Origin of the sequence: Streptomyces sp. NPDC088810 (assembly GCF_044750305.1) — a bacterium.
Lineage (GTDB): Bacteria > Actinomycetota > Actinomycetes > Streptomycetales > Streptomycetaceae > Streptomyces.
This window is the reverse complement of the sequence record NZ_JBIVJQ010000014.1, coordinates 168,995-225,339: the sequence shown is the minus strand read 5'-3', so window position 1 is coordinate 225,339 and position 56,345 is coordinate 168,995. Positions and strand designations below refer to the sequence as shown.

Annotated in this window: 38 protein-coding genes and 1 pseudogene (1 of these 39 cut by a window edge); 31 read left to right on the top strand and 8 right to left on the bottom strand. The window is 73.1% G+C overall.

Going from position 1 to position 56,345, the window contains the following annotated elements:
* The 11 genes and pseudogenes from ACIP4Y_RS34305 to ACIP4Y_RS34255 all read left to right on the top strand — a co-directional run.
* Nucleotides 1-4,448, top strand: a 4,448-nt coding sequence (locus ACIP4Y_RS34305; protein WP_401399874.1) for a type I polyketide synthase, incomplete at its 5' end; no start/stop codon positions are given.
* A gap of 30 nt (nt 4,449-4,478) precedes the next feature.
* Nucleotides 4,479-14,930, top strand: a pseudogene (locus ACIP4Y_RS34300) (SDR family NAD(P)-dependent oxidoreductase); the annotation flags it as partial.
* 44 nt (nt 14,931-14,974) lie between these two features.
* A complete protein-coding gene (locus ACIP4Y_RS34295; protein ID WP_358647979.1) occupies nt 14,975-15,772 on the top strand; it encodes an arylamine N-acetyltransferase in 798 nt (265 codons plus the stop codon).
* Between the two features lie 56 nt (nt 15,773-15,828).
* Nucleotides 15,829-17,172 carry an NAD(P)/FAD-dependent oxidoreductase gene (locus ACIP4Y_RS34290; RefSeq protein ID WP_401399872.1) on the top strand — a complete coding sequence of 448 codons (1,344 nt, stop codon included), beginning with the start codon at nt 15,829-15,831 and terminating at the stop codon, nt 17,170-17,172.
* Nucleotides 17,173-17,290: 118 nt separating this feature from the next.
* The gene (locus tag ACIP4Y_RS34285) at nt 17,291-18,367 is read left to right on the top strand and encodes a 3-dehydroquinate synthase family protein (RefSeq protein ID WP_401399870.1); all 1,077 of its coding nucleotides are present in this window, start codon (nt 17,291-17,293) and stop codon (nt 18,365-18,367) included.
* Entirely contained in the window at nt 18,364-19,782 is a 1,419-nt protein-coding gene (locus ACIP4Y_RS34280) for a 3-deoxy-7-phosphoheptulonate synthase (RefSeq protein WP_401399868.1), read from the top strand. Before ACIP4Y_RS34285 ends, ACIP4Y_RS34280 begins: the two co-directional genes overlap by 4 nt.
* Complete coding sequence (locus ACIP4Y_RS34275) at nt 19,779-20,597, top strand: shikimate dehydrogenase family protein (protein WP_401399866.1); 819 nt, start codon at nt 19,779-19,781, stop codon at nt 20,595-20,597. Before ACIP4Y_RS34280 ends, ACIP4Y_RS34275 begins: the two co-directional genes overlap by 4 nt.
* Nucleotides 20,598-20,768: 171 nt before the next feature.
* Complete coding sequence (gene rifK / locus ACIP4Y_RS34270; RefSeq protein WP_401399865.1) at nt 20,769-21,929, top strand: 3-amino-5-hydroxybenzoate synthase; 1,161 nt, start codon at nt 20,769-20,771, stop codon at nt 21,927-21,929.
* Nucleotides 21,926-23,020 (top strand): Gfo/Idh/MocA family protein, encoded by a 1,095-nt coding sequence (locus ACIP4Y_RS34265; RefSeq protein ID WP_401399863.1) that lies wholly within the window; start codon nt 21,926-21,928, stop codon nt 23,018-23,020. The genes rifK and ACIP4Y_RS34265 overlap by 4 nt, the downstream gene beginning before the upstream one ends.
* 7 nt (nt 23,021-23,027) lie before the next feature.
* The gene (locus tag ACIP4Y_RS34260) at nt 23,028-23,723 is read left to right on the top strand and encodes an HAD-IA family hydrolase (RefSeq protein ID WP_401399861.1); all 696 of its coding nucleotides are present in this window, start codon (nt 23,028-23,030) and stop codon (nt 23,721-23,723) included.
* 2 nt (nt 23,724-23,725) lie between these two features.
* Nucleotides 23,726-24,646 carry an ROK family protein gene (locus ACIP4Y_RS34255; protein ID WP_401399860.1) on the top strand — a complete coding sequence of 307 codons (921 nt, stop codon included), beginning with the start codon at nt 23,726-23,728 and terminating at the stop codon, nt 24,644-24,646.
* 388 nt (nt 24,647-25,034) lie between these two features.
* Here ACIP4Y_RS34255 and ACIP4Y_RS34250 read toward each other — a convergent pair whose 3' ends face one another.
* Nucleotides 25,035-26,696: a bifunctional 3-(3-hydroxy-phenyl)propionate/3-hydroxycinnamic acid hydroxylase gene (locus ACIP4Y_RS34250; RefSeq protein ID WP_401399858.1), complete on the bottom strand. Its 1,662-nt coding sequence runs from the start codon at nt 26,694-26,696 to the stop codon at nt 25,035-25,037.
* A gap of 208 nt (nt 26,697-26,904) precedes the next feature.
* On the opposite strand from ACIP4Y_RS34250, the gene ACIP4Y_RS34245 reads away from it, so the two are divergent.
* The 6 genes from ACIP4Y_RS34245 to ACIP4Y_RS34220 all read left to right on the top strand — a co-directional run bounded on the left by ACIP4Y_RS34245 (nt 26,905) and on the right by ACIP4Y_RS34220 (nt 31,362).
* On the top strand, nt 26,905-27,678 hold the full coding sequence (locus tag ACIP4Y_RS34245; protein ID WP_401399856.1) for a thioesterase II family protein: 774 nt from the start codon (nt 26,905-26,907) through the stop codon (nt 27,676-27,678).
* Nucleotides 27,679-27,711: 33 nt separating this feature from the next.
* A complete protein-coding gene (locus tag ACIP4Y_RS34240; protein ID WP_401399854.1) occupies nt 27,712-29,070 on the top strand; it encodes a cation:proton antiporter in 1,359 nt (452 codons plus the stop codon).
* On the top strand, nt 29,067-29,510 hold the full coding sequence (locus ACIP4Y_RS34235) for a type II 3-dehydroquinate dehydratase (protein ID WP_401399852.1): 444 nt from the start codon (nt 29,067-29,069) through the stop codon (nt 29,508-29,510). The genes ACIP4Y_RS34240 and ACIP4Y_RS34235 overlap by 4 nt, the downstream gene beginning before the upstream one ends.
* 69 nt (nt 29,511-29,579) lie before the next feature.
* Nucleotides 29,580-30,272 (top strand): alpha/beta fold hydrolase, encoded by a 693-nt coding sequence (locus ACIP4Y_RS34230; protein ID WP_401399850.1) that lies wholly within the window; start codon nt 29,580-29,582, stop codon nt 30,270-30,272.
* Between the two features lie 52 nt (nt 30,273-30,324).
* Nucleotides 30,325-30,903 carry an SRPBCC domain-containing protein gene (locus tag ACIP4Y_RS34225; protein WP_401399848.1) on the top strand — a complete coding sequence of 193 codons (579 nt, stop codon included), beginning with the start codon at nt 30,325-30,327 and terminating at the stop codon, nt 30,901-30,903.
* A 111-nt stretch (nt 30,904-31,014) separates the two neighbouring features.
* Nucleotides 31,015-31,362, top strand: coding sequence for a DUF1330 domain-containing protein (locus tag ACIP4Y_RS34220; RefSeq protein WP_401399846.1), 348 nt, complete (start codon nt 31,015-31,017; stop codon nt 31,360-31,362).
* Between the two features lie 21 nt (nt 31,363-31,383).
* On the opposite strand, the gene ACIP4Y_RS34215 is transcribed toward ACIP4Y_RS34220, so the two are convergent.
* Complete coding sequence (locus ACIP4Y_RS34215; RefSeq protein ID WP_401399844.1) at nt 31,384-31,665, bottom strand: hypothetical protein; 282 nt, start codon at nt 31,663-31,665, stop codon at nt 31,384-31,386.
* Nucleotides 31,666-31,675: 10 nt separating this feature from the next.
* Here ACIP4Y_RS34215 and ACIP4Y_RS34210 point away from each other — a divergent pair, with 10 nt between their 5' ends.
* The 3 genes from ACIP4Y_RS34210 to ACIP4Y_RS34200 all read left to right on the top strand — a co-directional run bounded on the left by ACIP4Y_RS34210 (nt 31,676) and on the right by ACIP4Y_RS34200 (nt 33,891).
* The gene (locus tag ACIP4Y_RS34210) at nt 31,676-31,942 is read left to right on the top strand and encodes a hypothetical protein (protein WP_401399842.1); all 267 of its coding nucleotides are present in this window, start codon (nt 31,676-31,678) and stop codon (nt 31,940-31,942) included.
* Between the two features lie 206 nt (nt 31,943-32,148).
* Nucleotides 32,149-33,381, top strand: coding sequence for a hypothetical protein (locus ACIP4Y_RS34205; RefSeq protein ID WP_401399840.1), 1,233 nt, complete (start codon nt 32,149-32,151; stop codon nt 33,379-33,381).
* Between the two features lie 9 nt (nt 33,382-33,390).
* Nucleotides 33,391-33,891, top strand: a complete 501-nt coding sequence (locus ACIP4Y_RS34200) for a GNAT family N-acetyltransferase (protein ID WP_401399838.1) — start codon at nt 33,391-33,393, stop codon at nt 33,889-33,891.
* Between the two features lie 269 nt (nt 33,892-34,160).
* On the opposite strand, the gene ACIP4Y_RS34195 is transcribed toward ACIP4Y_RS34200, so the two are convergent.
* On the bottom strand, nt 34,161-34,655 hold the full coding sequence (locus tag ACIP4Y_RS34195; protein WP_401399837.1) for a hypothetical protein: 495 nt from the start codon (nt 34,653-34,655) through the stop codon (nt 34,161-34,163).
* Between the two features lie 79 nt (nt 34,656-34,734).
* Here ACIP4Y_RS34195 and ACIP4Y_RS34190 point away from each other — a divergent pair, with 79 nt between their 5' ends.
* Nucleotides 34,735-35,247, top strand: coding sequence for a DUF6083 domain-containing protein (locus tag ACIP4Y_RS34190; RefSeq protein WP_401399836.1), 513 nt, complete (start codon nt 34,735-34,737; stop codon nt 35,245-35,247).
* 295 nt (nt 35,248-35,542) lie between these two features.
* Here the strand turns inward: ACIP4Y_RS34190 and ACIP4Y_RS34185 are convergent, their stop codons facing one another.
* A complete protein-coding gene (locus tag ACIP4Y_RS34185) occupies nt 35,543-36,118 on the bottom strand; it encodes a PadR family transcriptional regulator (protein ID WP_358646160.1) in 576 nt (191 codons plus the stop codon).
* A gap of 58 nt (nt 36,119-36,176) precedes the next feature.
* Between ACIP4Y_RS34185 and ACIP4Y_RS34180 the strand changes: the two genes are divergently transcribed.
* On the top strand, nt 36,177-36,569 hold the full coding sequence (locus ACIP4Y_RS34180; protein ID WP_401399834.1) for a nuclear transport factor 2 family protein: 393 nt from the start codon (nt 36,177-36,179) through the stop codon (nt 36,567-36,569).
* Between the two features lie 41 nt (nt 36,570-36,610).
* On the opposite strand, the gene ACIP4Y_RS34175 is transcribed toward ACIP4Y_RS34180, so the two are convergent.
* Complete coding sequence (locus ACIP4Y_RS34175) at nt 36,611-40,783, bottom strand: beta-galactosidase (protein WP_401399832.1); 4,173 nt, start codon at nt 40,781-40,783, stop codon at nt 36,611-36,613.
* Between the two features lie 192 nt (nt 40,784-40,975).
* Here ACIP4Y_RS34175 and ACIP4Y_RS34170 point away from each other — a divergent pair, with 192 nt between their 5' ends.
* Nucleotides 40,976-43,135 (top strand): SpoIIE family protein phosphatase, encoded by a 2,160-nt coding sequence (locus ACIP4Y_RS34170; protein ID WP_401399830.1) that lies wholly within the window; start codon nt 40,976-40,978, stop codon nt 43,133-43,135.
* An 87-nt stretch (nt 43,136-43,222) separates the two neighbouring features.
* Nucleotides 43,223-43,960, top strand: a complete 738-nt coding sequence (locus ACIP4Y_RS34165) for a flavodoxin family protein (RefSeq protein WP_401399828.1) — start codon at nt 43,223-43,225, stop codon at nt 43,958-43,960.
* A 44-nt stretch (nt 43,961-44,004) separates the two neighbouring features.
* On the opposite strand, the gene katG is transcribed toward ACIP4Y_RS34165, so the two are convergent.
* Entirely contained in the window at nt 44,005-46,197 is a 2,193-nt protein-coding gene (katG, locus tag ACIP4Y_RS34160; protein WP_401399826.1) for a catalase/peroxidase HPI, read from the bottom strand.
* A gap of 324 nt (nt 46,198-46,521) precedes the next feature.
* On the opposite strand from katG, the gene ACIP4Y_RS34155 reads away from it, so the two are divergent.
* Genes ACIP4Y_RS34155 through ACIP4Y_RS34140 form a run of 4 tightly spaced genes read left to right on the top strand, consistent with a single transcriptional unit; the run spans nt 46,522 to nt 49,400 of the window.
* Nucleotides 46,522-46,893: a hypothetical protein gene (locus ACIP4Y_RS34155; RefSeq protein ID WP_358646149.1), complete on the top strand. Its 372-nt coding sequence runs from the start codon at nt 46,522-46,524 to the stop codon at nt 46,891-46,893.
* 11 nt (nt 46,894-46,904) lie between these two features.
* Nucleotides 46,905-48,488, top strand: a complete 1,584-nt coding sequence (locus ACIP4Y_RS34150; RefSeq protein WP_401399824.1) for a peptidoglycan-binding protein — start codon at nt 46,905-46,907, stop codon at nt 48,486-48,488.
* Nucleotides 48,469-48,957, top strand: a complete 489-nt coding sequence (locus ACIP4Y_RS34145; protein ID WP_401399822.1) for a protease inhibitor I42 family protein — start codon at nt 48,469-48,471, stop codon at nt 48,955-48,957. Before ACIP4Y_RS34150 ends, ACIP4Y_RS34145 begins: the two co-directional genes overlap by 20 nt.
* A 29-nt stretch (nt 48,958-48,986) precedes the next feature.
* Nucleotides 48,987-49,400 carry a hypothetical protein gene (locus ACIP4Y_RS34140; RefSeq protein ID WP_401399820.1) on the top strand — a complete coding sequence of 138 codons (414 nt, stop codon included), beginning with the start codon at nt 48,987-48,989 and terminating at the stop codon, nt 49,398-49,400.
* 57 nt (nt 49,401-49,457) lie between these two features.
* On the opposite strand, the gene ACIP4Y_RS34135 is transcribed toward ACIP4Y_RS34140, so the two are convergent.
* Together ACIP4Y_RS34135 and ACIP4Y_RS34130 are read right to left on the bottom strand one after the other, a co-directional pair.
* A complete protein-coding gene (locus ACIP4Y_RS34135; RefSeq protein ID WP_401399818.1) occupies nt 49,458-50,699 on the bottom strand; it encodes an McrC family protein in 1,242 nt (413 codons plus the stop codon).
* Nucleotides 50,696-52,504 (bottom strand): DUF4357 domain-containing protein, encoded by a 1,809-nt coding sequence (locus ACIP4Y_RS34130; RefSeq protein WP_401399816.1) that lies wholly within the window; start codon nt 52,502-52,504, stop codon nt 50,696-50,698. Before ACIP4Y_RS34130 ends, ACIP4Y_RS34135 begins: the two co-directional genes overlap by 4 nt.
* A gap of 127 nt (nt 52,505-52,631) precedes the next feature.
* On the opposite strand from ACIP4Y_RS34130, the gene ACIP4Y_RS34125 reads away from it, so the two are divergent.
* From ACIP4Y_RS34125 to ACIP4Y_RS34115, 3 genes are all read left to right on the top strand, one after another.
* Entirely contained in the window at nt 52,632-54,938 is a 2,307-nt protein-coding gene (locus tag ACIP4Y_RS34125) for a DUF2786 domain-containing protein (protein WP_401399814.1), read from the top strand.
* A 589-nt stretch (nt 54,939-55,527) separates the two neighbouring features.
* Nucleotides 55,528-55,932: a nuclear transport factor 2 family protein gene (locus ACIP4Y_RS34120; RefSeq protein WP_401399813.1), complete on the top strand. Its 405-nt coding sequence runs from the start codon at nt 55,528-55,530 to the stop codon at nt 55,930-55,932.
* Nucleotides 55,933-56,055: 123 nt separating this feature from the next.
* On the top strand, nt 56,056-56,345 hold the beginning of the coding sequence (locus tag ACIP4Y_RS34115; protein ID WP_401399811.1) for an alpha/beta hydrolase. It continues 607 nt past the right edge of the window; only the first 290 of its 897 coding nucleotides appear in the window; its start codon is at nt 56,056-56,058; the stop codon falls past the right edge of the window.

Sequence of the window (56,345 nt, the reverse complement as noted above, 5' to 3'; positions counted from 1 at the left end):
CGATCGAGGCGCAGGCCCTCCTCGCGACCTACGGCCAGGACCGCGAACAGCCGCTGTGGCTCGGCTCGTTGAAGTCCAACATCGGGCACACCCAGATGGCCGCGGGCGTCGCCGGCGTGATCAAGATGGTCCAGGCCATGCGGCACGGCGTCCTCCCGGCCACCCTGCACGTCGACTCCCCGACATCCCAGGTCGACTGGTCGGACGGCGCGGTCGAACTGCTGACGGAGGCCCGCGAGTGGCCGGATGTGAACCGCCCGCGCCGGGTGGGCGTCTCCGGGTTCGGCGTCAGCGGCACCAACGCCCACGTGATTCTGGAGCAGGCACCGGAGGAGCCCGCTGCCGAGCCCGTGGCTCCGGCCGACGGTGTGGTGCCGGTCGTGGTGTCGGCGCGGAGCACGGGTGCGCTGGCCGGACAGGCAGGGCGGCTGGCGGAGTTCCTCACCGACACCGGTGCCCCGCTGGGGGCCGTTGCGGGGGCGCTCGTGTCCCGGCGGGCGGTGCTGTACGAGCGGGCCGTGGTCGTCGCCGAGAGCCGCGAGGAAGTGCTCTCCGGGCTGCGGGCACTGGCCTCCGGAGTAACGGCTCCATCCGTGGTCACGGGGTCGGCTGCCGACGGGAAGACCGTGTTCGTGTTCCCGGGGCAGGGTTCGCAACGGGTCGGTATGGGCCGTGAGTTGTATGAGCGGTATCCGGTGTTCGCGCGGGCGCTGGATGACGCGTGTGCTGCCTTGGACGGGCAGCTCGGTGCGGAACTCCCCGTCAAGGATGTGATCTTCGGCAACGCGGTTCTCCTGGACCAGACGGTGTTCACGCAGGCCGGGTTGTTCGCGGTGGAGTCGGCGCTGTTCCGGCTGGTGGAGTCCTGGGGCGTACGGCCGGACGTGGTGGCCGGGCACTCCATCGGTGAGATTGTCGCGGCCCATGTGGCCGGGGTGCTGTCGTTGGAGGATGCGGCGGCGCTGGTGGCTGCACGCGGCCGGTTGATGCAGGCACTCCCGGCGGGCGGTGCGATGGTCGCCGTAGCCGCTTCGGAGGCGGAGGTCGCCGAACACCTTGGCGAAGGCGTGGACTTGGCGGCCGTGAACGCGCCCGGTTCGGTCGTCCTCTCCGGCGATGAAACGGCGGTTCTCGCCGCTGCCGAGAAGCTGCGCGAGCAGGGCCGCCGGGTCAAGCGGCTCACCGTCTCCCACGCTTTCCACTCGGCGCTGATGGAGCCGATGCTGGCGGAGTTCGCGGAGGCGTTGGACGGGCTGACCTGGAACCAGCCGTCGATCCCGGTGGTGTCGAACGTGACCGGCCGGCTCGCGGAGCCGGGCCGGTTGACGGACCCGGCGTACTGGGTCGACCACGTCCGCCGTCCGGTCCGGTTCGCCGAGGGGATCGCCGCTTCCGGCGGCTCGGTGTTCCTGGAACTCGGTCCCGGTGGCGCGCTGAGCGGTGCGATCACGGAATCGGCGGGCGCGGACGCGATGAGCGTGCCCGCGCTGCGTGACGAGCGCGGCGAGGCCCAGACCCTGCTGTCGGCCGTGGCCCACCTCTTCGTCCGCGGCACCAAGGTCAACTGGACGGCGATCCTCCCCGACGGCGCCACCGAAGCCCACGTGGACCTGCCGACGTACGCCTTCGACCACCGCCACTACTGGCTGCAAACGGCCCCCGCCACCGACGCCGTCGCCCTCGGGCAGAGTACGGCGGATCACCCGCTGCTGGGTGCGGTGGTGGAGGTGCCGGAGACCGGCGGTGTGCTGTGCACGTCCCGGCTGTCGCTGCGGACGCATCCCTGGCTGGCGGACCACGCGGTCGGCGGAGTGGTCCTCGTGCCCGGTACCGGGCTCGTCGAACTGGCCGTCCGCGCCGGTGACGAGGTCGGCTGCGGGACCGTGGACGAACTCGTCATCGAGGCGCCGCTGGTCGTGCCCGAGCAGGGCGGCGTACGCGTCCAGGTCGCCGTCGGCGGGCCGGACGACGAGGGGCTGCGGACGGTGGCGGTGTACTCCGCCCGGGAGGACGCGGCCGGTGAGATCGGCAGCGCGGCCTGGACCCGGCACGCCACCGGCACCCTCGCCCCCACGGTCCCCGCGGCCGGCGGCACCTTCGACTTCACCGCGTGGCCGCCGCCCGGCGCCGAGCGGGTCGAGGTGGACGTCGACGCCTTCTACTCCGGGCTCATCGAGAAGGGGTACACCTACGGCCCGGTCTTCCAGGGGCTGCGGGCGGTGTGGCGGCGCGGCGACGAGGTGTACGCCGAGGTCGCCCTGCCGGACGGGCAGCGGGAGGAGGCGGCCCGGTTCGGTATCCACCCGGCCCTGCTCGACGCGGCCCTGCACGCCAACGGATTCGTCACCCCGGCCGACGCGACCGCTCCCGGCGGCGCGCCGCGCACGGTCCTGCCGTTCGCCTGGAACCGGCTGTCGCTGCACGCGGCGGGCGCCGCGGCGCTGCGGGTGCGGGTGGCGCCGTCCGGGCCCGACGCGGTGGCGGTGCAGGCCGCCGACGAGACCGGGGAGCCGGTGCTGACGACCGAGTCCCTGGTGTTCCGCGCGGTCAGCGCCGAGCAGTTGGAGGCCGCGGCCGGCGCGCCCCGCGCGGACGCGCTGTTCCGCGTGGAGTGGACCGACCTCACCGTGCCGACCCGCTCGGGCATCCCGGCGCCGGCCTGGGCGCGGGTCGCCACCGCCGCCGACCTCGCCGGTGACAGCGTGCCGGAGCTGCTGGTCGTACCGGCCGACGGTGCCGACGACGCACTGGAGCGCACCGCCCGGGTCCTGGACGTCCTGCAGGCCTGGCTGGCCGACGAGGCGCTCGCGGACTCCCGGCTCGTGGTCGTGACCCGGGGCGCGGTGCCCGCCGCCGGCGAGGACACCGTGACCGACCCGGCGGGGGCGGCCGTCTGGGGGCTCGTCCGGGCCGCCCAGGCGGAGAACCCCGACCGGATCACGCTGCTCGACACCGACGCGCCGTCGGAGGACGACGACTCCCTCGCCGCCGCCCTCAGCACCGCGGTGGCCGCCGGCGAACCGCAGCTCGCGCTGCACGGTACGACCGTCCGCGCCCCGCGCCTGGTCCGGGCCGGCACCACCGTCAAGGACCCCGGCTGGGACCCGGACGGCACCGTCCTCGTCACCGGCGGCACCGGCTCGCTGGGCGCCCTGCTGGCCCGGCACCTGGTCGAGCGGCGCGGTGTCCGGCATCTGCTGCTGGCGAGCCGGCGCGGCCCGGACGCCGGGGGTGCGCGGGACCTCGTCGCCGAGCTGACCGCGCTCGGCGCGACGACGGTACGGGTGGCCGCCTGCGACATCGCCGACCGGGAGGCGCTCGCCGCCCTGCTGGACTCCGTACCCGACGAGCACCCGCTGACCGCCGTCCTGCACACCGCGGGCGTCCTGGACGACGGTGTGATCGGTACCCTCGACCGGGAGCGGCTGGCCCACGTCTTCGCGCCGAAGGTGGCGGCCGTGCGGCACCTGGACGAGCTGACCCGCACGCGGAACCTGACGACGTTCGCGGTGTTCTCCTCCGCCTCCGGGCTGTTCGGCTCGGCCGGGCAGGGCAACTACGCCGCCGCGAACGCCTGGCTGGACGCCGCGATGGCCCGGCGCCGGGCGGCCGGCCTGCCCGCGCTGTCCCTGGCCTGGGGGCCCTGGGAGCAGGCCACCGGGATGACCGCCGGCGCGGAGGCGGCGGCCCGCACCCGCGGCAACCGGCGCGGTGGCATCCTGCCGCTCACCCCGCACGAGGGCCTGGCCCTCTTCGACGCGGCCCTGGCCGGCGACGACCCGCTGCTCGTCCCGGTCAAGCTGGACCTCAGGGCCGTACGCGCCGAAGCGGCCACGGGCCCCGGAGTGCCGCCGCTGCTCCGCCGACTCGTCCGGGCCGGGCGGCAGTCGGCACGGGCCGCCGCCGGTGACGGCGGGGAGGGCCTGCTGCGCCGGCTGGCCGGCCTGGACCGCGACCGGCAGGAGGCGCTGCTGCTGGACGTCGTCCGCGGCCATGTGGCCGGCGTGCTCGGCCACAGCGGAGCGGACGGCGTCGGTGCCGAAACGGCGTTCAAGGACGCCGGGTTCGACTCCCTCACCTCCGTGGAGCTGCGCAACCGGCTGCGCGCGGCGACCGGCGTCAACCTCTCCGCCACCGTGGTCTTCGACTACCCCACACCGCTCGCCCTGGCCCGCCACCTGCACGGCGAGCTCGTCCCGGAGGGCGCAACCGGGCAGCGGCCGGCGGCGGAGGCCGACGAGGAACGGCTGCGGCACGCGCTGATCAGCCTCCCGCTGGAGCGGTTCCGGGAGGCCGGCCTGCTGGACGCGCTGGTCGAACTGGCCGCCCTGGAACCCGGCGCACCCGCGCCCGGCGAACCGGACACCACCCAGGGGGCACTGGCCGACCTGGACGTCGACGACCTCGTACACCTCGCGCTCGGCGACAGCGAATCCCTCGAAGGCTGACGCGGCACACGACAGATTGGGGCAGGGACAGTGAGTGCTTCCTACGAGAAGCTTGTCGAGGCGCTGCGGAAGTCGCTGGAAGAGGTCGGCACGCTGAAGAAGCGGAACCAGCAGCTGCTGGCCGCCTCGCGCGAGCCGATCGCGATCGTCGGCATGGCCTGCCGGCTCCCCGGCGGTGTCGACACGCCGGAAGACCTCTGGGAGTTGGTCGCCGAGGGCCGGGACGGAGTGTCCGGCTTCCCGGACGACCGCGGCTGGGACCTCGACACCCTGCTGGACGCCGACCCCGAGAAGACGGGCACCTCCTACGTCGACCAGGGCGGGTTCCTGCACGGCGCCGGCCGGTTCGACGCGGAGTTCTTCGGCATCTCCCCGCGCGAGGCGCTGGCGATGGACCCGCAGCAGCGGCTGCTGCTGGAAACCTCCTGGGAGGCGCTGGAGCGGGCCGGCATCGACCCGCTCTCCCTGAAGGGCACCGACGTCGGCGTCTTCAACGGCATCATGGGCGTCGACTACTTCGCCGGCGGCAGCGTCCCGCCCGAACTGGAGGGCTTCACCGGCACCGGCGCCGCGTCCAGCGTCGCCTCAGGCCGCATCTCCTACGTCTTCGGCTTCGAGGGCCCCGCCGTCACCCTCGACACCGCCTGCTCATCCTCCCTGGTCGCCATCCACCTCGCCGCCCAGGCCCTGCGGCGCGGCGAGTGCTCGATGGCCCTGGCCGGCGGCGCCACCGTCATGGCCACACCCGGCCTGTTCATCGACTTCTCCCGGCAGCGGGGCCTGGCCGCCGACGGCCGCTGCAAGGCCTACTCGTCGGCCGCCGACGGCACGGGCTGGGCCGAGGGCGCGGGAGTCGTCGTCCTGGAACGGCTGTCGGAGGCGCGGCGCAAGGGTCACCGGGTGCTGGCCGTCGTGCGCGGCACAGCGGTCAACCAGGACGGCGCCTCCAACGGCCTGACGGCCCCCAACGGTCCTTCGCAGCAGCGGGTGATCCGCAAGGCCCTGGCCGCGGCCGGCCTGACCCCGGCGGACGTGGACGCGGTGGAGGGTCATGGCACGGGTACGGTCCTCGGTGACCCGATCGAGGCGCAGGCCCTCCTCGCGGCCTACGGCCAGGACCGCGAACACCCCCTGTGGCTTGGCTCGTTGAAGTCGAACATCGGACACACCCAGGCCGCCGCGGGCGTCGCCGGTGTCATCAAGATGATCCAGGCCATGCGGCACGGCGTCCTCCCGGCCACCCTGCACGTCGACGAGCCGTCTCCCCGCGTCGACTGGGACGCGGGCGCCGTACGGCTGCTCACCGAGGCCCGCGACTGGCCGCCACTGGACCGACCGCGTCGCGCCGGCGTCTCCGGCTTCGGCGTCAGCGGCACCAACGCGCACGTCATCCTGGAACAGGCACCGGAGGAGCCCGGCACCGAGCCGGTGGCCCCCGCTGAGGGCCCGATACCGGTGGTGGTGTCGGCACGGAACGAGGCTGCCCTTGCCGGACAGGCGGAGCGGCTGGCGGAGTTCCTCACCGACACCGATGCCCCGCTGGGGGCCGTAGCGGGGGCGCTCGTGTCCCGGCGGGCGGTGCTGTCCGAGCGGGCCGTGGTCGTCGCCGAGAGCCGCGAGGACGTGGTCTCCGGGCTGCGGGCACTGGCCGACGGGGAGCCGGCTCCGCTGGTGGTGACGGGGTCGGCTGCCGACGGGAAGACCGTGTTCGTGTTCCCGGGGCAGGGCTCGCAACGGGTCGGTATGGGCCGTGAGTTGTATGAGCGGTATCCGGTGTTCGCGCGGGCGCTGGACGATGCGTGTGCTGCTTTGGACGGGCAGCTCGGTGCGGAACTCCCCGTCAAGGATGTGATTTTCGGCAACGCGGACCTGCTGGGCCAGACGGTGTTCACGCAGGCCGGGTTGTTCGCGGTGGAGTCGGCGCTGTTCCGGCTGGTGGAGTCCTGGGGCGTACGGCCGGACGTGGTGGCCGGGCACTCCATCGGCGAGGTCGTCGCCGCGCACGTGGCCGGGGTGCTGTCGCTGGAGGATGCGGCGGCGCTGGTGGCTGCACGCGGCCGGTTGATGCAGGCACTCCCGGCGGGCGGTGCGATGGTCGCCGTAGCCGCTTCGGAGGCGGAGGTCGCCGAACACCTTGGCGAAGGCGTGGACTTGGCGGCCGTGAATGCGCCCGGTTCGATCGTCCTCTCCGGCGATGAAACGGCGGTTCTCGCCGCTGCCGAGAAGCTGCGCGAGCAGGGCCGCCGGGTCAAGCGGCTCACCGTCTCCCACGCTTTCCACTCGGCGCTGATGGAGCCGATGCTGGCGGAGTTCGCGGAGGCGTTGGATGGGCTGACGTGGAACGAGCCGTCGATCCCGGTGGTGTCGAACGTGACTGGCCGGCTCGCGGAGCCGGGCCGGTTGACGGACCCGGCGTACTGGGTCGACCACGTCCGCCGTCCGGTCCGGTTCGCCGAGGGGATCGCCGCTTCCGGCGGCTCGGTGTTCCTGGAGCTGGGCCCCGGTGGCGCGCTGAGCGGCGCGATCACGGAATCGGCGGGCGAGGACGCGGTGAGCGTGCCCGCGCTGCGCGACGAGCGCGGCGAGGCCCAGACCCTGCTGTCGGCCGTGGCCCACCTCTTCGTCCGCGGCACCAAGGTGAACTGGGCGGCGATCCTCCCCGACGGCGCCACCGAAGCCCACGTGGACCTGCCGACGTACGCCTTCGACCACCAGCACTACTGGCTCCCGGCCCCCCGCCCCCTCCTGGACGCCACCGCCCTCGGTCAGGGCGCGGCGGATCACCCGCTGCTCGGCGCGGTGGTGCCGTTGCCGCAGTCGGACGGGCTGGTGTTCACCTCCCGGCTGTCCCTGCGCACGCATCCCTGGCTGGCGGACCACGCCATCGGGGGAGTGGTGCTGGTGCCCGGCACCGGGCTGGTCGAACTCGCCGTACGGGCCGGTGACGAGGTCGGCTGCGGGGTGCTGGACGAACTCGTCATCGAGGCGCCCCTGGTGGTCCCGGAGCAGGGTGCCGTACGGGTCCAGGTCGCCGTCGGCGGGCCGGACGAGACCGGCGCCCGCAGTGTGGAGGTGTACTCCACGCGCCAGGACGTCGGCACGGAGAGCGGTTCGGACGCCTGGACCCGGCACGCCAGCGGCACGCTGAGCAGCGACATCGCCCCCACCGACACCTTCGACTTCACCGCCTGGCCCCCGCCCGGGGCCCGGCAGGTCGACATCTCCGGCGGCTACGAGAAGCTGACGCACGCGGGATACGGGTACGGCCCGGCGTTCCAGTGCGTGCGGAAGGTCTGGCGGCGCGACGGCGAGCTGTTCGCCGAGGTCGGCGTGGAGCAGGAGCAGCGGGAGAACGCCGCCGGGTTCGGCATCCACCCGGCGCTGCTCGACGCCGCGCTGCACGCGAGCATCTTGGACGCGGCCGCCGAGGTGAGCGACGGTGCCGTGGCGGAGGAGGAGGCGGTCGTACGGCTGCCGTTCGCCTGGAACGGGCTCACGCTGCACGCCTCCGGGGCCACGTCGATCCGGGTCCGGCTGCTGAGGCCCGACCCGGACACGCTGTCGCTCGAGGCCGTGGACGACGCCGGTGGCCTGGTGCTGACGCTGGACTCGCTGGTCTCGCGGGCCGTCTCGGGCGAGCAGCTCGAAGCGGCGGCCGGTGCGCCCGGCTCCGATGCGCTGTTCCAGGTGGAGTGGAGCGAGCTGCCGTCCGCGGCCGGTGCCGGTGAGGTGCCGGAGGCGACCGTGGTCGAGGCCCGCACCGGCCCCGGTGACACGCCCGTGGCGTTGGTGGGGCGGGTGCTGGCGGCCGTGCAGGCCTGGCCGGCGGACGAGTCCGCGGGGGACGGGCGGCTGGTCGTGGTGACCCGGGGCGCGGTGCCGGCCGGTGGTGACCAGGCGGTCACCGACCCCGGTGGGGCGGCCGTCTGGGGTCTCGTCCGTGCCGCGCAGGCGGAGAACCCCGGACGGATCACCCTCATCGACACCGATGCCGACGACACGGACCTCGGTCCCGCGCTCGCGACCGGCGAGCCGCAGGTGGCCGTCCGGGGTGCGGCGCTGTACGTGCCGCGCCTGGCCCGTGCGGCCGGCTCGGCGGAGCCGGTGCTGGACCCGGACGGCACGGTGCTGATCACCGGCGGTACCGGGTCGCTGGCCGGTCTGCTGGCCCGGCACCTGGTGACCCGGCACGGTGTCCGGCACCTCGTCCTGGTCAGCCGCAGCGGTCTGGAGGCCGACGGGGCACCGGAGCTGGTGGCGGAGCTGGAGGCGCTGGGCGCCGAGTCGGTCGCGGTGCCCGCCTGTGACGTGACCGACCGGGACGCGGTGGCCGCGCTGCTCACCGCGCTGGCCGAGAGCGGGCCCCGGCTGACCGCCGTCGTCCACGCGGCCGGTGTCTTCGACGCCGGTGTGGTCGGCGAGATCGAACCCGAACGGCTGGAGCGGGTGTTCGCGCCCAAGGTCACCGCGGTCGAGCACCTGGACGAGCTGACCCGCGAACTCGCCCCCGGCCTGGACGCGTTCGTCACCTACTCGTCGGTGTCCGGTGTGTTCCTCGGTGCGGGAACCGGGAGTTACGGCGCCGCGAACGCCTGCATGGACGGGTTGATGGCGCGCCGCCGGGCGGCCGGGTTCCCGGCGCAGTCGCTCGCCTGGGGCCTGTGGGAGCAGACCTCCGGCATGGGCGCCGACCTGGACGACCTGTCCCGCAGCCGCATGAGCCGCCGGGGTGGCGTGCTGGCGCTCGGGCCCGAGGAAGGCATGGAGCTGTTCGACGCGGCGCTGGGCAGCAGGCAGACCCTGCTGGTGCCGGTGAAACTGGACCTGCGCGGGCTGCGCGCCGGCGCGAGCGCCGGGGCCACCGTGCCGCCGTTGCTGCGCGGGCTGGTCCGCGCGGGCCGCCGTGCCGCGCGCGGGACCGGACGCGAGGGCCGGGACGGACTGGCCGGACGGCTGGCGGGGCTGGCGCCCGCCGAGCGGGAGGCGCTGCTGCTCGACCTGGTCCGCACCCACGTCGCAGGAGTCCTCGGGCACGCCGGGCCGGAGCGGGTCAGGGCCGAGACGGCGTTCAAGGACGCCGGGTTCGACTCCCTCACCTCCGTCGAACTGCGCAACCGGCTGCGCGAGGCCACCGGCCTCAACCTGCCCGCCACCGCCGTCTTCGACTACCCGACCCCGCTCGCCCTCGCCCGGCACCTGCACGAGGAGTTCCAGGGCGTCACCCCGGCCGCGGCCGCGTCGCCGGCCGTGGCGCACGACCCGGACGAGCCGGTCGCCGTGGTCGGCATGGCCTGCCGGCTGCCCGGCGGGGTCGCCGGCCCGGAGGACCTGTGGCGCCTGGTCCGTGAGGGCCGCGACGGCGTGACCGGGTTCCCCACCGACCGCGGGTGGGACCTCGACGCGGTCTTCGACGCCGACCCCGAACACGTCGGCACCTCCTACGTCGGCCAGGGCGGCTTCCTGCACGAGGCACCGCTGTTCGACCCGCTGTTCTTCGGGATCTCCCCGCGGGAGGCGGTGGCCATGGACCCGCAGCAGCGGCTGCTGCTGGAGACCTCCTGGGAGGCGCTGGAGCGGGCCGGCATCGACCCGCTGGCGCTGAAGGGCACCGACGTCGGCGTGTTCAGCGGCATCATGGGCGTCGACTACTACTCCGGCGGTGACGTGCCGGAGGAGGTCGGCGGCTTCGCCCTGACCGGCGCCGGGGCGAGCGTGGCCTCCGGCCGGGTGTCGTACGTGTTCGGCTTCGAGGGCCCCGCCGTGACCGTCGACACCGCCTGCTCCTCCTCGCTGGTCGCCCTGCACCTGGCCGCGCAGGCCCTGCGCAACGGCGAGTGCTCCCTGGCCCTGGCCGGCGGCTCCACCGTGATGGCCGGGCCCGGCATGTTCATGGAGTTCTCCCGGCAGCGGGCGCTCGCCACGGACGGGCGGTGCAAGTCCTACGCCGACGCCGCCGACGGCACCGGCTGGGCCGAGGGCGCCGGTGTGGTCGTACTGGAGCGGCTGTCGGAGGCGCGGCGCAAGGGGCACCCGGTGCTCGCCGTGATCCGCGGCAGCGCCGTCAACCAGGACGGCGCCTCCAACGGCCTCACCGCCCCCAACGGACCCTCGCAGCAGCGGGTGATCCGCAAGGCGCTGGCGAACGCCGGGCTGACCCCGGCGGACGTGGACCTGGTGGAGGGCCACGGCACGGGCACCGTCCTCGGGGACCCGATCGAGGCACAGGCCCTGCTGGCGACCTACGGCCGGGAACGGAACCCGGAACAGCCGCTGTGGCTCGGCTCGTTGAAGTCGAACATCGGGCACGCGCAGGCCGCCGCCGGAGTCGCCGGCGTGATCAAGGCCGTACAGGCGCTGCGGCACCGCGAGATGCCCGCCACCCTGCACGTCGACGCGCCGTCCTCCCAGGTCGACTGGTCGGCCGGCGCGGTGCGCCTGCTCACCGAGGCCCGTGCGTGGACCGACCCGGGACGGCCGCGCCGGGCCGCCGTGTCCTCGTTCGGGCTGAGCGGCACCAACGCGCACGTCATCCTGGAGGAGGCCGCCGAGGAGCCGGCGCAGCCGCCCGCGCCGGAGCCGGCGGACACGGCCGGTGCCGTACCGCTCGTGGTGTCGGCCCGCGGCACCACGGCGCTCGCCGGACAGGCCGCGCGGCTCGCCGCGTTCCTCGACTCCACCGAGGCCGCGCCGGCCGACGTCGCGGCGGCCCTGGTGACCCGGCGGACCGTCCTGCCGGAGCGCGCCGTCGTCGTGGCCGGCACCCGCGCGCAGGCCCTGGCCGGACTGGGCGCCCTGGCCCGCGGCGAGAGCAGCCCCGCCGTGGTGACCGGCAGCCCCGCCCCGGCCGGCGCCGGCAAGGTCGTCTTCGTCTTCCCCGGCCAGGGCAGCCAGTGGGCCGGTATGGGCCGCGAACTCCTGGACACCTCCGCGGTGTTCGCCGAGCGGATCGCCGAGTGCGCCCGGGCGCTGGAACCCTGGGTGGACTGGAAACTGGAGGACGTGCTGCGCGGCGACGCACCAGCCGACCTGTTGCAGCGCGCCGACGTCGGCCAGCCGGCGGGCTTCGCCCTGATGATGGGCCTCGCGGCCGTGTGGGCCGCGGCCGGGGTCGTACCGGACGCGGTGGTGGGCCACTCGCAGGGCGAGATCGCCGCGGCCTGTGTCGCCGGAGCCCTGCCGCTCGACGAGGCGGCCCGGCTCGTGGCGCTGCGCTCCCAGGTGATCGCCGAGCGGCTGTCCGGGCACGGCGGCATGATCGCCGTGGCCCTGCCCGAGGCCGAGGCGGCCGCCGCCGTCGAACCCTGGGCGGGCCGCGTGCAGGTGTCCGCGGTCAACGGCCCCTCCTCCGTCGTGGTGGCCGGGGACGCCGGCGTCCTGGACGAGATCGTCGAGACGCTGTCGGCCCGGGGCGTCCGGGCCCGGCGGATCGCGGTCGACTTCGCCTCCCACACCCCGCACGTGGAGGCGGTGCGCGAACCCCTCGCCAAGGCGTTCGGTGACGTCCGCGGCCAGGCCCCCGTCATCCCCTTCCACTCCACCGTCACCGGTGAGCGCGTCACCGGCGCCGGTGCCCTCGACGCCGACTACTGGTACCGGAACATGCGCCGGCAGGTGCGCTTCGGCCCCGTCGTCGCCGGCCTGCTGGCGACCGGGCACACCGTGTTCGTGGAGGTCGGCGCCCACCCGGTGCTGGCCCCGGCGATCAGCGAGACCGCCGACGGCGCCGACGTGCTGGTGACCGGCACCCTGCGCCGTGACGACGGCGGCCCCGGGCGGCTGCTGGCGTCCCTGGCCGGACTGTTCGTGAAGGGCGTCCCCGTGGACTGGACGGGCGTCCTGCCGGCCGCCGCCCGCCCCGTGGACCTGCCCACCTACGCCTTCGACCACCAGCACTACTGGCTGCCCGCCCCCGCCGCCGCGGGCGACGCCGCCTCGCTGGGACTGGCCGGCGCCGGCCACCCGCTCATCGGCGCGGTGGTCGAGGTGCCCGACACCGGCGGCGTGCTGTGCACCGCCCGGCTGTCGCTGCGCACCCACCCCTGGCTCGCCGACCACGCCGTCGGCGACGTCGTCCTGCTGCCCGGCACCGGCCTGGTGGAACTCGCCGTCCGCGCGGGCGACGAGGCCGGCTGCGCCACCCTGGACGAACTCGTCATCGAGGCCCCGCTGGTCCTGCCCGCGCAGGGCGGCGTACGCGTCCAGGTCAGCGTCGGCGGCCCCGACGACCAGGGCGCCCGTACCGTCACCATCCACTCCGCGCGCGACGGCGCGGCCGGCGCCGACGGCTGGACCCGGCACGCCACCGGCGTCCTCACCCCGGCCCCGCGTACCCGCCCCGCCGCCCACCCCGACCTCACCGCCTGGCCGCCGCCCGGCGCCGAACGCGTCGAGGTGACACCGGAGGCCTTCTACGCCGGGCTGCGCGACCACGACTACCGCTACGGCCCCGTCTTCCGCGGCCTGCGCGCGGTGTGGCGGCGCGGCGAGGAACTCTTCGCCGAGATCGCCCTGCCCGAACACCAGCACGCGGCCGCGACGGAGTTCGGCCTCCACCCGGCCCTGCTGGACGCCGCCCTGCACACCAAGGCGTTCCTCAGCAGCGGTGAGCACCGCACGATGCTGCCCTTCGCCTGGAACGGGCTCACCCTGCACGCCTCCGGAGCCGCCGCCCTGCGGATCCGGGTCACCCGGCCCGCCCCGGACGCGCTCGCCCTGGAAGCCGCCGACGAGACCGGCAGCCCCGTCCTGAGCGCGGACTCGCTGGTCTTCCGCCCGGTCGCCCCCGAGCAACTGCGCACCGCGGGCGACGCCGACATGCTCTACGGCGTCGACTGGATCCCGCTGCCCCGGCCCGCGGACCCGGAACCGCCGTCCTGGCTCCGGCTGACCACCGCGGAAGAGGTGGCGACCCTCGCCGCGGACACCCCGGACGGCGCCGAACTGCCCCGCGCCGTCGTCCTGGAGGCCGTGACGACCGGCCCGGACGACACCCCGCTGGCCGTGACCGACCGTACCCTGGAGGTCGTCCAGACCTGGCTCGCCGGCGGCGGCCTGGAGGACAGCCGGCTGGTCGTGCTCACCAGGGGCGCGGTGCCCGCGGGCGGCGACGGGACGGTCACCGACCCGGGCGGCGCGGCCGTCTGGGGGCTGATCCGCGCCGCGCAGGCCGAGAACCCGGACCAGATCGTCCTGCTCGACACGGACGACGAACCGGCGGATCTCGCGTCGTTGCTCGGCGCGGTCCTGGCCACCGGGGAACCGCAGCTGGCGGTGCGGGGTGTGGCGCTGTACGTGCCGCGCCTGGCCCGTGCGGCCGGCTCGGCGGAGCCGGTGCTGGACCCGGACGGCACGGTGCTGATCACCGGCGGTACCGGGTCGCTGGCCGGTCTGCTGGCCCGGCACCTGGTGACCCGGCACGGCATCCGGCACCTCGTCCTGGTCAGCCGCAGCGGTCTGGAGGCCGACGGGGCACCGGAGCTGGTGGCGGAGCTGGAGGCACTGGGCGCCCAGTCGGTCGCGGTGCCCGCGTGCGACACGACCGACCGGGACGCGGTGGCGGCACTGCTCACCGGCCTGACCGGGACCGGCCCCCGCCTCACCGCCGTCGTCCACGCGGCCGGCCTGTACGACGCGGGCGTGGTCGGCGAGATCGAACCCGAACGGCTGGCCCGCGTGTTCGCGCCCAAGGTCACCGCGGTCGAGCACCTGGACGAGCTGACCCGCGAACTCGCCCCCGGCCTGGACGCGTTCCTCGCCTACTCGTCGGTGTCCGGTGTGTTCCTCGGTGCGGGCACCGGAAGTTACGGCGCCGCGAACGCCTGCATGGACGGGCTGCTGGCGCGCCGCCGGGCGGCCGGGTTCCCGGCGCAGTCGCTCGCCTGGGGCCTGTGGGAGCAGACCACCGGCATGGCGGCCCGCACCGACGAACTCACCCGCGGCCGGCTCAGCCGCCGCGGCGGCGTCCTCGCCCTCACACCCGAGGAGGGCATGCAGCTCTTCGACGCGGCCCTGCGCAGCGACCGCACCCTGCTCGTGCCGGCCAAGCTCGACCTGCGCGGGCTGCGCGCCGACGCGAGCGCCGGGGCCACCGTGCCGCCGCTGCTGCGCGGACTGGTCCGCGCGGGCCGGCAGTCGGCGCGGGCCGCCGTCACCGGGGACGAGCGGCGCCGGCTCGCCGAACGCCTCGCCGGGCTGCCGGCCGGGGAGCGGGCCGAGGCCCTGCTGGAGCTGGTGCGCACCCAGATCGCCGTCGTCCTCGGTTACACCGCCGGCCACCAGGTCGACGCCGACCAGGGCCTGTTCGAGATCGGCTTCGACTCGCTGACCGCGCTGGAACTGCGCAACCGGCTCGGCGAGCTGACCGGCACCAAGCTCGGCGCGGGCCTCGTCTTCGACCATCCGACGCCCGCGCTGATCGTCGCCCACCTGACCGACCGCCTGTACGGCGAGGACGCGACCGGGCCCGTGGCCCTGTCCGTCTGAGGCGTCCGCCCACCGCACCGCCCCCGAAGGGAGCAGCTGACCGCATGTTCGACGTGGATGCCTACCTCCGCCGCATCGGCTGGACGGCAGGGCTGCCGAGGCCCGACCTCGACACCCTGCGCACGCTGCACAAACAGCACCTGATGACCCTGCCGTACAACGTCGCCGGGCAGGGCTTCGCCGACGGCGTCCACCTCGTGGACATCGACGAGGACGAGGTGTTCCGCACCGGGATCATGGAGGGCCGGGGCGGCACCTGCTTCCAGCTCAACCGGCTCTTCTTCCGCCTGCTGTCCGCACTGGGCTACGAGGTCTCCCTGCTGGCGGCGAGCACCGCCGAGGGCCGGGAGAACTTCGGCACCGAGATCGAGCACATGTTCATCCGGGCCGTCCTCGACGGCGAGGAGTGGCTCGTCGACGTCGGCTACCCGGGACCGTCGTACCTCGAACCGCTGCGCGTCGGCGACGAGGTGCAGACCCAGTACGGCTGCCAGTACCGGCTCGTCCGCGGCGACGACGGTGTGACCGCCCTGCAGCGGCGCGGACGCGTCACCCGGTGGGGCACCGTCTACACGTTCCGGCTGCAGGCCCGCCAGTGGCACGACTGGAAGGAACTGGAGGACCGGGCCCGCGCCCACCACGCCACCGCCGCCGGGGACGACGGCCAGGGCACCCTGTGCGGCCGGACGTTCCACAACGGCCAGGCCGTGCTCAAGGGCCGCCGGTACCTGGTCGTCCGCGACGGCCGCGAACGCGTCCGCACCGTCGTCGACGACGCCGAACACCGAAGGCTCGTCGCCGCCCTCCTCAGCGGCGACCTCGACTCCGCCGACCTCGCGTGAGAGGCCGGCAGACCAACCGAACCAACGTCACCAGCACACGACCGGAAGGACATTCCATGGGCAACAACTCGGCCGACGTCGTCGTCATCGGCGGGGGACCGTCCGGCGCGGTGAGCGCCTACACGCTGGCCAAAGAAGGGCACTCCGTGGTGCTCCTGGAGCGCGAGGAGAACCCGCGCTTCCACATCGGCGAGTCCCTGCTGCCGTACATGATGGGCCTGTTCGACCGGATCGGCATCCGGGAGGCGGTGGAGAGCGGGGGATACGTCCCGAAGTTCGGCGGCGAGTTCATCGACCCGACCGAGACCAAGTTCTTCTCCGGGGTCTTCCGCGCCGACTTCGCCAAGCAGGGCGAGGGCCGCTACGACCGGGCCTTCCAGGTCGAACGGGCCAGGTTCGACCGCATGCTCGTCGAGGAGGCCGGCAAGGCCGGCGCCGAGGTGCACTACGGCGCCGCCGTCGGCGACCTGCTGATGGAGGGCGACCGCATGGTCGGCGTCCGTTACACCAAGGACGGCGAGGAGCACGAGGTCCGCGCGCAGTACGTGGTCGACGCCAGTGGGCGCGCCGGGCGCATCGCCCACAAGTTCGGGCTGCGCAAGACGCTGGAGAAGCTCCGCATGGTCGCGGTGTTCCGGCACTACGACGGCCTGGACGAGCAGCACAACCTCGGCGTCGAGGGCGACATCCAGGTCGGCGCGCACGCCGACGGCTGGGTCTGGGCCATCCCGCTGTCCAAGGACGTCATCAGCGTCGGCACCGTCATGCCCCGCGACGTCTTCCGCGCCTCCACCCCGGAGCAGGTCTTCGAGGAGCACCTCGCCCGGGTGCCGCGGATCACCACCCGGCTGACCGGCACCCGCCCCATCATGGACCTCAAGGTCGAGACCGACTACTGCTACCACACCGACACCGTCACCGGCCCCGGCTGGGTCATGGTCGGCGACGCCGGCTGCTTCGGCGACCCCATGTTCTCCGGCGGCGTGCTCGTCGCCTCGGCCACCGCGGTCCGCGCCGCCGAGAACCTGAGCCGGGCCCTGAAGAACCCGCAGGACGCCGACCGGCTCATCGCCGAGTACGAGAACTTCTTCAAGACCGGCTACGACACCTACATCCGGCTCATCCACGCCTTCTACGACGGTGAACTGGTCGCGGTCGCCGCCGACGCCGGCCGCACCACCGACCGCGACACGCTGGAGCGCTACCTGATCCGGCTGATCGGCGGCGACTTCTGGAGCGAGCACAACGCGGTCGCCCAGGAAATGCGCCGGCGCACCGAGTGGGACACCTTCGAGCCGTTCCAGCGGGTCTTCGGCTGCCCGTCCTACCCGCACCTGGACGAGCAGGACCGCAAGGAGCGCGCCGAGTCCCGCATCCGCCGGGTGACCGCCGGCCAGTAGCCCCACGGCGCCCTTGGGGGCCCCGTCCGCCACGGAGACCCGGCCGCGGTGTGCCGCCGCCGGCCGGGCTCCGGGCGACCGACCGAGTCCGCGCGCTACGGAACAAGGTGAAGCGGAAGTGACAAGAAGAGTCCCGGTGCGCTTCGGCGACCGGTCCTACGACGTGCTCATCGGCCCCGGAGTCCGCTCCGCCCTGCCCGGGATCATCGACGGGATCGGCGCCCGGCGCGTCGCCGTCGTCTCGGCCCGCCCCGTCGAGTGGGTGCCCGACACCGGCGCGGAAACCCTGCTGCTGCCCGCCCGGGACGGCGAACCGGACAAGAACCTCGCCACGGTGGAGACCCTGTGCGCCGCGTTCGTGCGGTTCGGGCTGACCCGCTCCGACGCCGTCGTCTCCGTCGGCGGCGGCACCACCACCGACGTCGTCGGCCTGGCCGCGGCGCTCTACCACCGCGGGGTGCCCGTCGTACACCTGCCGACCACGCTGCTCGCCCAGGTCGACGCCAGCGTCGGCGGCAAGACCGCCGTCAACCTGCCCGAGGGCAAGAACCTGGTCGGCGCCTACTGGCAGCCCGCCGCCGTGCTGTGCGACACCGACTACCTGACCACCCTGCCGCCGCGCGAACTCCGCAACGGCCTCGGGGAGATCGCCCGCTGCCACTTCATCGGCGCCCCGGGCCTGCACGGACTGCCCCTCGCCGAACAGATCGCGGCCGGCGTCACCCTCAAGGCGGGCATCGTCTCCGCCGACGAACGCGACACCGGCCCGCGGCACCTGCTCAACTACGGCCACACCCTCGGCCACGCCCTGGAGGCGGCCACCGGCTTCGCCCTCCGGCACGGCGAGGGCGTCGCCATCGGCACCGTCTTCGCGGGCCTGCTCGCCGGCACCCTCGGCCGCATCCCGCCCGAGCGGGTGAGCGAACACCGGGCGGTGGTCGCCTCGTACGGCCTGCCCACCGCCCTGCCCGACGACACCGACCCCGGCACGCTCCTCGCGCTGATGCGCCGGGACAAGAAGGCCCGCTCCGGACTCACCTTCGTCCTGGACGGCCCGGCCGGCGCCGAACTCGTCGCCGACGTGCCCGAACGGGCCGTAGCCGACACCCTGGCCCGGATGGAGCGCGCCCCCCTCGACCGGCTCGTCGCCGGTGCCCCCGCCGGGGCCGCGGGAACGGAGGCGGCGGTGACATGACGTACTTCCCACGGTGGCCGCCCGGCACCCCCGGGCGGATCCGGCGGCGGGCGGTCGAGCGCATCCTCGCCGACCGGCTCGAAGCGGCCCTGGCCAGGCCCGCCGCACAGCAGCCCGGCTGGCCGGACCCGGACCGGGCCCGGGCCGTGGTCCGCCGGCTCACCGCCGGCGAGCCCCTCGTCACCCCCGCCGAGACCCGGCGGCTGCTCGACCGGCTCGGCGCCGTCGCCCGCGGCGAGGCCCTGCTGCTCCAGTCCGGCGACTGCGCGGAGACCTTCGCCGAGACCACCGAGCCCCACCTGCGGGCCAACCTCGGTCTGCTCAGAAGGATGGCGCTGGTCCTCACCCACGGCGCCGGCCTGCCCGTGGTCACGGTGGCCCGCGTCGCCGGACAGTACGCCAAGCCCCGCTCCGCGGCCGTCGGCGCCGACGGACTGCCCGTGTACCGGGGCGACATCATCAACTCCGGAGAGGCGACCCCCGCCGCCCGCACCCCCGACCCCGAACGCATGGCCCGCGCGCACGCCCACGCCCGCGAGGCGATGACCGTCGTACGACGGCTCTCCCGCGGCGACCTCGCCGACGCGCACGCCCTGCACGAGCAGAACCGGCACTTCGTCAGCACCGCGCCCGGCGGCCGCCCGCACACGGCACGGGCCGCGGAGATCGGCCGCGGGCTGCGCTTCATGACCGGCATCGGCGCCCCCGCCCCACGGCTCGGCGAGATCTGGACCAGCCACGAGGCCCTGCTGCTCGACTACGAGCGCACCCAGCTGTGGGTCGACACCGAGGGCCCCGAACCCCTGCTGTCCAGCGGCCTCGCCCACTTCCTGTGGATCGGGGAGCGCACCCGGCGGCCCGACGGCGCGCACATCGCCTTCGCCGAACTGCTGGCCAACCCCATCGGCGTCAAGATCGGCCCCGGCACGACCCCGGAACAGGCCGTGGAGTACGTACGCCGCCTGGACCCGCACGGGGTGCCCGGCCGGCTCACCCTGATCAGCCGGATGGGCCACGACCGGGTCCGCGAGGTGCTGCCGCCGATCGTGGAGAAGGTCACCGCCTCCGGCCGCCAGGTGATCTGGCAGTGCGACCCCATGCACGGCAACTCCCGTACCACCGCCGCCGGTTACAAGACACGGCGCTACGAGCACATCCTCGACGAGATCACCGGCTTCCTGGAGGTGCACCGGGCGCTCGGCACCCACCCCGGCGGCCTCCACCTGGAGGCGACCGGAGAGGACGTCACGGAGTGCACCGGCGGCGCCCGCGGCCTCGCCGAGGAGGACCTGCCCGTCCGCTACCGCACCGCCTGCGACCCCCGCCTCAACGCCGAACAGTCCATGGAACTCGCCTTCGCGGTCGCGGAGTTGTTCGCGACCGGGGCGGCGCGCAGCACGGAGGCACGACGATGACCGACACTCCCCGGCAGACCCTGGTCAGCGGAACCACCCGGCTCTACGCCGTCCTCGGCGACCCGGTCGGCCAGGTCCAGTCGCCCGGCCTGCTCAACCCGCTCTTCGCCCGCCTCGGCATCGACGCCGTGCTCGTCCCCGTGCACGTCCGCCCCGCCGACCTGGAGACGGTCGTCCGGGGACTGCAGCGCGTCGGCAACCTCGACGGCCTGTTCGTCACCGTCCCGCACAAGACGGCCGCCGCCCTGCTGGCCGACCGGCGCAGCCCCACCGTCGAGATCACCGGCAGCGCCAACGCGCTGCGCCGCGAACCCGACGGCGCCTGGCTCGCCGAGAACTTCGACGGCTCCGGCTTCGTGGCCGGCCTGGCCGGGGCCGGCCACCAGCCCAAGGGCGCCCGCGTGGCACTGGTCGGCGCCGGCGGAGCCGGCAGCGCCATCGCGGCGGCCCTGCTCGGCGCCGGCGTGGACCGGCTGACCATCACCGACCCCGACACCCCCAAGCTGACCACGCTCGTCGGCCGGCTCGCCGCCCACTGGCCGGGCCGCGTCCGGGCCGCCGAGGCACCACCCCTGGCCGACAGCGACATCGCCGTCAACGCCACCCCGCTCGGCCTGCGCCCCGACGACCCGCTGCCCTTCGCCCCGCACGCGCTGCCGCCGGGTGCGGTCGTCGCCGACATCATCATGAAACCCCGCGACACCCGGCTGCTGCGCGAGGCCGCCGCCCACGGACTCGCCGTGCACCACGGAAGCCACATGCTCACCGGACAGGTCGACTCCTACCGTGCGTTCTTCGGACTGCACACGCCCTAGCTCCTGGCACCGGCCGACTACCAGACCGAGGGATGGGAGGCCCGGCACGCCGCGTCCTAGTCTGAGGACGGCCAGCACTGCGCGCACCGTCCGGACCGGCTCTGTCGCCCCCCTTTTCGCCTCGCCCGCTCACTCCCGCCCAGCCCGTTCCCGACGGAGATTTGGAGAACCATGAACGCGCGACCGGCACCGGAATTCCCGAAGTGGCCGCAGTACGACGACGACGAGCGGACCGGACTGATCCGGGCCCTGGAACAGGGCCAGTGGTGGCGCATGGGCGGGGAGGAAGTCGACTCCTTCGAGCGTGAGTTCGCCGACTTCCACGGCGCCCCGCACGCCCTCGCCGTCACCAACGGCACCCACGCCCTCGAACTCGCCCTCCAGGTCATGGGGGCCGGCCCGGGCACCGAGGTGATCGTGCCGGCCTTCACCTTCATCTCCTCCTCCCAGGCCGCCCAGCGCATCGGCGCGGTCGCCGTCCCCGTCGACGTCGACCCGGACACCTACAACATCGACGTCGCCGCGGCGGCCGCCGCCGTCACCCCGCGCACCCGGGCGATCATGCCCGTGCACATGGCCGGCCTGATGGCCGACATGGACGCCCTCGGCAAGCTCTCCGCCGACACCGGCGTACCGGTCCTGCAGGACGCGGCCCACGCCCAGGGCGCCCGCTGGCAGGGCAAGCGGGTCGGCGAACTCGGCTCGGTGGCCGCGTTCTCCTTCCAGAACGGCAAGCTGATGACCGCCGGCGAGGGCGGCGCCGTGGTGTTCCCCGACAGCGACCTGTACGAGTCGGCGTTCCTGCGGCACAGCTGCGGCCGGCCGCGCACCGACCGGCACTACCTGCACCAGGTCTCCGGCACCAACATGCGGCTCAACGAGTTCTCCGCCGCCGTGCTGCGCGCCCAGCTGCGCCGCCTGCCCGCCCAGACCGCCCTGCGCGACCAGCGGTGGGCGCTGCTGTCCCGGCTGCTCGGCGCCGTCGACGGCGTCGTACCGCAGGGCGGTGACGTCCGCGCCGACCAGAACACCCACTACATGGCGATGTTCCGGCTCCCGGGCATCACCGAGGAGGACCGCAACGCCCTCGTCGACCGGCTGGTCGCCGCCGGGCTGCCCGCCTTCGCCGGGTTCCGCGCCGTCTACCGCACCGACGCCTTCTGGGAGGTCGGCGCGCCCGACGAGACCCTGGAGCAGGTCGCCGAGCGCTGCCCGACCACCGAGGCCATCAGCGGCGACTGCGTCTGGCTGCACCACCGGGTGCTGCTCGCCGCCGAGCGGGACCTGGAGCTGACGGCCGAGATCATCGCGGACGCCGTGGCCGCCGTATGAGCGTGCGGGCCGCCGTGGTGGGGCTCGGCTGGGCGGGGCGGGAGCTGTGGCTGCCCCGGCTGCGGTCCCACCCGGACTTCGACCTGGTCGCCGTCGTCGACCCCGACCCCGCCGCGCGGGCGGCCGTCGGCACGGCGACGGGCACCCCGGCCCACGCCGCACCGGACGCGCTCGACGCCCGGTCGGTGGACCTCGCCGTCGTCGCCGTACCCAACCACCTGCACACCACGGTCGCCGCCGGCCTGCTCGGCCGGGGCGTGTCCGTCTTCCTGGAGAAGCCGGTGTGCCTGTCCAGCGCCGAGGCCGACGTCCTGGCCGAGGCCGAGCGCGCCGGCGGCCTGCTGCTGGCCGGCAGTGCCGCCCGGCACCGCGCCGACGTCCGCGAACTCGCCGAGCTGCTCCCCGAGCTGGGTCGGGTGCGGCACGTCGACCTGGCCTGGGTCCGGGCCCGCGGGGTGCCGCGGGCGGGCGGCTGGTTCACCCGGCGCAGCGAGTCCGGCGGCGGCGCCCTGGTCGACCTCGGCTGGCACCTCGTGGACACCCTGACCGCGCTGCTCGGACCGTCCCCGGTCCGCCAGGCCGTCGGCGCCACCTCGGACGACTTCCTCAACGCCGGTGCGTGGTCGGCGGCCTGGCGCCGCGAGCAGCCGGCCGCCGCCCCCACCGGCGACGTCGAGGACACCGCCCGCGGGTTCCTGCTCCGCGAGGACGGCATCTCCGTTTCCCTGCGGGCCAGCTGGGCCTCGCACGAGGCGACGGACCTGTCCCTGATCCGGATCGAGGGCAGCACCGGAACCGCCGAACTGCGCTGCACCTTCGGCTTCAGCCCCAACCGGCAGCCCGAGTCCGTGCTGACCCTCACCCGCGAGGGTGCCACCCGCCGGCTGCCGGTGCCCGCCGAACCCGTCGGCGCGGAGTACGGCCGGCAGCTGGACGGCGTACCGGCCCTCCTCGCCGACCCCGCCGGCCGGGGCCGGGCCGTCGCCGAGGCACGGACCACCGTACGGCTCATGGAGCGCCTCTACGCCTCCGCCCGGGCCGGCCGCGACGGGCCGAGCGAGCCCGTGTACCAGCAGACCACCAGCAGATGAGGACCCCATGACAGTCCACTCGACCGACCGGCCCCCCGCCCCGGCCGGCCTCCTGACGACACCCCGGCGGGCGGTCGTCTTCGACCTGGACGGGGTGATCGTCGACAGCTTCGCGGTCATGCGGGAGGCCTTCGCGGTCGCCTACGCGGAGGTCGTCGGCGACGGCCCGGCCCCGTTCGAGGAGTACGTGCGCCACCAGGGCCGCTACTTCCCCGACATCATGCGGATCATGGGGCTGCCGCTGGAGATGGAGGAGCCCTTCGTCCGCGAGAGCTACCGGCTCGCCCACCGCGTGGAGGTCTTCGACGGCGTCCTCGAACTGCTGCTGACCCTGCGGGTGCGCGGCCTCAGGCTGGCCGTGGCCACCGGCAAGGCCGGCGACCGCGCCCGCTCGCTGCTCGACGGGCTCGGCCTGCTGCCGTTCTTCGCGCACGTCATCGGCTCCGACGAGGTGGCCCGGCCCAAGCCCGCGCCCGACATCGTGCGGCGCGCGCTGGAACTGCTGGACGTGCCGCCCGAGCAGGCTCTCATGGTCGGCGACGCCCCCACCGACCTGGCCAGCGCCCGGGACGCCGGCGTCGCCTCGGCCGCCGCGCTGTGGGTCGGCCCCGACGAGGAGGAACTGCTCGCCGCCGGCCCCGACGCGGTGCTGCGCCGCCCCGGCGACCTGCTCGCCCTGTGCCCCGCCGTACCGGGCGACTGAGCGTGCCCGCTCCCCGGGACCGGCAGCCCGGCGCCGCATCGGCGCCGGGCTGTCTCGGCATCGACGTCGGCGGCACCAAGGTCGCCTTCCGCGCGGAGACCGGCGACGGCCGGATCGAGGAGTCCTCCTTCACCTGGGGCCCGCACCGGGACGCCGCCCGCGACCTGGCCGACCTGGCATCGCATCTGGAGGAGTTCCCCGGCACGGCGGACGTACGGGCCGTCGGCGTGGCCATGCCCGCCACCGTCGGCCCCGACGAACGGATCACCGCCTGGCCCAGCCGCCCCGCGTGGACCGGGCTGGCCCTGGGCCCCGCCCTGCGCGCGCTGTTCCCCGGGTCGAGGGTCGCCTGGGCCGACGACGGCGACCTCGGCGCCCTCGCCGAGGCGGACGCGGCAAACTGCCCGAACCTCCTCTACGTCGGCGTGGGCACCGGGATCGGCGGCGGACTCGTCCTGGACGGCGCCCTGTGCCCCGGCCCCGCCCGCGGCTCCTTCGAGATCGGCCACCTCGTCATCGACCGGGACGGCCCCGAGTGCGTATGCGGCCGCAGAGGCTGCCTCCAGGCGACCGCGTCCGGCCCGGCCACCCTGGCCCACGCCACCGCCCTGCGCGGCACCCCGGTCACCTTCGGCGAACTCCGCCGCGGCCTGAGCGACCAGCGGCCCTGGGCGGTCGCCGCACTGGACCGCACGGCCCGCGCGCTCGCCACGGCCATCGCGGGCGTCGGGGAACTCGTCCACCCCGAACGCGCCGTCCTGGGCGGCGGTTTCGCCGGGGGAGTCCCGGCCCTCCTGGACGCCCTCGCGACCCACCTGGCCGACCTGTCCCGCCCGGGCCACCCCACGCCCGCCCTGGCCCCGGCCCGCCTGGGAGGCCTGTCGTCCTTGCGGGGCGCCGTCCTGCTCGCCCGGCAGCTGTGACCCCGCGCGGGGACCCGCCCGCCGGCTCCCCACCCGCGCCTGCCGGGTCCATCCGCTTCTGCCGCCGCCCGCGTCGGCCGGGCCCCCGCCTCCTGCGCCTGCCGCCCGCCCGGCAGCTCCGACGCCCGCCTCCCTTGGTCCGCGTTGCCCCGCGTCGTACCACGCGTCGTTCAGCTCGCCCGCCCGTCGCTCGACTCGCGTGCCGAGCGTCGGTTCGCGTGCCGCGGGTCGCTCGGTTTGCGTGCCCACGCGTCGGTTCGCGTGCCGCGCGTCGTTCGGCTCGCGTGCCCCGGGCGTTCGGCTCGCGTGCCGCCCGCGCTCGATTTGCGTGCCCCGGGCGTTCGGCTCGCGTGCGCTGCGTCGCTCGGCCTGTGTGTCCCGCCCTCGCTCAGCCCGCGCGGCCCGCGGTGGCCGGTGCCGCCGCGGTCACCTGGGCGCGCAGGTCGTCCACCAGGGCGCTCACCCCGGCGGGGCCGGCCGCCGTGCCGAAGACGTGGTAGTCCGGGCGTACCAGCAGGGCGGTCGCGCCGTAGCGGTCGAGGTAGGCGCGCAGCACCCCGTCGGCGTCCACCGCGTCGGTCGCCCCGGCCGTACCGTCGTACGACGTCCCCACCGGCCACAGGCGGACCACGCCCGCGCCCACGTCCCGCAGGAAGGACAGCCGGTCCGGGGTGAGGGCCGGCTCCGTCTCGGCCTTGGCGAACAGGACGAAACCGCGGCCCACCGGATCCTCCAGCGGCGCCCCCGCCGGTCCGAGCAGCCGGCCGTGCGGCAGGACCTCGCCCGCCGGCGGTACCCGGGTGTCCGCGTCCGCGCCCTCCGGGCGGTGCAGCAGACCGCAGGTGACCGGCCGTGCCGGGTCCGGCCGGCCAGGCCCCCGCCCGCGCCGGTTCGCCAGCACCGTGGCGTCCCGCTCCGCCGCGGCCGCCGCGTCCGTCACACAGATCAGCCGCCCCAGCTGCACCGACGCCAGGATGGACTCGCGGACCTGCGCCCTGCGCTCCTCGGTGTAGCTGTCGAGCAGGGACTCCGGCGCGGTCCCGCGCAGCACCAGGTCCAGCCGCCACGCCAGGCCGACCACGTCCCGGACACCCGAGCACATGCCCTGCCCGGCGAACGGCGGCATCAGATGGGCCGCGTCCCCGGCCAGCAGCACATGCCCCGCCCGCCACTCGTCGGCCCACCGCGCCTGGAAGATGTACGTGGTGCTGCGCAGCAGCCGCGCGGTGTCCGGGGTGACGTCGAACGGCGCGAGCAGCCGCCACGCGGTCTCCTCCCGGTTCAGGTCGGCCGCCCGCTCGCCCGGCAGCCGCATGAACTCCCAGCGCCGGTGCCCCGGCCCGCTCCCGACCAGCGTGGTCGGCCGCGCCGGGTCGCACAGCTGCACGTTGGTCGGCTCGAACGCGCGCGGCTCGCGCAGCTCCACGTCGCACAGCAGCCACTCGTAGGAGAACCCGAGGTCGGTGACGGACACGCCCATGCGGTCCCGTACGAAGCTGTTGGCGCCGTCGCAGCCGACCACCCATCGCGCCGTGAACGTCCGCGCGGTCCCCTCGTCGTCCTCGGCGGTCACCGTCACCCCGTCCGGCCCGTCGGCGATGTCCACGACCCGGCGGTCCCGCAGCACCGTGATGCCCGGCAGTTGCGCGGCGCGGGCGGCGAGCACCTCCTCCAGCGCCGGCTGGTGCATGGTGTTGGCGTCGGGCCAGCCGTACGGCCCCTCGGCGGTGAACTCGATGTCCAGCAGCGTCCTGCCGTCCGCCGTACGCCACTGGTAGCCGGTGCCCGGCTCGGTGATCCGGCCCAGCTCCCCGCCGATGCCCGTACCGGCCAGCAGCCGGGCGGTCTCCCCGTCGAAACTCGTCGCCCGGGGCAGCGTGTACGGCCGCCGCCGGCGTTCGAGGACCGTCACCCGCCAGCCGCGCTGCGCCAGCAGCACGGACAGCACCGAGCCGACCGGCCCGTACCCGACGACGAGCACATCCGTCCCCGGCTCCGGCTGCGGCGAACCGCCGGACGTCATCGGGTCGTCGGTGGGCACAACGGACATGGAAACCCCCTCGGTGCGGCCTGGCTGACGGGCCCTGCTCGGGTGACTCGTGGTGAGCGTACGGCCCGGCGACCGGCTGTGGCCCGGATCGGCCCGTGGGCTATCAGGTTGAGGGATACCGGCCCCGCTCCGGCTCGGCCTACTCTGCCGAAGTCCCGTACCAGACGCTGATCCCCGACGTCCCCGACGTGAAAGAGAGCCCTTCGGCATGCCTGGAGCAACGGCACAGTTCGAGAAGTGGGTCAGCGTCTTCCGCCCCTCGCCGGACAGCGCGGTACGGCTCGTCTGCCTGCCGCACGCCGGCGGCTCGGCGAGCTTCTTCTTCCCGGTCGCCACGGCCCTCGCGCCCACGGTGGAGGTCCTGGCCGTCCAATACCCGGGCCGGCAGACGCGCCGGCAGGAACCCGGCATCGACAACATCCCCGACTACGCCGACCAGATCTTCGCGGCCCTGCGCCACCTGGACGACCGGCCGCTCGCCCTGTTCGGGCACAGCATGGGCGCCGTCCTCGCCTACGAGGTGGCCCTGCGCATGCGGGAAGCCGGACTGCCGTCCCCGGTACGGCTGTTCGCCTCCGGCCGGCGTGCCCCCTCCCGGTACCGCGACGAGCACGTGCACGACGCGACCGACGAGGAGGTGCTGGCCGAACTGCGCACCCTGAGCGGCCCCAACCAGGCGGTCCTCGCCGACCCGGAGGTGCTGGCGATGTTCCTGCCGGCGATCCGCAGCGACTACACCGCCATCGAGGGCTACCGGCACGACCCCGGCCGGCTGCTCGACTGCCCGGTGACCGTGCTCACCGGCGACGCCGACCCCCGGACCACGCTCGACGAGGCACGCGCCTGGGAGGAGCACACCACCGGCCCCACCGACGTACAGGTCTTCCCGGGCGGTCACTTCTTCCACGTCGAACGCAGCGCCGAGGTCATCGCGCTGCTGTCCCGCAGCCTGAGCAGCCAGGGCGCCGACACCACCCGCTGACCCCACCGACCGCTCCCGACGAGGGAAGAGCCCGTGACGCTCGCCAACCCGGTGCCCACCATGGCCCCGCACTCGCTCCTGGTCTTCCTCCTCCAACTCGCCTTCCTGCTGCTGTTCGCCCTCGTCCTGGGCCGGCTCGCCGAGCGCTTCCGCATGCCCGCGGTCGTCGGCGAGCTGTGCGCGGGCCTGCTGCTCGGCCCGTCCGTGCTCCAGCACGTGCTGCCCGGCTTCTCCGAGTGGCTGCTGCCCCGGCAACCGGAGCAGATGCACCTGCTGGACGCCACCGGCCAGCTCGGCGTGCTGCTCCTCGTCGGAGTCACCGGCGCCGAGCTGAACTTCGGCCTCGTCCGCAAGCGCGGGGTCACCGCCGCCCGGGTCAGCATCGCCGGCCTGGTGCTGCCCCTCGGCCTCGGCATCGCCACCGGCTTCGCGCTGCGCGGCGTCCTCCTGCCGGACGGCGTGGACCCCACCGTCTTCGCGTTCTTCCTCGGCGTCGCGATGTGCGTCACCGCGATCCCGGTGATCGCCAAGACGCTCCTCGACATGAAGCTGCTGCACCGCGACATCGGCCAGCTGATCCTGTCCGCCGGTGTCGTGGACGACATCGTCGGCTGGTTCCTGCTGTCGGTGGTCTCCGCGATGGCCACCGCCGGACTCACCGCGGGTGTCATGGCGACCTCCGTGCTCTACCCGGTCGGTGTCGTGCTGTTCGCCGTGTTCCCCGGCCGCCTGCTGGTGGGTGCCGCGCTGCGCCGGGCCGGCCGCGCCGAGGGTTCCGCACCCACGATCATGACGGTCGTCGTGCTGGTCCTGTTCGGGGCCGCGGCCACCCAGGCCATGAAGCTGGAGGCGATCTTCGGCGCCTTCGTCTGCGGCGTGCTGGTCGGCACCAGCAAGGACCTGGACCGGGCGAAGCTCGAACCGCTGAAGACGACCGTACTGGCCTTCCTCGCCCCGCTGTTCTTCGCCACCGCCGGGCTGCGGATGGACCTCACCGGCCTGCGCCACCCGGAGGTCCTCGCCGCCGCCCTCGCCGTGCTCGCCGTCGCCGTCCTCGGCAAGTTCTCCGGCGCCTTCCTCGGCGCCCGGTTCAGCCGCCTCAACCGCTGGGAGGCCCTCGCCCTCGGGGCCGGAATGAACTGCCGTGGCGTGGTCGAGGTCGTCGTCGCGATGACCGGCCTGCGCCTGGGCGTCCTGGACACCGACGCCTACACCATCATCGTCCTCGTCGCCATCGTGACCTCGCTGATGACGCCGCCCGTCCTCCGGCTCGCGATGGCCCGCGCGGAGGAACTCGCCGACGCCGGACTCAGCCTGGAGGACGCGGATCCGGGCCGGACCCCGCGCGACGCCGGACGGTCCGGCGCACCCAACAGTGAGGTGACCCCATGAGCACCCTGCTCCTGCTGAACGGCCCCAACCTCGGCATCCTGGGCCGCCGCGAGCCGGAGATCTACGGCACCGACACCCTCGCCGACATCGAGAAGGCCGTCGCCGCCGAAGTGAGCGGCGCCGGCTGGGAGGTGCTCTCCCTCCAGCACGACTCCGAGGGCGACCTGGTGCGCGACATCCACCTGCACCACTTCGACACCGTCGGCGCCGTCGTCAACCCCGGGGCGCTGATGATCGCCGGCTGGAGCCTGCGCGACGCCCTCGCCGCCTACCCGCAGCCCTGGATCGAGGTGCACCTGAGCAACGTGTGGGCCCGGGAGCAGTTCCGGCACGAGTCCGTGATCGCCCCGCTGGCCTCCGGCGTCGTGGTGGGCCTCGGCTCCCTGGGCTACCGGCTGGCCGCGAGGGCCCTGCTGGAACTGGCCGGGGCGAACCGCTGACCACCGGCGGGCCGGCCCGCGCCGCGCCCGCACCTCACCGTACCCGTGTCGCGAAAGGACACCCCGCTCATGAAGCTCGCCCTGCACGAGGCCGGCGACGGCGACCGGACGGTGCTGCTCGTCCACGGCGTGATGTCGTCCTCTAGCACCTGGCGCCGGGTGGCGCCGGCCCTCGTCGAGCGCGGCTACCGCGTGCTCATGCCGGACCTGCGCGGCCACGGGGACAGCCCGCACGCCGACGAGTACACGCCCGAACTGCTCGCGGCCGACCTCGTGGAGACCGTCCCGGCCGGCGTCGACCTGGCCCTCGCCCACTCCTTCGGCGCGCCCGTGCTCGCCCTCGCGGTCGCCGGCCTGCGCCCGGCCCGGGTCGTCTACAGCGACCCGGCGTGGAAGCTCGGCGCCACATCGGTCGACGAGGTACGGGAGTTCGCGCAGGCCACCAAGTCGGCCACCGCCGAGAGCATCCGGCAGCTGTGTCCCCGCTGGCTGCCCGAGGACATCGAGGCGGAGCTGGCCGGGTACGCCCGCTGGGACGTCCGGGCCATCGAGTGGCTGCAGAGCGACCGGGACCTGATCCCCGCGCGCGCCGAGGTGCCCTCCCTCGTCCAGGGCGCCGGCGACCACCACCTCGTCCCGGACGAGCTGGCCGAACGGCTCCGCGCGCGCGGCTTCGAGGTGGTGTACGTGCCGGACACCGGGCACTGCATCCACCGCGACGATCTCGACGGCTTCCTGAAGTCGCTGGACGGCTGGCTCTGACCGCGGGGGCGGGGCGCCCGGCCGGTGCCCCGCCCCGTGTTAGGTTCGTCCCATGGACGCAGGTCACCTCACGCAGGTGGAGACGGGGAGTTCCCCGGCCGCTGACCCCACACCCCCCGTGCTGCACGGCTCGTTCGTGATCGATCTGGACTTCACGGTGCCGCGGGCCGAGGTGTTCCGCGGCTTCGCCGACCCGTCCCTGCGGCGCCGCTGGTTCCGGCTGCCCGGCGGGTCCACCACCGCCCGGCACGAGCTGGACTTCCGGGTCGGCGGCGAAGAGACCGCCCGCAACGTCTTCGTCTCCGGCGACACCGAGGAGCACCTCGCCTACCGCTCCCGCTTCCTGGACATCGCGCCGGACACCCGGATCGTCCACGTCTACGAGGCCGAGGTCGACGGCACCCGCCGCTGGATCTCCCTCGTCACCGTCGAACTCGCCGACCGTCCCGTCGGCTCCCGCCTGACCTGGACCGAGCAGTACACCTGGCTCGTGCCCACCGGGGACGGCAGCCAGGACACCGCCCACCTCCGCGGCGGCACCCGCCTCCGCCTCAACGGCCTTTCCGCGGTGGTGGATCCGGACCGCCACCGCGGCCTGCACGGCACCTGGGCGCCGGCGGACCGAGGCTGACCCGTCGTGGCGGCCGGCTGCCGGGGCGATTACCCGTCAGGTCATCGATCCGCGCACGCCCGCGTGCCACGATCGTCGGCGTAACGGAGGCCGACCGACCGGAAGGACACCATGCCCGCCTACGCCATAGCGCACTTGCAGGAGGCCGCCCCGCACCCGGAGATCGCCGAGTACATCGAGCGCATCACCGCCACCTTCGAGCCGTACGGCGGCCGCTTCCTCGTGCACGCCGCACAGCACGAGGTCAAGGAGGGCGAATGGCCCGGGCACGTCGTGGTGATCTCCTTCCCCGGCATCACCGAGGCCCGGGCCTGGTGGGACTCGCCCGCGTACCGGGAGATCGCACCGCTGCGCTCCCGGCACATCGCCGGCGACATCGTCCTGGTCCCGGGCGTCCCCGAGGACTACAACCCCGCCGACACCGCGAAGGCGATGCGGGAGAACCTGCCTGCCGGGTAGCCCCGGGGCCGGGGCCCGTGGTCAGGTCCGCAGGGTCCGGGCGAGGGGCTGCCTTCGCCGCGAGTTCAGTCGTGCGACCCGGCCAGCAGCCGTTCGGCCCGCGCGGGCAGGTCGCCCGGCTCGTCCAGGCGGGCGGCGGTGTCCAGCGCGCGCCGGGCCGTCGCCTGGTCCCTCGTACGCCTCGACCAGGCCCTTCGCCAGCAGCACCGGGAACTCGCCGAACAGCGTGCCACCCGCCGGTACTGCGTCCAGCAGGTCGGCGGGCAGGGCCGGGGACAGCAGCTCGGTCAGCCGCTCGCGCACCTCCGGACGCGTGTCGGCGGCCCGCGCCAGCACGGACAGGACACGCCGGTCCTGCTCCTACGGTGGTCTCCATCAGCAGGCCGAGCAGGAACCGGGGCGTGGCCACCGCCAGGACGGGTTCCTCGGCGGCCCGTCCGGCAGCGACTCGTCCCAGTACGGCTCCGCCCCCGCCGTGGCGGGCGGGCAGAGGTCGCGCAGCCAGCGGGCCACCGCGAGCCTGCCCTACCGCTGCGTGCCGGCCTTCGTGCGGAGCGGCGCCTACGACACGGAGGCGTGACGGCCCGACGCAGGTGCCGTCGGCAGTGCCCTGACGCTCCCGGCCGCCGAGCCCACCGCACACTCGTGCGCATATGATCACCGGAAGTCCCGCAGGCCGGAGCCTTACCACGGCTGTCGTCCGAGCCGGCGGGGACTTCCCCGGAGCCGACGGGAGACGGCTCGGGGGGAGTGTGTGATCGAGGCACGTGAGGGAGGGGCAGGGCGGTGGGCATCCACACGCGTCGTCCTGGGGAGTACGCCAGGCCTGCCGGGCGGATACTGCTCGACGACCACTTCGAGGCGTCCGGGGAGTTCTACGCGTCCGGGGCGTACTACCACCAGCAGTCGCTGAGCGGACTGCCCGCGCAGCAGCGGGTCGAGTGCGAGCTGGTACCCGAGCCCCACAACCCGTGGGACGCCCGGGCGGTCGCCCTCGACGTGGACGGCGAGCGCGTCGCCTACCTGCCCGCGACCTCGGCCAAGATGTGGCATGACGTCGTACGGGCGTGGAACGCCGCCGGATTCGCGGTGTACACCGGTGCCGAGACGAACCGCTGGACCACGGGCGGCGGGGACCGCTTCGGTCTTACCCTGCCGAAATGGGACTGGCGCAGTCTGCTGGACCTGGCGGAGGCCGCGGGACTGCGCGCCGGCTGGGAAGCAGCCATGGCCGACCTCACCGACGAGCAGCGTCTCGCGCTGCGCGAGGGCCGGGGCTACGACCCCGACGAGTCCGCGGTGAAGGCGCTGTGGCGAAGACGCTCCGCGCACCCCCTGTTCAGCTGGGGTGCGAAGAGGGACGGGGACCTGACCGAACGGATGCCGTTCTGGTACGGCTACTTCGTCCGTGAGCGGATACGGGAGGAGAGCGAGGAACGGCGGGAGCGACTCTGGTTCGCCCGGTCCGTCAAGTCGGAGCTGCTCCGCGCGTTCAAGGCCGAGATCGGCCGGAGACGGGAGCGGGACCGCGAGCGGTCGCTCGTGCAGCGAGCCGACCAGGACGAACGGGCGCTGCGGCTGCAGCGCGAAGGCCGGCGCGTCGCGGAGATCGCCGCCGAGCTGGGGCTGACCCACAAGCAGGCCGAGAACGCCCTGACCCGTGCGCGCAGAGCCGCGGGTGTCGTCTCCCGGCGACCGGAGGACCTCCAGAACGAGCGCCGCCGCCAAGCTGCCGAGGCGGTCGCCCTCAAGAGGTCCGGGATGGCGCGCGCCCAGATCGCGCGAGCCATGGGCCGGTCCGCCGACACCGTCGACGAACTGCTGAAGGACGGCTTCTTCTACGAGGCACCCGAGGACCAGCCGGAGCGGCTGGACCTCGCCCGGCGCTGCGTCGGGCTGCGGGGCACGGGGCTGGCCAAGGAAGACGTCCTCGACCGGCTGGGAGTCAGCCGCAGTCAGGCCCTGAGAGCATTCCGGGACGCCTCGTTCCTCGAAGCCGATGTCAGACCTGCCCGCTAGCTTGGGCACATGACATCTTTCAGCCTCGCACCGTGGTCCGACCAAGGGCTCGACCTGCTCCACCGGCAGAACACCGCCGAGTCGACCGAGCACCTCGGGGGCCCGGAGAGTGCGGACCGGCTCCGGCGCCGTCACGAGCGGTACCTCGCTCTCACCGACGGCAGGATGTTCCTCATCGTGCTGGACGGACAGGTCGTCGGCTCGATCGGGTACTGGACGCGGGAGTGGGAAGGGGAGCAGGTCTACGAGACGGGCTACGGCATCCTTCCCGAGTACCGGGGCCGGGGCCTCGCGGTCGAGGCACTGCGTCTGTGCGCCGAACAGGCCGGCCGGCAGGGCTCGCGCCGCTGGCTGCACGCGTTCCCCTCCGTGCAGCACGACGCGTCGAACGCGGTGTGCCGCAAGGCGGGCTTCGAACTCGTGGGAGAGTGCGCGTTCGAGTACCCGCCCGGGAACCCCATCCGCTCCAACAACTGGCGACTCGGGCTCACTCGGCCGGCTGCCGGCTGAGAGAGGGACGAGTCGGCCGCTCGCAGCAAGCCGTTTGCCCGCTCGCCCCGGTCGTGGAACGTTGAGGTGGGGGCTGTCGGTGTCGGGGCTGAGGCGTGAGTGGGTCTGCAAGGCCGCAGAACGCGGCACACAGCACGAGGTCGCGGAGCTGACCGGGATCTTCCGTGACCGCGGCCTGCTGCCCCGGCTGGAGTTCGCCCCGCAGGCCGCACCCCCCGCACCCCGCCTGGCACCGGCCCTGCGGGCCGCAGGCTTCACCGGCTCCCCCGTTAGCGGTGTACCGCCCGCTCGGTTCCGGCGGCCACGTCCTCGCGGGGTGCGGTGCGGTGCAGATGCAGCAGCGGGGGCGAGACCGACTCGGCGATCGCCGCGGCGAGTTGCGCGTGACCGTCCAGGATCAGATGGCAGTCCAGGCCGCTGACCCACCACAGCAGGACGGGCGGGAGCGTACCGTCACGGGCCTGCTTGCGGTACGCCTTGACCCGGCCGTCGCCCGGGTCGGGCATCCGCCGCAGGGCGCCACCCGGTGCATCGAACAGGTACGCGGCGAAGCGGTGGGCCCAGCGGTCCGGGTGGCCGGCCAGGGCCCGTCCCGTCCCGGCACGCAACGGCGGGAGAGGAGAGCGGTAGGCGTCCGTGCGCCGGAACTCCACCCCGTTGTCGTCCTCTTCGACCACGGCAAGGAGCACGGGCCGCGACCGCTGGGCCAGCAGCAGTCGGCGCTCGGCGCTGAACAGGCACAGGGTGATGTTCGTTCGCCGCATGGCAAGACCCTGGGCCGGCGCCCGTGCGCCCCGCCCGTCTGCTCCCGGTGCGCCCGGATTGCGCCCTACCCGAGGCCCCGTGGCGGCCCGCACGCTCGACGGCATGGGGGACACCGACCACATCATCCCGTTACCCGGCCCCGGCCCGGACGGTTCCCGGCAGCCGCCCGCGGGCACGCCCGCACCCTGGGAGACCGCCGACCGCGTCCAAGCCGCCCTGGACGGCGCCGCCGGCCCCGAACCGCCCCGGCCGCCGGTCTGCCCCCACTGCGGGCTCACCGGCGACCGCCGACCCACCTACACCGGAGAGTACGTCCTCCTCGAACCCCGCCTCACCCTCCCCGCCCACCTCGTGCCCGGCGGCCACCGCTGGCACCTCGACAGCAACGGCACCGCCTGGAACGGCGGCCTGGACGAGCCCCTGCCCGGGGCGACGTGCCGGATCCCGCACCAGCTGGCCTGCCCGGGCCTCACCCTGGACGAGATCCAGCCGTGGCGGTGGCTGACGGCGGTCCGGGAGTACAACGCGCTGGCGGCGCGGCACCGGGCCGACACGGACGGGGCCCGGGAGACGTTGCCCGACGCCGGGTGACACGGCGGGGGGCGCCGCCGCGGTCGTACGGCGTCCCCGTCGGTGATGTGCTGTGCAGCTTTGGCCCCCGCTGGTCCGCCGCCCCGGGAGTGGCGGACCAGCGCCACCGAAGGCGCCGTCGCGGGGTAACCGGAACCTACGCTCCGAGCGCCCGCGACGGAAGAGCCGGGAGTGTGGTCCAGGTCATACCGACCGCGCCGGGTCGTCGGTGTAACCCGCTGACCTGCGTAAACGGTGCGGGTGTACCTACCGTGTCTCCCACACTCCCCCGGGTGACCGGCGGCCCTCCTCCGCCCTAGCCCTCGGCCCGCAGCGCGGCCCCGCGCTGGTCGAGCCGGCGGAGTGCCACGTCCCCCCACTGGAGGTTCTCCCGCTCGAAGGACATGCCGCGCAGCAGGGTGAGATACGGGCCGATGCGCTCGGCCTCCGCGAAGTACGCCTCCTCCGAGCGCCCGTCCAGCAGGCGCTGCCGGATCCGCTCGTAGCGGGCCAGCTTGGCGGTGGCCCACTCCATGCGCTCGGCGACGGCCGCCCGCACCGCCTCCATGTCGCCGGCGTCCGCGCACTGCACCTTGACCAGCAGCTCGTCCCGGATCACGGCGGGCCGGCCCGGAGGCTCGGCGGTGTACGCGCGTACGGCCTCCCGCCCGGCCTCCGTCAAGGAGAACAGCCGCTTGTTGGGGCGGCGCTCCTGCTCGACGACGCGGGCGGTGACGAGCCCCTCGGCCTCCATGCGCTCCAGCTCCCGGTAGAGCTGCTGGGGCGTCGACATCCAGAAGTTGGCCACCGTCGCGTCGAACGCCTTCGCGAGGTCGTAACCGGACGCCTCACCCTCCAACAGCGCGGCCATCACCGCGTTCCGCAAAGCCATGGGCCTACGCTACGCTCCACCCAGACTATGCAACTAATTGACTATGCGAGGTGGGCGCATGCATCCCTTCCGCAAGGCCGTCGAGAGCGGTGACATGGACGCCGTGGCCGCCCTGCTGGCCGACGACGTCGTCTTCACCAGTCCGGTCGCGTTCAAGCCGTACCCGGGCAAGGCGATCACCGCGGCCATCCTGCGCGCCGTGTCCCGCGTCTTCGAGGACTTCACCTACGTCCGCGAGATCGCGAACCCCGACGGCCGCGACCACGCGTTCGTCTTCACCGCCACCGTCGCCGGCAAGAAGCTGCAGGGGTGCGACTTCCTCCACTTCGACGACGACGGCAGGATCGACGAGTTCACGGTGATGGTGCGCCCGCTCTCCGCCGCCCAGGCACTGGCCGAGGCCATGGGCGCCCAGTTCGACCGGATCGCCGAGGAGGCCGCCGGGCAGTGACCCGGACGACCGCTGGTCGTCCGGGTCGTCCGAGGCCCCGTCTAATCGCACGTCAGCGTCGGCACGGCCCAGTCGCCGTGGTCGTTGCCGTTGCCGTCACCGGCGTCACCGACCTTGAGGTCGAGCACCTGTGCGCCGCTGACGTCGACGTCGACCGGCACCGCGGCCTGTTTGCCGCGGATCACCGGCGTGGTCACCAAGGTCTTGCCGTCGGCGATCACGGAGAAGGTCACCGTGCCCGCACCACCCGTCTCGTCGTCGACACCGACGTCCGCCGTCAAGCGAGAGCACTTTCCGGCGAGGTAGACCGCGACGTCGCTGACCGCGTTGGTGCCCAGGCCCTTGGCGTGACCGGCGCCGGCGATGCTGATCGGACGGCCGTCCCCGGCCGCCTGCTCGCCGACGCTGCCGTCCCGTTCGACCGGCCCCCACCCGTTGGTGGACGACAGGAACGGCAGGTCGCTCACCGCGTTCTTCCCGGCCGGCGGGGCCGGCGGGATCCAGCCGACGATGCGCTCGTCACCGCCGCCGGCCTGCCGTCCGTTCTGCACGTAGTGCACGGTGGCGCTCAGCGCCGAGGCGGAGGGCAGCTTCCCGGTCGGCGGCTGGACCTTCCAGGTGAAGGCGGCCGATCCGCCGGGTCGCACGCGCTGGACCGACGTGGGGCTCGGGGCACTCACGCGCCAGCCGTCGGGCGCGGAGAGCGAGGCCGTCAGGCGCGAGGCGGACGGTTCGTCCTTCGGCACCCGCACCGTCGCCTCGGCCGTGAAGGCCTGTCCCGGCCGGGCGGTGTCCGGCACGTCCAGGGTCACCTCAGCTCCCGGACGCCTGGGCATCGCGTACGTGTGGTGGTCGTAGCGGGGGCTGTCGTTCTGCGCGACGCGCAGGGACGAGGCGTAGCTGCCGTAGTCGGTGAGGGAGACCTTGCCGAGCCCGCCGGTGCTGCCGTCCAGGTTCCACACGGCGACGGCGATGCTGTTCCGGCCGTTCGGATCCAGGATCCCGTCGGGCACCGGGAAGGTGTGCTGCGGGCCGAGGTAGTTGACGTAGTTGCCGACCTGCCAGCCGTTCACGAAGATCGTGGCACGGTACTTGCGTGACGGGTCGTCGGTGAACGTCAGCCCGAGCGAGGTGTCCTGGCCGTGCGGCAGGTCCAGGCTGACGTCGGTGCGGTACCAGGACACCCCGGGACGGGTGTCGTCCGCCGGCAGGGACACCTTGTCCCAGTCGCCGTCCGGGTAGCCCGGCAGGGACCAGCCGGCCCGCTCGCCGTACAGGCCGCCCGTGGACAGCGGGCCGCGCACCGGATCCTGCAGGTCCTCGCCGCCCCGCACGCCCTGCAGCCGCCAGGTGACGGTGGTCAGCGGCGCCCCGACGAGGGAGGCGCTGGTCAGCCCGCGCGCGGCCTTGTTGCCGTTGGTCGAGTTGTAGTCCTCCTCGTGCCCCATGTTCACGGTCAGCACGGAGACGACGTTGTCACCCTTCTCCTTGACCGAACCGGCCGGGAAGGCGAAGTCGGCACTGCCTGTGGTGGAGCTGCCGAGGAACGTGCCGTTGAGCCAGGCGGAGAACGCCTGCGCATCCCCGCCGGAGTCCGAGACCAGGTGGATGCCGGTCTCCTTGCCGCTCGCGCGGAAGCGGCCGCGGTACCACGTGTTGCCGGTGTGGAAACCGTAGTCGTCCGCGTAGAGCACCGGCAGCGAGTGGACGCCCGTGACGCTGTTGGTGGTCGTCCTGTCGGCCACCTGCCAGCCGGAGTCGTCGAATCCGGGGGCCGCTTCGGGGGACTCCTCGGCGTGCTTCCAGTTCGTCAGCGCCGGCAGGTGGACCGGGGCGGCCACCGGGATCTTCCCGGCGAGGCTTCCGGTGTCGGTGGCCCGGGTGTCCACTGCCTTGCCGTTCCAGGTGACGTGGTCGGCGGAGGTGAACACCTCGATGTTCTTGTCGTCGGCGTTGTCGCCGGTCAGAGCCACGGTGTGGCCGCCGTCCGGGCCGGTCGCCGTCCGCAGCAGGTGGGTGCCGCGCACGAGGACGGGGCCGCTCGCCGTGTCCTGCTGCCAGAAGGTCTCCGCCGTGGCCTTGTCGCCGACGAGCAGCAGCAGCGGGCGCGATCCGCCGCCACTGACGGCGATGCGGGTCAGGCCCTTGTGCGTGTAGTTCAGCCGCAGGTCACCGGTGGTCTCGTCCCAGGTGGTCGTGACGGCGCCGCCGCTGGTGGTCACGGTGGGCTCGGAGGAGGAGCGCAGCACGGTCTCGCCGTCGCTGTCCGGGTTGCCGTAGAGCACGGCGACGTCCCGGTCGCCGATGTGCGCGTGGGTCATGATCTCCGACGTCGAGTACCGCAGCTGCGAGTCCCCGAGCCGGTAGTTCGCCACGATGACGTGCGAGTCGCGCCCGTCGAGCGTGATCGCGGTGCCCGGCTGCTGCGGCACCACCGGGTAGGTGGGCGTCGCCGTGTCGGCCGTCGGCACGTCGATGGCGTCGATGGACACGTAGTTGTCCGTGGACCCCGAGGCGTGGTTTCCGTTGACGACGATCTTCAGTGTGTGCGCCCCGGGCGTCAGGCCGGTCTTCTGGAAGACCACCGCCTGGTTCTCGCCGCCGGAGTCGTCGACCGTCGCCGCCTTGGTGCCGTCGAGGTAGACGTCGGCGTAGCCGTGGTTGCCGGTCTTCGAGCCGATCCAGCGGATCGCGGTGCCGTCGAAGGGGACGGTGACCGAGTCACCGGCCTTGCCGGAGAACGACTCGGTGTGTTTGTAGTCGCCGCCGGTGTAGCTCTGGTCGGCCACGTGCGACCACGAACCGGTGTACTGCAGCGCGGAGTCGGGGTCGTCCCAGGTGTAGGTGGTGTCCGCGGCCGGCCGGGCGTTGAAGTCCAGCGCGATGTGGGTCTTGTCGACCGCCGTGGACGTGGAGTTGCCGTGCCGCAGTACGTGGAACTGCGTCTTGGTGTCGGGGTTCATCCGGGCGGTGTCCACGACCGCGGAGTCGTCCGGCGGCGTGGCCCTGATCGCCTCGGTCTTGGTCAGCGGGGCGACCGACTGCGTGAAGTACCCGATCAGCTTGTCCTCGTAGTACTTCGGATCGAGCTGGCGGGTCTCGCGGATCGCGGCCCCGTAGTCGTACGACGTGTAGTTCTGAGGCATGCCCAGCCAGCCCCAGTTGGTGCCGCCGTAGGTCATGTAGAAGTTCTGGGCGGTGGCGCCCACGGCTATGTTCTGCTTGGAGAACACGTTGGCGAACCGGTCGTTGATCAGCTGGGCGCACTTGTCGTAGCCCGGCCCGCCCCAGGGGTCGAAGGCGCCGCCCTGGAACTCGGGCGAGTACAGCGGTTTGCCGGCCGGGTGGTCGTAGCTGATGTCGGGGACGCCGTTCCACTTCGAGGGGTTCGAGCAGTTGAAGCCCTGCGGGTAGCTGTCCGGTCCGTCGACGTCCAGGGCGCCCGTACCGGAGTTGAAGGTGCCGTTGTTGTTGCCGGTCAGCGGCACCGTGATGCCGTCGGCGCGGGCCTTGTCCTCCAGGTGCTTCATGTAGGAGCGGCCGGCGGCCGAGCCGTTGTAGTACTCGTTCTCGACCTGGTAGGCGATGACCGACCCGGTGCCGTTGGTCAGCTGGTGGCGGGCGATGATCCGGTCGATCCGGCCGAGCCACTCGTCCGCGTACTCCAGGAACTGCGGGTCGTCACTGCGGTTGCGCCCGGCCTTGGTGGTCAGCCAGCCGGGCAGGCCGCCGCCGTCGACCTCCGCATTGATGTACGGCGCCGGGCGCGCGATCACGTAGAGCCCGGCCTCCTCGGCCATGTCGAGCACCTTGTCGGCGTCCCGCACCCCGCTGAAGTCGTACACACCCGGCTTCGGCGAGTGGTAACCCCAGTCGAAGTACAGCGAGGTGCTGTTGAACCCGGCGGCCTTCATCTTCTGGAAGATGTCACGCCACAGGTCCGGACTCGGGAGCCGGAAGTAGTGGAACTCGCCGGACCACAGGTAGGTGCGCTTGCCGTCCACGAGGAACGAGTAGCCGTCGAGACTCACCGTGTGCGCCGCCGGGCCGGCGGCGGACGCGGCTGCGGGCGCCTGCCCGCCGGCGTCCCGCGCCGCGGCGGGCGCGGTCGTGCCCGCTGCCAGGGCGATGGTCGCGGCCGTCGCGAGTCCCGCGCTCCACCGTCGACGGCGTCCGGTTCTCGCGGCTACTGAACCGATCCGAATACTCCGCACTGCGGCCTCCATACCGCCTGAGCGATCAGTATCAAACAGACTCAGGCAAAGCCGAACAGTAGAGCCGCGCAAGGAGCAACACAATGGTCCGGGAGTGCCCCTCCCCTCGTACGGGCATAACCTTTCCGTACGGGTCTCGTGGTGGATGTCCGACCGTGGGTGTACGGACCCCAGCGATGCTGGAGGTGCCTGGTGACCAGTACGGGCGGTCCGCCCACGGACAGCGCGGAGCTGGATGCCGTCTTCGCGGAGACGGTGCGCCGGACGGGCGCGTCCATCGGCGCCCTGTACCTGCTCGCACCGGACCGGCGGCTGCTGCACCTGGACGCGGTGTGCGGAGTGGGGGCCCAGCTGGCCGCTCCGTGGGGGACGCTCCCGCTGGCCACTCCGGCGCCGGTGACGGACGCGGTCCGGGACGACCGTCTCGTGTGGGTGGGCAGCCGGGAGGAGATGGTCCGCTCGTATCCGCGTACCGCGATGGTGCTTCCCTACCCGCTGGCGCTGGTCGCCGCGCCCGTGACCGGCGTCCGGCGGTGGGGTGCCCTGCTGCTGATGTGGCCGGCCACCCGTCCGCCGTACATGACCGGACGGGAGCGCGCCAACATCGCGTCCAGCTGCCGGCGGGTGGCCCGGGCGCTGGAGGAGGCGGCCGATCGCGGGTCTCCGATCCCGCTCGGCGGTGGCACGCGTGTCGTCCCCGCGGGAACCGGCCGGCCGTCCACGAGCCCGGAGTCGGCCGTCGCCGACTTCGTCGAGCGCTTGCCCGGCGGCAGTTGCGCGCTGGACCTGGAGGGACGCTTCACCTTCCTGACCGCCGGGGCCTGCGAACTGCTGGGTGTCGACGCCGGCCGACTGCTGGGCACGCTGCCGTGGCAGTCCCTGCGCTGGCTGGACGACCCCGCCTACGAGGACCGCTACCGTGCCGCGGTGATCAGCCGTGAGCCGGTGGCCTTCACCGCCTGCCGCCCGCCGGACCAGTGGCTCGAATTCCACCTGTACCCGGACGCCAGCGGCATCAGCGTCCGCATCGTCAGCACCAGCCAGGAGCCCCCGCCCGCACGCGTCCACCGCTCCGCGCGCACCCCCACACCCGCCCGCGCCGGCCACCTCTACCAACTCACCCACCTGGCCGCCGCACTCACCGAGGTCGTCGGCGTGCAGGACGTGATCGACCTGGTCGCCGACCAGATCATGCCCGCCTTCGGCGCCCAGGGACTGGTGCTGTCGGCCGCCGAGGGCGGCCGGCTGCGGATCACCGGCCACAGAGGCTACTCCGCCGAGACCGTGGAGCGCCTCGACGGCCTGCCCCTCGACACCGCCCTCACCCCGGCGGGTCACGCCCTCGGCACCGGCATCCCGGCGTTCTTCGCCGACCGGGAGGAGATGCGGCGCACCTATCCGAAGGCACCGCAGATCAGCGGCGCGCACGCCTGGGCCTTCCTCCCGCTGATCGTGTCCGGCCGGCCGGTCGGCTGCTGCGTCCTGTCGTACGACCACCCCCACGCGTTCCCGGCCGAGGAGCGAGCCGTCATGACCTCGCTCGCCGGGCTGATCGCCCAGGCCCTCGACCGCGCCCGGCTGTACGACACCAAACAGGAGCTCGCCCGCGGCCTGCAGGAGGCGCTGCTCCCGCGTACCCTGCCCGAGGTCGACGGCCTGGCGGTCGCCGCCCGCTACATGCCCGCCACCCGCGGCATGGACATCGGCGGGGACTTCTACGACCTGATCCGCCTCGGCGACACCGCCGCCGCGGCCGTCATCGGCGACGTGCAGGGCCACAATGTGGCCGCCGCCGCCCTCATGGGCCAGGTGCGTACCGCGGTGCGTGCCCACGCGGCACTCGGCGCGTCCCCCGACCAGGTTCTCGCCAAAACGAACCGGCTCCTCGCCGACTTCGGCCCCGACCTGTTCACCAGCTGCCTCTACGCCCGCCTCGACTTCGCCCGCCGGAGCATGACCCTGGCCACCGCCGGCCACCCGCCGCCCCTGCTGCGCCTCCCCGGCGGCGACACCCGGCCCGTCGTCGCCCCACCCGGACCGCTCCTGGGAATCATCCCCGACGCCGTGTTCCCCGTGACCGAGCTGGCGCTCGTCCCGGGGATGATCCTCGCCTTCTACACCGACGGTCTCGTCGAGCGGCCCGGAGTCGACCTGGACGACTCCATCGCCGAACTCGCCCGGCATCTCGCCCGCGCCGACGACCGGGACCTGGATCTGCTCATCGACGAACTCGTGAGCGAAGCGGGCACGACCGGGCAGCGCGCGGACGACGTCGCCCTCCTCCTGCTGCAACATCGTGCCGGCCCGGGGCGAGCCCGCCCTCGCCGGGGCCATTCGGAGGCATCGCGGTAGCGCCCGCCAGGCCGCGCCCCCACGCTGGAGCCGGATGTGAACGCCTCACCGCGCCCCGCGCGGCAAGCAAGGTTCCGGGAGGACCGAGTGACCGCTTCGTCGCCCGCCACCGACGCACCGCCGGCCCGGTACGACGACCTGCGGGCCCTGGTGGTGAACTGCACCCTCAAGCGCTCGCCGGAGACGAGCAACACGCAGGGACTGATCGACCGCAGCACCGCCATCCTGGCCGCGCAGGGAGTACAGGTCGACGTCGTACGGGCGGTGGACCACGACATCGCCACCGGCGTGTGGCCCGACATGAGGGAGCACGGCTGGGAGCGGGACGCCTGGCCGGACCTGTACCGGCAGGTCCTGGCGGCCGACATCCTCGTCCTGGCCGGGCCCATTTGGCTCGGGGACAACAGCTCCGTGATGAAGCAGGTGATCGAGCGTCTCTACTCCTGCTCCAGCCTGCTCAACGAAGCGGGGCAGTACGCCTATTACGGCCGCGTGGGCGGCTGCCTGATCACCGGCAACGAGGACGGCGTCAAGCACTGTGCCATGAACGTCCTTTACAGCCTGCAGCACCTGGGCTACACGATCCCGCCCCAGGCGGACGCCGGCTGGATCGGCGCGGCAGGCCCCGGCCCCTCCTACCTGGACCCGGGCTCGGGCGGCCCGGAGAACGACTTCACCAACCGCAACACCACCTTCATGACCTGGAACCTGCTGCACCTGGCGCGGGCGTTGAAGGACCTGGGCGGCATCCCCGCGTACGGGAACCAGCGCACGGCCTGGGACGCGGGCTGCCGCCACGACTACGAGAACCCCGAACACCGATAGACGTCGTCCCGGTCGGCCGAGGAGGGCCGACCGGGACGCCGGGCTCAGGCGAGGTCGAACCGGTCGAGGTTCATCACCTTGTTCCACGCCGCCACGAAGTCACGTACGAACTTCTCTCCCGCATCCTGGGACGCGTAGACCTCCGAGACGGCTCGCAGCTGGGAGTGCGCACCGAAGACCAGGTCGACTGCGGTGGCGGTCCACTTGACCTCGCCGGTGGCGCGATCCCGGCCTTCGAACACGTTCTCGTCCGTGGCCGACGCCTTCCACTCCGTGCCCATGTCGAGCAGGTTGACGAAGAAGTCGTTGGTCAAGGTTCCCGGCCGGTGGGTGAAGACACCGTGGGGAGACCCCTTGAAGCCCGTGTTCAGGGCCCGCATGCCGCCGATCAGCACCGTCATCTCCGGAGCGGTCAGCGTCAGCAGGTTGGCGCGGTCCAGCATGAGGGTCTCCGGCGACAGCTTCTCGCCCGCCGGAAGGTAGTTGCGGAAGGCGTCCGCCTTGGGCTCCAGCACGGCGAAGGACGCCGCGTCGGTCTGCTCCTGCGAGGCGTCCGTACGCCCCGGCGCGAACGGCACCGTGATGTCGTGCCCGGCGTTCCTCGCGGCCTGCTCGACGGCCGCGCACCCGCCGAGGACGATCAGGTCGGCGAGGGAGACCCGGGTGCCGCCGGTCTGGGAGCCGTTGAAGTCCTGCTGGATCCGCTCGAGGGTCCGCAGCACCTCGGTCACCTCGGGGACGTCGTTGAGCTCCCAGTCCTTCTGCGGCGCGAGCCGGATGCGTGCTCCGTTCGCCCCGCCGCGCTTGTCGGTGCCGCGGAAGCTCGCCGCCGACGCCCAGGCGGTGGTGACCAGCTGGGAGAGGGAAAGGTCCGAGGCGAGGATCCGGCCCTTGAGGGCGGCGATGTCCTCGTCCCCCACCAGTTCGTGGTCGACGTCGGGAACCGGGTCCTGCCACAGCTGCGGCTCGGGAATCCACGGGCCGAGGTAACGCGCGCGCGGTCCCATGTCGCGGTGCAGCAGTTTGTACCACGCCTTGGCGAAGGCCACCGCCAGCTCGTCGGGGTTCTCGTGGAACCTCTTCGTGATCGGTCCGTAGACCGGGTCCACCTTCAGCGCGAGGTCCGTCGTCAGCATCATGGGGGCGTGCCGCTTCGACGGATCATGGGCGTCGCGCACGGTGTCCCGGGCCGCGGGATCCGTGGGAGTCCACTGGTGGGCGCCGGCGGGGCTGCTCGTCAGCTCCCACTCGTACCCGTAGAGATTGTCCAGGTACCCGTTGTCCCACCTGGTCGGCTCGGTGGTCCACGCACCCTCCAGACCACTGGTGAGGGCGTGGGGGCCCGTCCCGCTGCCGTAGGTGTTACGCCAGCCGAGGCCCTGCTGTTCGATCGAGGCGGCCTCGGGTTCCGGGCCGATGTAACTGGGATCGACCGCGCCATGACACTTGCCGAAGGTGTGGCCGCCGACGATGAGCGCGACCGTCTCCTCGTCATTCATCGCCATGCGCCCGAACGTCTCCCGGACGTCCCGGGCGGCAGCCATCGGGTCCGGGTTTCCGCTGGGCCCCTCCGGATTGACGTAGATCAGGCCCATCTGCACGGCGGCGAAAGGACCGGTGAGGTTCCTGTCGCCGCTGTAGCGCTCGTCTCCGAGCCAGGTGTCCTCAGGCCCCCAGAAGATTTCCTCGGGTTCCCAGATGTCCTCTCGCCCGAAACCGAACCCGAACGTCTTGAAGCCCATGGATTCCATGGCACAGTTTCCGGCGAAGACCAGGAGATCGGCCCAGGAGATTTTCCGGCCGTACTTCTGTTTGACCGGCCACAGCAGGCGGCGCGCCTTGTCCAGGCTCGCGTTGTCCGGCCAGCTGTTGAGGGGGGCGAAGCGCTGCGCGCCGCTGCCGCCACCGCCGCGTCCGTCCGCGATGCGGTACGTTCCCGCGGCATGCCAGCTCATCCGGATGAAGAGCGGCCCGTAGTGACCGTAGTCGGCAGGCCACCAGTCCTGGGATGCCGTCATCACCTCGAAGACGTCATGCTTCAGCGCGTCGACGTCGAGGGTGGCGAACTCTTTCGCGTAGTCGAAGTCCTCGTCCATCGGGTTCGACCGGGGCGAGTGCTGGTGGAGAACCTGGAGGTCCAGTTGATTCGGCCACCAGTCCCGGTTCGTCCTGGGCCGCCGAGTGGGTGTGGGCGTCGGTGAAGGGATTGCTGGATTTTCGCTTTCACTGGCGGACATGCCCGTCCTTCTTCCTGTCTCGGTGTTCTGTGCCGCGTCCGTATGGTCGCGCACAGCAGGCCACACCTCTGTGAAACACGCAGAGCACTCCTCATGACAGGCGTGAGGGAAAGGGACGGCCTTTCTCCGCACGTGCCGATTTCCGACGCAAGCCGAATCGAATTCGCGTGGACGGGGCCGATCGGGCCGGGACGCGTGCCCGGAGGTGCCGGGGGGCGGGTGCTGTGGAGGAGGTGTGTGGGGCGGACGACGTGTGATCCTCCGTGTATACAGTGCGTGTTAGCCTGCCCGCGATCACGATCGAATGCATACGGGGGAGGCACGGTGGGCTCGGAGGGCTACCAGGTCACGGCAGGTATGACCGGCCAGGCCCAGCAACTCGACGCTGCCGGCAGGGACATGGACGCCGTCAGCTCGGCAGTCAAGTCCCGCACGAGTTACTCGTACAGCGAGGTCGGCGGCGACGACGCCGCGTCCGCGCTGAACGCGTTCGTCAAGGCCTGGGAGGCGGAGGCCAAGACACTGGCGTCGGCGTTGCACGAGCTCGGCGGCAAGGTGCAGTTGGCCAAGAAGACCTACCACGGCACCGACGGCCTGGTGAAGGCGCACGCGGACGGCGTCCGCGTCGGCGGCACGAGCAGCCTCACCGACACATCCACGCAGGGCGGGCGCACCTCCGTCCTGTCGAGCTACTGAGGAACGGGCCGGTGTCGTTCTTCTCCTCTCCTCTCGACTCCCCTTCCTTCCGCCTCGCGTGGCTCGCCGGGCTGTCCAAGAAAATGCTCGCCGCCGGGAGCAAGAACGAGCTCCTCGACCTGATCGACGACGCGCTCTCGGTGCCCGAACCGGGCGGCGACCCGGGCGTGCTGGAGGGCCTGGCAAGCCTCTACCGCAGCCAGGTCGACCACGTCGGCAGCGTCTTCGACCAGGTCGACCGGGTGGGCCGCAAGGGTCTCCCGGAGGTGTGGGTCGGCGACACGAGCGTCCTCGCCTCCGACGTGGTGAACGCCGCCGGGCGGTCCGTGAACCAGATGAGCGAGGCGTTCCAGGGGTGCGCGACGGTGCTGCTGACGCTGGCCGACGCGATCGGCGCCGCGCAGCGCAAGGACGAGCAGGGCCGCGGACAGCTGCTGGAGCAGAAGAAGACGCTCGGCGGCAAGGACGGTTTCTTCGACGACCTGCACGAGAACGACGAGGAGGAGTGGGACCGCAAGAACGCCGCCCACTTCGGCTCCTCCGCGGTCGACCTGATGCACGCCGCCGTCTCCGACGCGCAGGAGGCCACCCGCGTCGCGGCCCGGGACCTGAACAAGTGGGCCGCCGAGGCGCGGGCCGGGAAGATGGAGACCAGCGAACTCACCGCCGTCGACAAGCTGATGCTCGCCGACACCGGCGTCGCGGGCGCCGACGCCGAGCTGAACGAGATCCTCAAGGCCGGCGACCTGGAGCGCGCGTCGGCGCGGATGGACCTGCTGAGCCTCGACGACGAGATGGCCATGGAGCGGATGCTGGCGAAGTCGGACAGCCCGCAGGAGCGGGCCTACCTGATGAAGGCCCTGGCCGCAGGCCACAGCGTCGCCGAGATCGGGACGTTCCAGAACAAGATCCACGGCAAGGACCCCGCCTGGCTGCGCCGGCACCTCACTCCGGTGGTCACCGCCGGGGACAGCATGAACGACGAGGGCCTGGCGCCGGACGGCTCGAACAACAACAAGGACTACGTCACGTTCGACGGCCAGCGGTGGGTCCAGGGCGGCGACGGCTCCGAGGGCACCTGCGTGGCCTCCTCCACCGTCACCTCCCGCGCCATGGTCGACCCCCTCTACGCGCTCGACCTCACCGGCGGCCCCGACGGGCAGCAGGACGACCCCGACGCCTTCAAGCAGCGCCTGGTGGCCGAACAGCACCGGCTGCACACCGAAGGCGACGGCGGCAAGAACTGGGGCGGCATGGGTCCCGAGGGTCAGGAACGGATCAACGACTCCCACGTCGGCAGCGCCACCGGCAGTGACTACGAGCGCCAGGACCTGAACAGCAACGCCGACCGCAGGGCGGTCCTCACCGAGGTCGAGAAGTCGGTGGCGCAGGGGCGGCCGGTGCCGGTCGACGTCTCGGGCAAGGAGGGCGCCCACGCCATGACCATCATCGCCCAGGAGGGTGACAAGCTTCAGGTGTACAACCCCTGGGGCTCGACCACCTGGGTCAGCGAGGACGACTTCATCAACGGCCACATGGGCAAGGCTTCCAACAGTGATCTCCCCAACGCGTACAGTGTCTATCTTCCGCGGTAGCAGGGGCGGTGCCGCGATCGCGGCGGCCGCGCTGCTCGCTCTCGCCACGGGCTGCGGCCCGGGCACCGACGAACCGGCCGGCGGCTCCGCGAGCACCGCGAGCCACCCGGTGAAGGACACCAGCATCACCGCCGAGCCGGGAGAGCGCTTCACGATCACCGTCCACCAGAACGCCTCCACCCGCGAGTACTGGTACCTCGTCGACCCCGGGCCCGACCGCTCGGTGCTCGTCAGCCGCGGCCAGGACTACGCGTCGGACTCCGGCGACGAGCCGATGCCCGGTGCCGGCGGCCGGCTCACCTTCACCTTCGAGGCGAAGGGCAAGGGGACCACCCGGTTCACGCTGCTGCACTGCACGTTCACCACCTGCCAGGGCAACACCTCCAGCCTGCCCCCCGAGACGGCCGGACCCTCCGCCAGCCCCTCCCAGGCCCCCGAGCGCATCACCTACACCGTCACCGTCCGCTGAGCGACGAGACGAGACACCGAGGCCCCGCCATGAACGACGCCGCCCCGTACCCGCCGGACCGCACGGACGACGAGCTGGCCCGGCTCGACATCACCGTCCTGCTGCGGTACGGCCTCGTCGCCGAGCCCGGCCCCCGCCGCACCGCCCTGTTCGGCGACGGCGCCGCGGCCGCAGCCGTCCTCCTCGACCGCCTCGGCACCGAACCGCGCTCGGTCGCCTTCCTCGCCGAGACGGTACGTGCCGGCGGACTCGCCCGCGCCGCGGAGCTGCCCGAGCCCCTGCCCCGCCGGGAGGCGGCCGTCCTCGTCCGGGAGTGGCTCCGGGCCGGCACCGAACTCGTGGGCGGGATCGCCGCCGACGACACCGCGGCCGCCTGGCTGCGCGCCGTCGCGACCATCATCGAACTCAAGCAGCTGACCCGGGCGCGGGGCGGGAGTACGTGATCTCACCGGGCCGCGCTGCCCAGGCTGTACGCGGCGCCCGCGCACTCCGCGGTTCGGTCAATCGGGCGGGGTGTTCACCAGCCACTGGGCCAGCTCCTCGACCTCCATGAGCACTCCGGCTGGCTCCTGGTCCAGGTCGAGGGCGTGCTGATGGATGACGATGCCCGCGTGACGCACCTGATGGGCGGCGTGCGGGGCATTGCCCTTCGCATAGACGAGGTGACCCTCGCGCAGACCGAGGGCTGTGCAGTACGCCAGCATCTGGTACAGGTCGGCATCCGGATAGCCGCCCCGTTTCTCCGCCTTGTACTTTGCGTCCACGACCGCGCACGGGGTGCCGTCGGGACCGTACAGCACGAGGTCCGGCTTCATGCGGATGGCGGCGGCCTCATCGAGGTGGTGCGGGTCCTGGAGCCGGACGGTGTGACCCGAACCCGCGGTCTGCAAAGCCTCCCGCAGGGCTGCCGTCACGAAGTCCTCGAAGAGCCTGTTCATGTTGAACAGGAACCCGTCGATGCGCAACCCGCCGGGCGAGTGCTCGGCGGAAATGCCGTCCATGACCAGGCGGGCGAGATGCAGGGCGTGGTGGTACCGGGCGTTGAGGCGGGTGGGGAGCCAGTCGGGTATCGGCTGCCCGCGCACGATCGCGGTCACGCCGGCCAGCCGGGCGCGCTGGTGCAAAAGCCTGCGACGCACCTCGCGCGGCACTCCGGGAAGCCGGAGGAGACGCTCGACGGCCGTACGCAGGACGCGGTTCTCCGCGATGTCGGTGGTGAAGTCGTCGTACGCCACCTCCACCGGCAGTGTCGCCCCGAAGCGACGCCGTATCTGGTCGGCCTCCCGGAGCCGTCCGCGCAGGACGAGGGCGCTCTCCTCCGTGGCCTTGTACCCCTGCAGCAGTCCTCGCCGCAGTGCACGGTCCACCTGCCGCTCCACCGCGTGGGCGAGCGCGGGCACGAGATCGTGGTGCTCAGCGACCTCGACCTGCCCGTCGTGCCAGCTCCTGTGGTGGACAGGGCTGTAGCCGAGCAGGAAGAAGAGCCGGACGACGGGCACCTTGGGAGTGACCCGCACGGTGACCTGCCCGCCGCCCGGTACGGTCACAGCGACCGCCCCGACCTTGCTGCCCGCCCGCAGCGACCAGTGCCCCGGGGCGTACGGGTCGGGGGTCGCGTCCACGATGCCGGCCGCGGCGAGCGCGCGGCCGACCGGATCGGGGAGTGCGCGGCGGACGGCCGGCGCGTGCTCCACCAGCTCCACGGACTCGCCAGGGCTCGGGGTACTCGCCGCAGAGCTCACCCCAGCGACTCCCGCAGGGCGGCCAGCCCGTACCGCTTCTCGATGTCCACGCCTTCCCCGTAGTGGTGCTCCTCCAGCAGCGGAAGGATCTTCGTCCGCCAGGTCCGTTCCAGACCGCCCTCCCGGTAGGCGCCCTTCTTCATCAGATACGAGGGCCCGATACGGAAGTCCGCGTCCTCGATACGGGAGTTGAGCGCGTCAAGCAGATCGGCGGGCTCGGTGTCCCTGCCCTCTCTCTCCAGCCAGCGGCGCAGCAGGCCGCTCGTCGGCTGCGTACGCGGCGACAGCTCCACGAACGCGAACCGGCGGCGCATCGCCGCGTCCACGAGGGCGATCGAGCGGTCGGCGGTGTTCATGGTGCCGATCACGAACAGGTTCGGTGGCAGCGCGAAGTCGTCGCCGGAGTAGGTGAGCCGCACCGACTTGTTGCGGTACTCCAGCAGGAAGTACAGCTCGCCGAAGACCTTCGCCAGGTTGGCCCGGTTGATCTCGTCGATGATCAGGAAGTGCGGGATGTGCCGGTTTCCCTCGCGGGAGGCCAGGTCGGCCAGTTCCCGCAGCGGGCCCGCGGTGAGCCGGAAGGCGACCTCCTTGGTCCGCGGGTCCTCCTGGGGCCGGAACCCCTCGAAGAAGTCCTCATAGGTGTACGAGGGGTGGAACTGCACGAGCTTCACCTGCTCGGGCCCGCCGCCGAGGAACTCGGCGAACTTCAGCGCCAGGTACGTCTTGCCGGTGCCGGGCGGCCCGTACAGCACCAGCTGGCGGTCGTCCCAGAGCAGGTCCCGCACCTCGCGCAGCCACTCGGTGTCGTGCACGAGGAGTTCACCGGCCAGCGCGTCGGTCGGCTCGGGCAGCTCGAGCTCGCGGCGGGCGGTGATCGCCGGGATCTCCGTGCCGGGGTCCCGCTCGATGGCCTCCGCCTCCTCGACCAGCTCCTCGTCGGTCAGGCCGAGACCCTCGATGTGGGCCTGGACCGAGGTGAGGTCGACGACGTCGTGCTGGATGGACAGCTTCTGCTGGAGCTCCTCCGGAAGTTCGCCGTACGGGTGCCCGACGGGCTGCCACTCCACCGGCCGGCGCAGGTTGGACCGCCGGTCCTCCGACTGGGTCTGCTCCGCCTCGCCGGTGATCTCACCGACGTACAGGTGCCCGCCGGATATGGTGCACACGGTGTCGCCCGGCTTCATCCGGGACAGGAAGGCGTGCAGATCCTCGACGAGTTGCTGTTGCTGGCTGTACGTGGCCGTGGACTCGTAGTCCTCCTGGACAAGGGTGCGCAGCTCGTCCTTGCCGACACCCTCCCGGACGCCCTGGCGCAGACGGGAGGCGGCGAGGGTGACGAGTCCCTCCGGAAGCCACTGACGCCGGACCAGGTCGAGGCCCGAGACGTTCGAACCCCTAATCAGCCACGGGCGGTTGGGTACGGCCGCGGAGGATCCGAAATGGTCGATGAGCGCGCGGCCGTCGGCGGACTTCCACACCCCCCATCCGTTAGCACTGCAGCCCATGAGGATCTCGGCGGCGGCCGACGGCGAGGTGCACTCGATGTCCGACACGGTCTCCAGATATCCCTGCCAGCGGTCGGACCTGCGGATCACACCTGCGTCGATCAACTGCTGCCGCGTGTAGTACGACGGTGGTTTCCGCGCGGCGAACGAAGGCACGGTGTTGGCCCGGACCGGGGAACCCGCCGCGATGACGAACATCCGGCTTCCCTTCGCGCCCTTCTGCTGCAGCAGCCGCCCCCGGGCCACCATCTTCCCGTTCGGCAGCCTCAGCCGGAACTCGGGAAACTCGTCGGCCATGGACCTCCCCCTCAGCACGCACCGGTCCGATCTCGCCTGCAGCGTACTGGCCGCCACCGACAGCCCGGCTTCCCGATCCCACGGCCCGCCTTCCTAGGATGTCCCTTCGTATCCGGGAGGGGATCGCATGACAGTGAGCGGTACGGACGGGCTGTGGGAGAAGGAGTTCCGGCAGCGGCGGGCGGACTGGCTGGAGATCAGAGCCGGGGACCTCGCCGCCGTGCTGGAGACCACCGGCCCCCAGTTGTACAAGCTGCTCCCTGCCGATCTCGGGGACCGGTCACTGGTCGCGGCGGTGACGGTCGCGCGGGTGGCCGCGGACGAGGCACGGGCCCAGCCCGTGGCGGAGACCGTCCGCTGGCTGGAGCGGCTGGTCCCCGGGGGACACCTCCACGATCTGGAGGGAGCGGCACGGGAACTGCGGTCCCGGCTCGCGCCGAGCGGCGAACCGGCCCTGTGGTCCTGGAACGCCGAGGGCTGGGAGGAGATGCTGCTGTGGCGGTGGGGGCGGGTCCAGCCGCGAACCGGCGACCCGGCCGCGGACTTCGCGGGGTGGCGGGCGCGTTGGTCGGCGGAGATCCCGTGGAACGGTGAGATCGACCGTCCGGAGTCGATGCCACGCCGACACGGCAGGCAACTCCTCACCCCCGCCGAGTTCTTCGCCGGCGAGCCGGAGCCGCTGCGGCTTCTGGCCCAAGCCGTGCTGGACGCGCCCGGCACCGCCGCCGCGGTCCAGGACGCGGTGCTGCTGCGGGAGGAGCACCTTCAGGGCGCGGGGCACCTGGTGTGGCTGGCCCAGCAGCAGGCTTGCGTCGAACAGCTCGAAGCGTGGCGCCGCAGACATCAGGCCACGGGATCGGAGGCCACGCGGGCGTTCCTCGCGGAGCTGTCCGAAGCGGTCAAGCGATACATGTCGCTCGTGCTCCAGCCGGTCATCGACGCCCTCTCCGCGTGTGAGCGAACCCTGCTCGGTGACAGCAAGTACGGCGCGCGGCGCTCTGCCGCCGACTACCTGGACGCGTTCCTCGACGCGCAGGAACAGCCCGGCCAGGACGCCTGGCGGGACGAGCGGCTCGGCGCGGACGTCGAACAGCAGGCGCGGGAGCGTCACGACCGGGGCGAGGTCACCTGGCACGGCATGCTCGGCTCGGTCCCCGTCTGGTACCGAGTCGTCACCTCCCGGGAGGAGCGGGCGGCCGCACTGGCCTACTCCGGGAAGCCGTCGACGTCCGTCGTGCGGGTCACGACCGGCGCGGCGACCCAGAGTTTGCTGTCCGACCTGTTCGGTTTCGGGGGCCCCGGGGACGAGCACGAGGAGTGGTACCCCGAACCCGGCATCGAGATCGACTACGCCCCGGACAGCGCCTTCGACCTGTGCGCTCTGCTGGCGGTCGCCCAACTCGGCCACGCGCGGCTCGAGTTCCTCGTGCGGCGCGCCGACGGTGGTTTCCGGCGTCTTCGCTCGGTGCGGGCGCGGGTCCGTGACGACGACACCGTCGCCTGGCGGCACTGGGCGCTCAAGGTGCTGTCGGAACTCGTACCGGACCCGGAGGACCTGGCGGACCTGATCGCCCGGGAGGACGACGGCGGCACGGACGAGAGCAGCGCGGCGGACGCCCGGACGCGCGCCGATGACCGTACGACGTCCGACTCCGACGGGTCCGGGTCGGGCCCCGGGCCCGCGCGCGACGGACTGCCCGAGGCGCTGCTCGGCAAGGTCAGGGCGCTGCTGCGGAAGTCGGAGAACCCGGCAGTCACCGAGGACGAGGCCCGCGTCTACCGGGACAAGGCCTACGAGCTCATGGCCAAGTACGGGATCGAGCAGGCCATGCTCGACGACGTGACCGAGGCGGAGCGGCCGGTGGACCGGATCGTCGATCTCCACCCGCCCTACGTGAAGGAAGGGCGTCGGCTGCTCGCCAGGATCGGCTACGAGATGCGCTGCCGGTCGGTGTACCCCGGCGGCAGGGACAACCGTCACCGGGTCCACCTCTTCGGTTTCCAGGCCGACATCCAGGCCACCGAGGTGCTGTTCGCGAGCCTGCGACTGCAGATGCTGGAGGGCGCGGACCGCGCGGACCGCCTGCACCGCCCGGAGGGTGAGGACGCCCGCGCCTACAAGCGCTCCTGGATGCTCGGCTTCATCCGCGAGGTGACGGCGCGGATCGGTGCCGCGCAGCGGACCGCGAGCGCCGCCGCCGAGCAGGGAAGCGAAGCGGACGGGACGGGTGGCCGCAGTGTCGCTCTGGTCCTCGCCGACCGGACGACGGTGGTAGAGGCGCGGCTCGCCGCCGAGTACCCGAAGCTGAACAAGACCCGTCCGACGAGGTTCAAGGGCACCGGCTACTGGCAAGGGGTCTCCGACGGCCGGGACGCGGACATCGGCGGCCCGGCCTTCGACCAGGAGGCCGAGGCTGCCCGGCTCATCCGCTGAACTCACGGGGTGCCGGATGCGGGACGTCGTCGTGGGCCGGGAAGATCCCGGCCCACAGCGTCCCCCTGCCGGGGTCAGGTGATCGGGCCTCCAGCCGGGAACTGCTCGCTCTCGCTGTCGTTCTGGAACTGCTGCCTCACTGTCTGCCTGACCCGGCGGCGCGCGGGGCGCAAGAGCGACGGCTGCTCAACCTTCGCACCGGATCAGCGCCCCGCGTGACCGCACGTCAGCTCATCGAGACCCACAGGAAGCCGATCCGCGCGGCCCGCGCTCACGGCGTCAGGGCCCGTCGGTGCTACCGCCCGCACCTCCGCGGTGAACAGCGGGATCCGCTTCATCCTGAGACGCGACGTCGAGAAATCGCGGACGCGACGTCAATCCGGCGGCGAGCCGACGCGGCATGATCGAAAGGCACCCGCCCCGGCGCGCGGCCCGCCGCACAGCCCGCTGCGACGGGCACACCACCACACCGGGCCGGCAGCCCGGCGGCCGTCCCCGACAGCGGCACGGGCCCCGGGTCCCGGCACTCATGGCCGTGCCCGCGCGTGCACCCGTACCCCTTCCCCTACCCGTGCCAAGGACGCTCATCATGGACCGACTGGACGTCATCGACATCTGCAACCGCATGGCCTGGTACGCGGACCAGCGTGCCTGGGACGCGCTGGCCGGGGTGTTCGCCGACAAGGTGACGCTCGACTACACCAGCCTTAACGGCGGCGAACCCGTCACCCTCGCCCCCGCGCAGATCGTCGACGGCTGGCGGACCGGCCTCGGTGTGTACACCGCCACCCACCACCTCCTCGGCAACCACCTGGTCGCCGTCGACGGCGACCAGGCGGTGTGCACCGCCGCCTTCCAGGCCACCCACCGCAAGGCGGACGACTCCCTGTGGACGCTGGGTGGCACCTACCGTTTCGACCTGGCCCGCACCCGCGGTGGATGGCGCATCGCCGGCGTCGTGATGACCGCGATCTGGAGCGACGGGGAGCGATGAGGCGCCCGGAGGGGCGCCGGCGCCGTCCGTCGGCCACCTCCACGGCTCCCCGCCTCACCCTCGCACTCGCGCCCTGCTCGGACTCACCGATGGACCGACCGCCCACGCCACACAGGAGTACGCATGACACGCAGGACCGACGTCGCCTTCGCCGGCGAGGACGCCACCCTGACCGGCACCCTCTACCTTCCCGAGCACACGGACATTCCGGGCCCGCTGCCCGGGATCGTGGTCGCCGGCACTTGGACCAGCGTCAAGGAGCAGATGGCCGACCGGTACGCGGAACGGCTCGCCGAGCGCGGATACGCCGCGCTGTCCTTCGACTTCACCGGCTTCGGCCAGTCGGGGGGCGTGCCGCGTGACGTCGAGGACCCGGCCCGCAAGGTCCGCGACATCCACCACGCGCTCAGTTT

Bases quoted from the DNA above. Each gene is read 5' to 3' on its own strand.
- ACIP4Y_RS34295 (WP_358647979.1), top strand. From the start codon at position 14,975: ATGTTCGACGTGGATGCCTACCTCCGCCGCATCGGCTGGACGGCAGGG.
- ACIP4Y_RS34290 (WP_401399872.1), top strand. From the start codon at position 15,829: ATGGGCAACAACTCGGCCGACGTCGTCGTCATCGGCGGGGGACCGTCC.
- ACIP4Y_RS34280 (WP_401399868.1), top strand. From the start codon at position 18,364: ATGACGTACTTCCCACGGTGGCCGCCCGGCACCCCCGGGCGGATCCGG.
- ACIP4Y_RS34275 (WP_401399866.1), top strand. From the start codon at position 19,779: ATGACCGACACTCCCCGGCAGACCCTGGTCAGCGGAACCACCCGGCTC.
- rifK (WP_401399865.1), top strand. From the start codon at position 20,769: ATGAACGCGCGACCGGCACCGGAATTCCCGAAGTGGCCGCAGTACGAC.
- ACIP4Y_RS34265 (WP_401399863.1), top strand. From the start codon at position 21,926: ATGAGCGTGCGGGCCGCCGTGGTGGGGCTCGGCTGGGCGGGGCGGGAG.
- ACIP4Y_RS34260 (WP_401399861.1), top strand. From the start codon at position 23,028: ATGACAGTCCACTCGACCGACCGGCCCCCCGCCCCGGCCGGCCTCCTG.
- ACIP4Y_RS34250 (WP_401399858.1), bottom strand. From the start codon at position 26,696: ATGTCCGTTGTGCCCACCGACGACCCGATGACGTCCGGCGGTTCGCCG.
- ACIP4Y_RS34245 (WP_401399856.1), top strand. From the start codon at position 26,905: ATGCCTGGAGCAACGGCACAGTTCGAGAAGTGGGTCAGCGTCTTCCGC.
- ACIP4Y_RS34235 (WP_401399852.1), top strand. From the start codon at position 29,067: ATGAGCACCCTGCTCCTGCTGAACGGCCCCAACCTCGGCATCCTGGGC.
- ACIP4Y_RS34230 (WP_401399850.1), top strand. From the start codon at position 29,580: ATGAAGCTCGCCCTGCACGAGGCCGGCGACGGCGACCGGACGGTGCTG.
- ACIP4Y_RS34225 (WP_401399848.1), top strand. From the start codon at position 30,325: ATGGACGCAGGTCACCTCACGCAGGTGGAGACGGGGAGTTCCCCGGCC.
- ACIP4Y_RS34220 (WP_401399846.1), top strand. From the start codon at position 31,015: ATGCCCGCCTACGCCATAGCGCACTTGCAGGAGGCCGCCCCGCACCCG.
- ACIP4Y_RS34200 (WP_401399838.1), top strand. From the start codon at position 33,391: ATGACATCTTTCAGCCTCGCACCGTGGTCCGACCAAGGGCTCGACCTG.
- ACIP4Y_RS34195 (WP_401399837.1), bottom strand. From the start codon at position 34,655: ATGCGGCGAACGAACATCACCCTGTGCCTGTTCAGCGCCGAGCGCCGA.
- ACIP4Y_RS34185 (WP_358646160.1), bottom strand. From the start codon at position 36,118: ATGGCTTTGCGGAACGCGGTGATGGCCGCGCTGTTGGAGGGTGAGGCG.
- ACIP4Y_RS34180 (WP_401399834.1), top strand. From the start codon at position 36,177: ATGCATCCCTTCCGCAAGGCCGTCGAGAGCGGTGACATGGACGCCGTG.
- katG (WP_401399826.1), bottom strand. From the start codon at position 46,197: ATGTCCGCCAGTGAAAGCGAAAATCCAGCAATCCCTTCACCGACGCCC.
- ACIP4Y_RS34140 (WP_401399820.1), top strand. From the start codon at position 48,987: ATGAACGACGCCGCCCCGTACCCGCCGGACCGCACGGACGACGAGCTG.
- ACIP4Y_RS34130 (WP_401399816.1), bottom strand. From the start codon at position 52,504: ATGGCCGACGAGTTTCCCGAGTTCCGGCTGAGGCTGCCGAACGGGAAG.
- ACIP4Y_RS34125 (WP_401399814.1), top strand. From the start codon at position 52,632: ATGACAGTGAGCGGTACGGACGGGCTGTGGGAGAAGGAGTTCCGGCAG.
- ACIP4Y_RS34120 (WP_401399813.1), top strand. From the start codon at position 55,528: ATGGACCGACTGGACGTCATCGACATCTGCAACCGCATGGCCTGGTAC.